This is a genomic window from Stenotrophomonas sp. STK16_22 (assembly GCF_051984505.1).
Taxonomy (GTDB): domain Bacteria; phylum Pseudomonadota; class Gammaproteobacteria; order Xanthomonadales; family Xanthomonadaceae; genus Stenotrophomonas; species Stenotrophomonas maltophilia_A.
On sequence record NZ_CP196972.1, the window covers coordinates 2,841,756 to 2,898,068 of the forward strand.

Below are 56,313 nucleotides of genomic sequence, written 5' to 3' on the forward strand. Positions count from 1 at the left end.
CTTACGGATGGTCTTCTGCTTGTTCTTCGCGAACTCCTTCAGGCCACCCTCGCCATCCAGGATCTTCCAGAACTCGTCCATCACATAGATCAGCGGACGGCCGTCGATCAGCGACTCCAGGCGGTGCAGCAGGTAATTAATGACCGGCACGCGCACTTCAGGGTTGTCGATGATGTCGGTGTAGTCGAAGCCGATGATGTTGGCCTTGCTCAGGTCAACGGTATCCACGGGATTGTCGAACACCCAGCCCAGCGAATTGCCCGATATCCAACGGCGCATGCGCGCGTAGAGGCCATCGTCGCCCATGTTGGGCAGGCTCTTCTGGAAGTTGGTCATGCTGCGCAGATGCATCGGCGTATCGAGCATGCTTTCCACGGCGCGGTAGATGTCTTCTTCCTCGCGGGCGCTGTACTCGCGCTTGCCGGCCAGCACCTTGATCAGGTCGGCCAGGAACTGCACGTTGGCTTCGTTGTTCTCGCACTGGAACGGGTTGAAGCCGGTCGGCGCGCCGTTCTCCAGGGCCAGATAGTTACCTCCGCAGGCACGCACGAAGATCTCAGCACCGCGGTCCTTGTCGAAGAAGAAGATGGTCGGCGAGGGCTCGTACTTCTGCACCTGGCTGAGCAGGAAGTTGATCAGCGCGGTCTTACCGGTACCGGACTTGCCGATCACCATGGTGTTGGCGATCGCCTTCTCGCCCAGCGAGTTTTCCGACGGATGGGTCGCGTGGAAATTGAAGTAGTACGGCTGGCCGTTGGTGGTCTGCAACGTGGTGACGCAGTCGCCCCACGGATTGTTGTGCTGCTTGCCGGTGGCGAAGTTGTGCAGCGGCGACAGGCCCAGGAAGTTCAGCGAACTGACATTGGCCAGGCGAGTGCGGTAGCGCCAGTTACCCGGCAGCTGCGAATAGAAGGACGAGGTAACCGCCAGGTCTTCCTTGGTCGACACGAATCCGGCGTTGGATAGCTCGGCACGGGTCGAGGCGACGTTCTGCGAAAGCTTGGCCTGCGTGTCGCCGTAGACCGCCATGATGAAGTGGTATTCACCCAGCACGAAGTTGCCCGACGACAGCTGATCCATGGCCTGGTCGAGCTCGACGATCTGGCTGACCGCCTTGTCGCCGGAGGAGATCATCATGCCCTTGGTGCGGTCGAGCACCTTCAGCGCATCCTGACGCCCCATCGGGCTGAACGAATGGGTGATGACGTACTCGTAGTCCAGATATTTCAGACCGTTGAGGATGCCCGGATAGGTCCCCTCGGCATACTCCTTGATGTTCAGAATGGCGCCGTAGTGATTGGCACCATTCGGGGTATTGATCGCGAAATCGCCCGTCTTAGCCGAGAACATATGGCGGCTGACCGGCAGGTAATCCTTGATCGGTGCCGAAAGCACCGGCACCGGCTCGTCGATGCGATTGATCAGGTAGCCGAACAGCTCCAGCGTTTCCGAAAACACAACGCCATTCTTGGCTTCGTACATACCCAGTCGATACGGCGCGTAGTCGCGGATCACGGCCTCGACGTTGCCGGCCAGTTCCATCAACTTCTCTACCGCCTGCTCCTGCTCGGCGCGCAGCTTGTCCACGTTCGCCGACTTTTCGACGAAGCGTTTACCCGCCACCACCGGGCGGTAGATCATGGTCAGGTACAGCTCGTTCTGCATGATGCGCTGCGAGGACAGCATGCCCATGTACTGGTCGGACACGTCCTGGTTGAAGCGCTGCTTGTAGCTGCTCTTGCCCTTCAGCGTGCGGCGGCGACGGATGTCGTGCACCCAGAAAGCCACGTTGACAAAGTCCGGTGCGCGCAGGGTCTGCAGCAGGCGGTTGAACGTGTTGTGGCGATGCTCGAGCTCCCACTCCTCTCGGCCGACGAACGGCAGCCCTTCCAGATGCCAGGTCAGCAGGTAGTCGCCGCCCGTGGTCTTGACCACGTTCGGGGCGACATGCGACGACAACGGGATGAACTCACTGATGGAGGTGTCAGGACTGAACATACGACTGCTTCCAAAGAGGTACTGCCAAGGAGTTTCAAGAGACCTGGCGAGCGCGGACGCCCGCCAGGCCGGATCCGGACCTCAATCCATTCGGGCCGGCTTGTTGCGGTAGTGATTGGGGTTGAACACCCACATGCCATCGTGTTCCGGCACGTTGCGCACCTTCAGCTTGAACATCAGTCGCAGGCCCAGCAGGCGGAAGATCATTTCGTCACGCTTGGCCATGTGCCGCATGATGAAGATCGCCACCGGGATGGTGAGCAGGAACCAGAAGTTCGTGTACACACTGAGCAGCAACAGCCCGCCTGCCACCATGAAAAATGGCAGATAAGGCACGCCCAGGAACATCGCTGGGCGCGTGCAACCGCGGAACAGGACGTTCTTATGCACTGTAGTACTGAATCGCGTTGTTGATCAGGTAGTAGGTCGTGCTGGTGCCAGCACCGCACTTGCCGTCGCTGCCTTCACCCAGCAGCATGCGCGCGATCTGGCCGGCGGCACCGATCAGCACGCCACCGATCAGGATCGGCGCGACGTCGCTGATGCGCTTGTGAGCAAAAGCGATCTGGTAGCCGGCGAAGATCACCGCAATGGTCACCACGGCGATCGAGGCCATGTTCAGCAGGCCGTTGATGTTGGAGAAGAAACCGCAGACCTTCTTGTCGGTGCCGCCGAAGTCGGTGTTGGTAGCGAACACCTGCGGGGCGAACAGTGCGCCAACGAAGATCGTGGCCATCAGCAGGGTCTTCAGCGTGCGCTGGGCCTGGACGAGGTCGAGATTGGATCGCTTCATGGATTGATTTCCTTGTTGATGGACTAACACAACTGAATCGACCAGCCGGGGGACTGGCCGCACCACGACTTCGTCAGAACACGAAGGCCGCATCCCCTGCGGGAATCTGCTGCAACGGCGCAGCCTGCACCGGTGCATTGAATGAATTTTCGCCACCGGCCACAGGCTGGTTGCGCTCGCTCCAGGGCCGCAGCATCACGGGCCCCTCGCTGCCGGCGCTGGCAGCGCCCGGCAACTGCTGCGGCATGGCCATTGTCTGCGCCGGACCCTGCTGAGGCAGCTGCTGAGGCAGGCCACCGGCCTGTTGCTGCGGATAGGCGGCCCCTTGGGTGGGCTGCGCCTGCGGCTGCATCATCCGATCCACCGAGCCCAGTACCACTTTGGAAAGCGCCTGGTCGGCGATGTTCAGCAGGCTGCCCCGCGCCATTGCACCGGTGGACGGATACACGACATACGCACGTGCCGGATCTTCCGACGGCACGTACACCGGGCCACTCGCCTGCGCAACGATGCGCGCCTGCGCCGGCGAAGCGAGCTGCGGGTGATGCTCGACCTTCACGCTGCGGCGTTCGCCGCGACTCACCACGTCGATCGGTGCAACACCATTGCTGGCAAGCTGCTGCCCACGGCGCATCGAGTCATAGACCTTCTGCACATAACCATGACGGAAGCCGGTCTCGAAATTGCCCGAGTAGTAGCAGCTGAACGACTTGCCCCAGTCACCACCGGAGCGCTTGTAGCACTCGGCGAGGATGCGCGAACCGGCCTGCAGGTTCGGGCACTGCTGGAAGGCCTTCTCGTAGGAATCCAGACCGTACTTGCCGAGGTTGTAGCGATTGACCTGGGCCAGGCCAATGGAGAAGTTGTAGCCCTTCTCCTCCAGCATGCGAACGGTGGCCAGCGCCTCGTCCAGGGCCTTGGGCTGGCGCACCAAGGCACCGCCGACCACGCCGATGGCGTAAGGGTTGCGCGACGATTCCACGTTGATGACGTGCTGCATCACGTCCATCGAGACGGCCATTTCCGGGCACGCCATCATTTCCAGTCCTGGCAGCATTGGTCAGCCCTCCTGCCCCTGGGCACGCCCAGGATTGAAATCAATACCGGTGATATAGCGCGAGCCTGCGTGCGCCTTGATATGCACGACGATGTCGATGGTCATCATCAGCAGTCGCTTGATCACGTTGAATTCCAGGCCCGAACCTTCGGTCGAGGCCTTGACCATCAGCGCCAGCTGATCCCAGGTCTGCTCCGGGCTGCCGGCATGGCAACTGGTGATCGAGCCCGGATGGCCCGATGCGCAGTTGCGGATGAAGTAGAACGCCTCGTCACCGCGCAGCTCGGCCAGGATGATGCGCTCGGGTTTCATGCGCAGACAGGCTTCCATGCAGCTCTTTGCGCTGACATTGCTGGTGCTCTGCCCCCCCTTGGAGTACAGCAGGTGCACCACATTGGGTTGGGTCAGAAACAGCTCGCGCGCATCCTCGATCGTGACCAGGCGTTCGTTGTCGGGGATATGATTGACCAGCGCTTTCATGAAGGTGGTCTTGCCGCTGCCGGTCGCACCGGATACCACGATGTTCTTGCGGTACATGACCGCACGCCGGAAGAACTCGGCGTACTCGCGCTGCTGGCGCAGCTCCAGCAGCTCGCGATCCTGCTCGCTCAGACTGCCATCCTGTTCCAGAATCTGGTTGAAGAAACCATCCTCGTGGTACTGGGTGAGCGACTTGGTGTGCTTGGACGGCAGGCGGATAGTGATCGAAACCTTGCCGGCATCGCAGGCAGGCGGAATTACGAACTGCGCACGCTGCCCGGTCGGGAAGGTCAGCGAGACGACCGGATCAGCATCGGTGATGCGCTGGCCGGTATTGCTCTCATTGACGACGGCCGTGCAGAACTGCCGGGCCCGCTCGAAGGTCAGGCTCGGCACGTCTACCCGCTGCCACCCCGCCCGGGTTTCCAGGTACAGCTCACCGGGACGGTTGATGCAGATTTCCGTCACTTCCGGGGAAGTCATGTACTCGGCGATGCCCAGCACTTCGTACTGATAGCGCAGGAAATCGCTGGAGACGAGGGCGAGGGGTGACACTTCGGCGTCCATGATCGTTCGTTGGGTTACCGGCGGGGGTGGAGCACGTTGGTGAAGTCGACGTCCTTGGCGACGTAGACGTTCACGATCGTGCCCTGGTTGATGGTGACTGTCGGCGGACGACGGTTGCTGCTGAGTGCCTCGTTGGCCAGGCGCTCCATCGTGCGTGCGGTAGCACTCTCATAGGGCGACTGCACCGTCATGCCGTTGTTGGCGATGGTGGTCGTCTCCGGACCGTGTTCGGCAGCCGCGTACTTGAAGGCATCGGAAATCAGGCTGATCATCAGCGCCGAGGCGATACGGCTGCCCCAGTGCGCGCTGTACTGGCCCGGATGACCGGCGCCGCCCAGCTGATCCACGCCCGGGCTGGACATCGCAACATCGATGCCATTGGGGGTGGTGATGCGATCCCAGATCACTTCCACGCGCTTGCCGATCGGACCACCGCCGTAGGCGCCATAGATCTTGGAGCCCTTGGGCAGCAGCAGGTTGCGACCGTTGATCGAGTACACCGGCTCGGTCAGCAGGCACGACGTGTAGCCGGCCAGATCGGTGATGATGCGGGTTTCCAGCACGCACCGCAGGTAGGTGCCGCGCACCAGCAGCGCATCGGGGCTCTGGATGTAGGTGGCACTGGAAACGTCTTCCACATCCGGCCCACGGCGGATCTTCTGCTGCCCCTGCTGGTTGGGCATCATGTTCGCAAGCAGCGCCTGGCGGGTCTGTTCGTCGAGCGCACTGCGCTGCGGTTGCGCGCGATTGCCTGCCGCAAGCGCGGCATCATCCACGCCAGCCATCCGGCGCTCGACCAGCGTCGGCTCACGGGGTCCCATGGCTTCCGGCCGGGATGCGATGGGCACCAGCTTCGGACCTTCGTCCTGTGGCATCGGCGGAAGCATGGGAATCGGTTCGGCGGCAGTCGGCGGCGCCTGCGGAGGCGGCGCAACGTCCGGCAATGTCGGCGTGCTGGCACGTGCGACATCCGGCACCTTCTGCACGGCGTCATCACTATCCTGGCCCTTGCGGAACAGCAGGAAGCCCATTGCCATCAGCAGCAGCACGATGCCGCCGAGGAACAGCAGGGCCTTGCGATTCAACCGCTGCTCTTCGGCCGAGCGCAGCTGCGGCGCGGCCGCATCAAGGTCCGGCGCTGGCTCGGCCTGGGCCGTGCCGAAGTAGGGATTCGACGGCGCGTCCGGGGCACCCTGTGCGCCATACGGGCTCTGGCTCTCGTCGCGTCCGTTGTTCGGGTCGTTTCCGGGAGTGTTCTGCTGGCTCATTTCTTCACGTTCCTTCGCAGGCCGACGACGAAGTCGCCGTGGCGGATGACCAGGTACGGGTGCGTCCCGTGCACGATCAGCGTATTGCCTTCAACCGTGGTGTTGACCACGAAGTCTTCACCGTATTCCGTTTCGCGACCGAAAACCGCCGGGAAGATGCCGGTCTTGTACTCCGGCGAATTCGGCAGTTTCAGATAGGTGAAACGACCATCGTCATAGGCGTTGACCGGGATCAGCCATCCCATCTTCTTCGCCTTGCTGGTCGAATAGGAGTAGTTGAAGTTGTACTGGCGGTCCTTGGCCAGTTCAGAGCTCAACAATGGCTTGGCCTCTTCTTCGACCGCTTCCTGGGCGACGCCGAACACGGTGTCGTTCGGATAGACGAAGGCGATCTTGTACTGCACGCCTGCACGACGCGCCTGTTCCAGCTGGCGCCAGTCAGTGGCTACCACCTTCAGCTCGAAGATGTAGGAGTGGGTCTCGGTGCGCACCATCATGTTGGTGTCCACGTCGACGTTCTTCGGCTTGAGGTAGAACACGTTCTCGCGGCGGGTCAGCTCCCAGCCGCTGCTGAAGCCGGTGCTGTAGTCGAGGATCTTCTCGTTCGGGCTCAACTCGATCTGGGTGGTCAGGCCCAGGCCGGTGCGAACCGGATAGATGCGGTCCTTCTCGTACTCGTAGTGGTCCACCGCCTGCGCCATGGCTGCTGCTGAAAACAACAGCGACAACATCGACAGCAGCGCCAGCGCGCTTCCCCTGATATTTCGACTACTCATCGGTTGCTTGCTCCATCAGCAGTTCCGGTGGAATTGTTCTGCGCCGGCCTCATGGCCGGCTGTCCGGGCATGGCGTGCCCCGGCGTTACTTGCCCCTGCACCGGCTGACCCGGCATGGGTTGACCCTGTACGGGCTGGCCCGGCATCGCCTGACCCGGCACCTGGCCGTTGACCGGAGCCGCGACCGGTTGGCCGGTGGCAGGATCGATCATCGTGGCCGCAGCCGGATTGTTCGGATCGTAGACGCCCTGTGCCTGCTGCGCGGCCTGTGCAGCCTGCTGCGCCTGCGCCTGCATGGCGCCGTCATCCGGCACCGGGACGCCACGGGAATAGTCGTTGTCGACGCGATACTCGGTGACCTGGAAGGCCAGCGGATTGAGGATACGATCCTGCTCGGACAGCGCGAGGTTCTGGTTGTAGCCGAAGCGCATCGTCACCAGCTGATTGTCCAGGTAGGTGGCAACGCCAGTGCGCTTGTCCAACAGGCTGCGCTGGATGCGCACCGACGCACCGCGGAAGCTGCCGTTCGCTTCGGCGCCCAGCGGCGTGATGCTGAGGATCTTGACCCGGATGGCGCGTTCGCGGCCATACATCACGAACGGGTTCTGCGGGTTGTTGCCGGCATAGCGCACGCGCATGGACTGCGCCACCGGATCGGTGGACATCACGAACACCAGTTCCCAATCGCGCAGGCCCATCACCGCCGAGTCGTACGACTCGCGCGCCAGTACGTACTGGGCCACATTGCTGCGATTGATCGCTTCGTTGCTGGTAATCGTCTCGCCCTGGAAGGTCCCGCTCAGGCGTGCGACCGTCGCGGTACCCGTGTACGCATCGGCCATCACCAGGAACGGCACCTTCTCCTTCAGCGGCAGCATGTAGTAGTAGCCGCCCGCCAGTGCGAGCGACATCAGCAACGAGCCCGTGGCGACCCACCAGGCACGGCGCTCGCTGCGACGCGCCATGTCGGCCACGGTGATCTCGTAGCTGACCGCCTTGGCGACCGACTGCTCGACCTTGGGACTGTTGCCGGGATCCTTCTTGCGGAACATGGATTCTTCCGTACTGCTGAAACATCAATGGGCATGGAGCCCCTGCGACAGGCGCGGGGAGCGGCACGTTCGATGGTTTCGAGGTGGACTCAGGTGCCGCTGTTGGAATCAGCGCTCTGCGCCGACGCGGTGGGCGTCGAGCCAGCGCTCTGCACAACGATCTGGTTGCCAACAATGGAGACGGAGATGCCTTGCGCCGAATACGCCGAAGTCAGATCGATCACGGCCTGCTGCGCATTGGTGGTGTCGATCTTCGAGACCGCGCCATACAGCGTGAAGTCCGAGCTGAGGCGGTAGTCCAGTGTTCGTCCGGAATCCTTGGCCCAGCGCTCGAGCATGGCTTTGAGCGTTCCATCCATCGGCGAGGCCTGGTAGACGTAGCTGGAATACAGCGGGATCTCGGTCGTCGCCACGGCAAAGCGGTTGACCGGCTTCCAGCGCCCACCGAAATCGGGGGCGGACTTGGTGGCACACCCTGCCACCATCAGCGCCGCGACTGCGGCGATGGAGATTTTCGCGATAAACGCCTGATTCATACGGGCTTCACTTTGACGTACGAAAAAGCAGTCCCGAGCGTTGGTTCCCTGGCCGTCCGGCGCTGCATGGCGCACGCCGGAATCGGGGAGACGCGCTGGCATGCAGCACACCTGCCCCGGCTCCCCTGCAGCCCGAAAGCTGCCAACCAGGTCGCGGGGCCGCCAGACGTTGCCGACGACACACCCGCACACCCTCACCAACGTCGAAACCATCCTTGTTTCCATGGCACAAACTCCTGGCCACCCTGCGTTACAACTTTTGGCATCCAGCACACACTTCTGGATGACGCACACAGAGTTACACAACCACGCGTCAATTCCATGTCAGACAAGTCTGAAAATCTATGAACAGATGCCGAATTTTTGACTCATCTCACGGTTTCACGTCGGTGAATATGAATCTACGTCACAAATTTAGCGACGTGAATTAGACGTTAAGCATCGGAACGTCGACCTTCGGCAGCAGCCGCGATGTGAAATAGCGATCCTTGTAATAGCGGATCTTGTCGCACTTCACCGGATGCGGTATGCCCTCGTAGAGGAATACTTCCTTGTCCGGCCCCATCGCCTTCAGCTCCTGCGGCAGCATCAGTGCACGCCGCTCTTCGGTGAAGTTGTGGGTCTTCTCACGGGCATGGGTGACGTTCTTCTTGCGGACGGTGGTGTAGCCCAGCATGTCCGAGTAGTCGTTGGCGTCCTGCTGCTCGCGCGGCGCGTACAGGATCTGCAGTGCGTGGTTGGTGATGATCGTGCGTGACACTTCCCGGCCGTAGGTGGCATCAAGCTGGGACATGCTCTGGATGATCGGCAGCAGGCGGATGTTGTAACCGGCCATGTAGGACACCGCCGAGGCGATGATCTCGACCTTGCCGATCGAGGTGAATTCGTCCATCAACAGCAGGCACTGGTACTTCAGGTCCGGGTTGGACTTGGGCAGTTCCTTGGTGTTGAGGTTGATCAACTGGCTGAAGAACAGGTTGATGATCAATCGGCTCTCGGCCAGCTTGTTGGGCTGGATGCCGATGTAGATGGTCATCTTCTTCCTGCGGACATCGGTCAGCAGGAAGTCGTTGCTGCTGGTGGCCTTGTCCAGCACCGGATTGATCCAGGGATTGAGCGGCTCCTTGAAGGTGCCCAGGATCGAGGCGAAGGTCTCATCGGCCTGGGACAGCATGTTGGCGAATGCCGAACGTGCGTTGCCACTGAGGAACGACCGCTCCGACAAGGCCTTGAGGTACTTCTTCAGATCGGTGCCGTCGCCCGATGACAACCGGTAGACAGCGCCCAGCGTCGGCGTGCCCGAGCCGCCCGGGAATCCGCTGCTGCGCTCGTCATCCCAGTTCTCGAACAGATACAGGGTGAAGGCCATGAACGCATTGCGCGCCTGGCTGACCCAGAATTTCTGGTCCTCGGCCCCGTCCGGATACAACATCGCGGCGATGCTCATCAGGTCCGAGACACGGAACGCCGGGTCATCGGAAACATAGCTGAGCGGGTTCCAGCGGTGCGTGCGCCGATCTTCGGCGAAAGGATTGAACAGGTAGATCTCCTGCCCTTGGCTGGCACGCCAGCCGCTGGTCAGGTCGAAGTTCTCCTGCTTGATGTCCAGCACCACCAGCGATTCGCCGTACTCCAGCAGGTTCGGAATGACCACGCCCACGCCCTTGCCCGAGCGGGTGGGCGCTGCAAGGATCACGAACTGCTGGCCGTCCAGCCGCACCAGCTTGCCGCCATGGCTGCCAACCACGATGCTCTGGCCGGTCTTCTTGAACATGCCGTGCTTGGACAGGTCGGCGCCGGTGGCAAAGCGCGCGTCGCCGTGCAACGAGCGCTTGTCCTTCTTCAGCAGCAGCACCAGGCCGGTCACCAGCAGCACCAGCAGCGGCAGGCCGAAGCCGAGATAACCGGCCCACTTGATCTTGCCCACGAACGGCGCGACCTGCGGCTGGCCAATGGCGTGGTAATACTGGTAGTACGTGTTCCAGGTGAACAGCTTGGTGTCCAACCCCAGCAACAACAGGGTCAGGTAACCGGAAAACACGAAACCAAGCAGCAGGGTCGCCAGCGTGATGATGGCGATGAGCAGATACTTCTTACTGGGCAACACCCGGATCCTCCATGATGCGCACAAGGGCGCGACGGCCTAGCGGCGGCGCCAGCGCGACGCCTTCTTCCGCAGGTGGTTTTCGTTCTCCAGCCCGGGCTCTTCGCCCTCTTCACGCACCAGTGCCTGCAGGCGTTGGCGCGCTTCGGCCAGCGACATCAGGTCGGTCAGACGATCCCCATCGTCGGCGACGACCGCATGGCCGACCACATCGCCCGGAGCGTACACCGGCGCGTAGGACACCGCTACCAGCTGATAGCGGCCGCGCGTCTCCAGCACATGCCTGAATTCCTGCATCGACATCCTCCTTGTTCCAGCACTCCGCAGCCCCTGTGTTTCGCATCATGCCGACGTCCATGTCGTCATTACATGCAGGACGCCGACAACAATGCGCCGAACCTGCTTTCGTACCGAGCCCGTGCCCGGGTTGCCGCAACCCCACGGATCAAACGCTGATTTACCCTCAGCATGGCTGCTGCTGTTGCGGTGCAGCAGTACAATGCACGGCTCCCCGCCCCCATCGGCCCCGCATGAGCCCCAACTCTTCCCTGGCTGCGCGGCTGACGCCCCGTCAGCGCACCCTGATCATCCTTGCCCTGTCCCTGGGCGGCTTCGCCATCGGTACCAGCGAGTTCGCCAGCATGGGCCTGATGCTGGAGATCAGCCGTGGCCTGTCGATCTCCGAAACCCAGGTCGGCCACCTGATCAGCGCCTATGCCATCGGCGTGGTCGTCGGTGCGCCGATTCTCGCCTTCGTCGGCGCCAGCTTCCCGCGCCGCAAGCTGCTGCTGGCGCTGATGGGCTTCTATGCTGTCGGCAACCTGGCCAGCGCACTGGCACCGAACTACGGCACGATGCTGATCGCACGTTTCGTTGCCGGCCTGCCGCATGGCGCCTACTTCGGGGTGGCGATGCTGGTGGCGGCGGCAATCAGCCCGGCCGGCCAGCGCGGCCAGGCGATGTCGCGCGTACTGCTGGGCCTGTCGATCGCGATCCTGGTCGGCAATCCGCTGACCACCTGGCTGGGCCAGCAGTTGAGCTGGCGCACCGCCTTTGCCCTGGTCAGCGTGCTGGCCATCGCCACCGTGGCAATGATCGCGCGCTTCCTGCTGCCCGATCCGGACGAGGTGCGCACCTCGCCGATGCGCGAACTGCGTGCCTTCAACACCACCCAGGTGTGGCTGGCACTGGCGATCGGCGCGGTCGGTTTCGCCGGCATGTTCTGCGTGTTCACCTACCTGGCGCCGACCCTGGTGCAGGTCACCGGCGTGGCCGAATCGTGGATGCCGCTGGCCGTGGGCGTGTTCGGCATCGGCGCGATCATCGGCAACATCGCTGGTGGCTGGCTGGTGGACAAGTTCCACTTCAAGGCCGCCGCGGTGGTGCTGCTGTGGTCGATCGTGATGCTGCTGCTGTATCCGCTGGCCGCACAGTCAGTGTGGACCATCGGCCCGATGATCATCACCGTCGGCACCATGGGTGCGCTGGCTGCGGTGCTGCAGACCCGCCTGATGGACGTGGCCGGCGAAGCCCAGACCCTGGCCGCCGCCTCCAACCATGCCGCCTTCAATACCGCCAACGCGCTCGGCCCGTGGCTGGGTGGCATGGCGATCAGCGCCGGCTTCAGCCCGGCCAGCACCGGCTACGTCGGTGCGGCCACCGCCATCGGCGGCCTGCTGCTGTGGTGCGTGGCGGTGATGCTGGACAAGAAGCGCAAGAGCGCCGTCGTCGGCAGCCTCTGAACATCGCGCCGGATCGTCAGTCGCTGCCCGTGCGGCGGCGGCGATCCGGCCGCAGCAACGCGGTATCGCCGGCCGCCAGGGTCGGCCGCGCCAGCTCACCACGCTTCACCCGGTCCAGCACCCGCTGCGAGTTGGCCGCACAATCAATGCCCTCCGGCCGCGCCTGGATATCTTCGATCAGGGCCAGCAGGTGCGCACGGCTCTCTGCCAGCCGCAACTGCAGCGCTTCGATGTCGGCCACCTTCTGCTGCAGCATCGTGATCAGTGCCTCGTGCTGCCACTGGCCCATGTCCGGCGGCAACAGCGCGCGGATCTCTTCCAGGCTGAAACCGGCGCGCTGCGCACCGGTGATCAGTTCCAGCAGCAGCACCGCCTGCTCCGGATAATCGCGGTAGCTGTTGGCCTGGCGCTGGACCACGAGCAACCCGGCCTCTTCGTAGAAGCGGATGCGCGACGCTGCCAGGCCCGTGCGGCGGGCCAGCTCACCGATCTTCATCTGCCTGAATCCTCGACATGGAAGCCTGTTGACCTTCAATCAAACTTGAAGGTTAGCGTAGCCCCATTCCCCTGTCCTGGAGCTGTCCGATGTCGCTGTTCTCGCCCCTGGCACTGCCCTCCGGTGCCGTCATCCGCAACCGCATCGCCAAGGCGGCGATGGAAGAAAACATGGCCGACGCCGACCACGCTCCCTCCGAAGCGCTGCTGCAGTTGTACCAGCGCTGGGCCGACGGCGGCGCCGGACTGATCATCACCGGCAACGTGATGGTCGATGGGCGCGCCATGACTGGGCCCGGCGGCGTGGTACTGGAGGATGATCGCCACCTCGACCGCTTCACCGCCTGGGCGGACACTGCCCGCTCGCGGGGCGCGCAGATGTGGATGCAGATCAATCACCCCGGGCGGCAGATGCCGGCCGCACTCGGTCAACCCGCGCTCGCGCCGTCGGCCGTTGCATTGCAGATGGGCGCGCTGTCCAAGCAGTTCGCACCGCCGAAGGCGATGACCGAGGACGACATCGACTCGGTGATCGCGCGCTTCATCCGCAGTGCCGAACTGGCCGAGCGCGCCGGTTTCAGTGGCGTGGAGATCCATGCCGCGCACGGCTACCTGCTCAGCCAGTTCCTGTCACCGCTGTCGAACCGGCGGGAGGACCAGTGGGGCGGCAGCCTGGAAAACCGTGCGCGCCTGCTGCTGGAGATCGTGCAGGGTGTGCGCGCGGCGGTGGCGCCCGCCTTCGCAGTGGCGGTGAAGCTCAACTCCGCCGATTTCCAGCGCGGCGGTTTCTCGCCCGAGGATGCACGCGCCGTGGTGGAGATGCTGGCCCCCCTCGGCGTGGATCTGGTCGAACTGTCCGGCGGCAGCTATGAAGCACCGGCCATGACCGGCGCCGCACGCGACGATCGCAGCGTGGCCCGCGAAGCGTACTTCCTCGAATTCGCACGCGAGATCGCCACGGTGGCAACGATGCCGTTGATGGTCACCGGTGGCATCCGCCGCCGCGAAGTGGCAGAACAGGTGCTGGCCAGCGGCGTGGCCATGGTCGGCATCGCCACCGCACTGGCGATCGAGCCGGATCTGCCACAGCACCGGCAGCAGGGCCGCGACCCGGTGCCGACGCTGCGCAACATCAACTGGCGCAGCAAGCCGCTGGCGGCCAGCGCGCACATGGCGGCAGTGAAGTATCAGCTGGGCCGGTTGAGCCGGCGCCGCCCCACCGCACCCACGGTTTCACCGGCGTGGGCACTGCTGCTGGCACAGGCGGCCGCAAAGTGTCGGACCCGCCGCTACCGGCGCTGGATCAGCGCCCGCGCCATCGCACATTGAGCCGCGCGGTCTTCTCATCGCCGCAGCGATGCTCCACCATCTGCAGGATCGGCGGCAGTTCCGCCGCCGGTCGCAGCATGGAGATGGAGCCCACGTGGCAGCAGGATCGACCAGGAACCGCGAGAAGCTGCTCGATGACCTGCTCTCGCTGGGCCGTAACTGGGCGCTGGCGATCGCCATCGCAGGTGCCGGGGCAGCAGTTCACTACAGCGAGTCGGTGTACGAAGCAGGACTCTGGCGAGGCCTGCTGCCTACCATCTGCTTCCTGGTCGCGATCATCTGGATCGTGCTCAGCATCATCCGCTTCGACCTGACCCTCCAGCAGCACTTCGAGCGCAAGCGCACGCGCTGGCTCAGCCGCCTGCTCTATGTCGTACTGCTGGGTACCGGCATCACCGCCGTGTTCTTCGTGACCGAACTGGCGTCCAACAACCATATCGCAAGGATGTGCGACGCCGTGGCCAACGAACCGGCCAGCCGGATCCACCGGTCCGCCGAGTGCCAGCGCCTGTACCAGCATCGGGCGGCGTACCGGCAACGGCTGGAATCGGCCGAGGGCGAGTTCGACTGAGCAGATGCGTGGGCGAAGGCGCACAGGGACTCACACAGGGGTCCAGCAAGGGTGGATTCGAAATAGTTGTATGGACTTCATTGCAACGCGACGCCACGCTTTCTTGCCAGAATGCCGTGATCGAACGCAGTCCATGAAGTCATCCACCGCCCGCTCCCGTCTCCCCGCCCGGCCGCGGAAAATCGGCAGCGAAGTACGCATCTTCAGGCGCTATCACCAGTACGCCATCGTTGCCGCCGGAGCCGGACCACTGGCAATACTCCTGTTTGCCGTCGCACCCGAACTTGGGCCGCTTCCGGCACTGGGCGCGGCAGCGATTTTCACGCTGTCGCCGCTGATTCTCGGCTTCGTTGTCTATTCCCCACAACGGGACCGGGTGGTACTGGAACAGGATCGTCTGGTATTCCAGCACCGTCCTCCTCTCCCGTTCAAGCAGATCCGGTCCTACAACCTGGACGATCATGTCGATCTGATCCTGATCGATGGACCGAGCGTGCTGCTGCAGCGCACGCGGGCATCGATGCATGATTTCCCAACCTTCCGGGACGCACTGGCAGAGGCGCTCGCAGATCGGCCCGCCAACGCTGCCGCGGCTCCGCAACGTCGCCACTTCTTCGGTGCCTGGCCCGCACGCGTTTGGGGTGCGGGCCTGTTGCTGGCGACGGCGGCACTGGTGATCACGGGCGTACTGCATGGCTGGCCGTTGTACAAAGCACCGATGCTTGGGATCGTGCCCGTGGTGGGCATTGGGCTATTGCTGTCGCGCCGCCGTCACTGATCACGCCGTCGGCGAAGTACACATGGCGTGGATGTGTATTCGGGCACAGTACGCGCGCCGCTCACGCTTGGAACCATCCAGCCACCATGCTCCACGCGCCTGCCCCCGCACATCACGATGCCATCGCCCTGCAGGCGGGCGTGCTCGGCAGCGTGTTGGGCGTGGCTCTATACAAGGCCATCGCGTTGTCGGCGCTGGCGACCGGATCCTTGATCGTGATCGGGCTGTGGCTGCTGGCCTGCGCGCTGCTGGCTGCCTGGGCACTGGCCGCCTGCCTGGCCTGCCTTGCGCTGAGCCGGCGCGTATTCGTGCTGATGCTGGCGCTGAGCATGATCCTGATGATCTGCGTCGCCTGACAGCAGCAGGCGCCGGACTATCGCGCATCTGTTACAGAATAACAAGTGCGGTTGGACGGATTGCTCGTGCCCGGGGTCACGGATTTGAATTCCATGGCCAGCCCGGCACCACCCGAGACCTCCCCATGACCCTGCAGCCCCTGCTTCGCGCCTCCCTCACCGCCATTGCCCTGGCCACGCTCAGCGCCTGTGCCACGTACGACGACAGCAACATGCACCAGGCCTGCCAGGAGTCGCCGCATCTGAAGGACCTGCCACCCGAAGTGGCTGCCCGCGAGAGCCGCTGCAACAAGAGCATGGAAGTGTGGTCGAGCGAGCGCAAGGGCAGTGACAGGCCGATCGACCTGAGCGGCAAGAAGAAGGATCTGTAACCGCACCCGGCGCAGCCCACATCGGCTGCGCCTCCGCCCTGTACGTCAGTCAGCCTCCGGCAGTCCGAACCCGCGCTGCAACGCTTGGCGCAACCCTGCCTGATCACCTCCCGCATCGCAGGCCCACGCGACAATTCCATCGGGCCTCACCAGTACCGCCCCCAGGCCGAGCGCATCGTCCACCGCCGAGGCAATGCGGGTGAACGGCTGCCGCCAACGGTCGACGGGGTTGTACGAAGCGCCGTTCTCATCGAGCACAAGCAACACCCCCTGCCCCGTCCTCAGCACCTCTCCCATGCGGCGGCCATCGGCCAGCAGGAAGTCCGGCACGCTGCGACCGGCCAATGGATGGCCATCGCCCAGATCGAGCTGTTGCGACACGCCCCAGACCCGTTCGGCCAGATAGGTGGCGCCATCGCGGGTGCCGGCCAGATCGGCCATGACCGCCGCCAACGCGCGCGAACCGGCTCCAGGACGCATCAGCGCAACCTGCGCGCGCGACCAGTCCAGTACGTTGGCGCCAATTGGATGCCGTTCCGCGTGATAGCTGTCCAGCAGCGCCACGTCAGCGTCACCGCGTATCACGCTGGCCAGTTTCCAGCCCAGGTTCATCGCATCGCCGATGCCCAGATTCAGGCCCTGCCCTCCCAACGGGGAATGCACGTGCGCAGCGTCGCCTGCCAGCAGCACGCGGCCGTTGCGATAGGCGCTGGCCTGCCGCGCACCATCGGTCCAGGTGCTGTGCAGATGCAGCGCGGTGATGGTCACGTCGCGGGCAGACACTCGTCGCAGCAGCGATTGCGCTTCGTCCAGCGCGAGAGGTTTTCGATGCCCGGCACCGCCATCGAAATCGGCAAGCGCGAGCACACCGGGTGGATTGAAATTGCACATGCCCTGCGCGGTGTACTGACGGCCCGGGGTCAGCACGCCGGGATCTTCCAGATCGACCTGCAGCGAATGGCCGGTGAATTCGGGATCCGTGCCGATGAAACTGAAACCGCATTGCTTGCGCACTGTGCTGCGGCCTCCATCGCAACCTACCAGCCAGCGACCACGTACCGCCCCGTCAGCGGTCTCGATCTCCACTTCGGTGGCACCGGCGCGCACCGCCTGTACCGCACGCCCGCGTTCGATGCGCACGCCCAGCGTGGTCGCACGTTCGGCCAACACCGTTTCCAGGGCCTGCAGCTCCACCGCCATCTGGGTGCCCACCGGCGACGGCAGGCGCCAGGTCCAGCGCGTGCGGTCGACGTCGTCCAAGACAAACGGTATTCCGGCGAAGTGGCCGCCCAGCGCCCGCGGCTGCGCGAGCCAATGGGCGGTGCCGGGCGGCGGCGCCCCCTTCTCGGGCTTGAGCACCTGTGTCGCGGCGACCGCGTCCAACAGGCCGCGCCGATCCAATGCCTCCAGCGTAGGGGCGTTCAAGCCGCGCAGCCCGAATGGCAAGCGCTTCAACGGCGAGCCGGCGGACCTGGCCTGTTCCAGCACCAGCACTGAACACCCGGCCTGGGCCAGTTCACTGGACAGGAACAGGCCGACCGGGCCGGCACCGGCAATGACGACGTCGTACAGCATGGGAAATCCTTGTGAGCACCGGGTCGGCGCTCTGGCGGGTCAAATGTTACACTCGGTGTACGTTTCCACAAGTGAACCGCCCATGACCCCGCCTCCAGGTCGTCGCGAACAACGCAAGGCCGAGACCCGACAAGCGATTTCGGACGTCGCCACCGAGCTGATCATCCGGCGTGGCTTCGAGGCCGTCTCCATGTCCGAAATCGCCGAAGCCGCGGGCGTCTCACGCAAGACGGTCTTCAACTACTTCGCCAGCAAGGAAGACCTGGTGTTCGATCGCGATGAGGAGGCGCGCATGCTGCTGCGCGAGGGCATGATGGCGCGCAGCGGCATGACCCCGTTGGCGGCCTTCCAGTCACTGGTGCGCGAGTTGCTGGAGGCTGGCCATCCGCTGCTGCGCATCAATGCCGGCGCTGCCGCCTTCTGGGGCACCGTGGCGGAGAGCCCGGTACTGGTCGCGCACGCGCGACGGCTCCAGGCGCAGTTGACTGACGACCTGGCGCGATTGATGGCCGGCGCTGCCGGCCGGCCAGAACATGACGCCGAAGCGCGATTGGGCGCGGCCATGCTGCTGGCGTCGATGGTGGCGGCCTATGAGAAGGGATTGGCAAGCCAACTGCAGGGCGAGGACCCGCGTGAGGCCATGCTGCAGCTGATCGTGCGCGGCGCCACCGGGGTACTGGTGGCCTTGGCGGGCACCCCGTACACGGACCCCGGCGCGCGTCCATAACGCATTCGGGGGATAGGTCACGAAGTGTTGCAAATGCTAATCTTTCTCATTTGCAGACACACCCCCCTCTCCCGATGCCTTTTCCAATGCCCCTGCAACGCGCCTTGTGCCTGGCACTGATCCTGCCCCTGGCAACCCTTGCCCATGCTGTCGAGCCCTCCACTGCCGCGCCAAAGGACCTGGACAAGGTCGAAGTTCGCGGACGTGCACAGACCCTGTACCGGGTGGACGATGCTGCGGTCGGCACCCGCACGGATACACCGCTGGAGCTGGTCCCACAATCGATCCAGGTCATCCCGCGTGAACTGATCGACGATCAGGCCGCGCGTCAGGTGACCGACCTCTATCGCAGCATCAGCGGCATCAGCTACTTCAGCTATGCCGGGGTGACCCTGCGCGGCTTCCGCCAGGAGAACGTGCTGTATGACGGCCTGCGCGGCGACCCGTATGCAGGTTTCTCGGTCCCGCAGTTGTTCAACATCGAGCGCGTGGAAGTGCTGAAGGGACCGGCAGGCGCGCTGTATGGCGGTGGTGATGCAGGCGGCGTCATCAACTATGTAACCCGCAAACCGAAAGCCAGTGCCGGACGCAACATCGAGATCCAGCTGGGCGACAAGAACTTTCGTGCCGGATCGATCGAGGGTACCGGGCCGTTGAATGCCTCCGGCAGCGTGCGCTATCGCGCCGGGCTGTATGCCGACAGTGAAAAGGGCGTGCGCTGGAACACCGACAGCGAAAGCGTGATCGGCGACGCCTCGCTGGCCTTCGACATCGGCCAGACCGGCGAACTGGTGCTGCAGTTCACCGACATCACCCAGAACCTCGGCGGCAACCGCCTGCGCGGCGTGCCGGTGAATGATGCGGGCACCTTCCTGACCGACCGACGCTGGAACCACAACGAGGCCAGCGACTTCCTCGACATGCGCGCCAAAGTGGCGCTGGCGCAGTACCGCTTCGCACCACGTGACAATCTGGATGTGGACTTCGCCGCTCGCTGGTTCAGCAACAACGAGCACCAGATGTACCACGAGCCGATGGGCCTGATCGATCGTAACCGCGATGGCGTGGCCGAGTGGATGACCCGCCAGCTGCGCAACCAGATCCGCGACAACGAAGCATTCACTGCCAACGGCAATGCAGTCTGGCGGGTGACGACCGGCGCGGTTGAGCACAAGGTGTTGTTCGGTGCCGATGTGTACCAGCTGGATGCGGATTTCACTGCACAGACCGCCAACAGCGCCGACCTTGCCCGTGGTGCGGGGCCGGTGCGCGGTATCGACCTGTTCAATCCCGTGTACGGCGCCAGTACCTGGCACGACTACAACCTGGCGGCCCTGCCCTGGCGCAGCACGTCCACCCGCAGCATGCGCTATGGCGGCTATCTGCAGGACGAGCTGGCACTGGGCACACGCTGGCATGTGCTGGCCGGGCTGCGCTGGGATGGCTTCAAGGACGACGACCGCATTGCCGGCAGCAGTGTGGACGGCAACCACCTCAGCTGGCGGCTGGGCAGCACGTTCACCGTGCGCGAGGGCCTGAATGTCTACGCCAACGTGGCCAGTGGTTTCGTGCCGCAGAGTGCCGCCAATCAGAATCCGGCCGCTGGCGGACCGTTCGATGCCGAGCGCAGCAAGCAGTGGGAAGTGGGCATGAAGTCCCTGCTGGCCGACCGTGTGACCTTGAACATTGCCGCCTACCGGATCGACCGCAGCAATATCGTGCAGGCCACCGGCGAAGTGATCGGTGGCGTGAACCAATTGGCCGCGCTGGGCCTGGTACGCAGTACCGGCATGGAGCTGGACCTGCTGGCCGACCTCAGCGAGCGCTGGGTGCTGAATCTGACCTACGCCTACAACGATGCGCGGGTGAAGGACGCAGGCCCGAACGGCATCACCAACGCTTCCGGCGACCGATTCGCCAATGCGCCGCGCAACAAGCTGGGTCTGTGGACGCGCTACGACCTGCCGTCGATCAATTCGGCCATCGGCTTTGGTGCTGACCATGTGGGTGAGCGCGTCAGTCTGGACGGGCAGACGGTCAAGGCTTACACCGTGTTCGACATGAGCTGGAAGACCACATGGAAGCAGTGGCAGTTCCAGGCCAACGTCAAGAACCTGTTCGACAAGGTATATGCAGCCAGCGGTTTCATCGCGCGCAACGGGCACTTCCCGGGTGAGCCGCGGCGGGTGTACGTGCAGGCCGCTTACAGCTTCTGACGCAGGGCTGGGGGCGGTGATGACGGGGAGGTGGCAACCCACCTCCCCTGTGGGTGTCAGTGCGAGCAGGCCACCAGCATCGAGCGGGTGGCCATCTGGGTGGAAGTGAAGCCATTCTTGTTGCCCACCGCGATGGCGTTGCCGTCGTCGCCATCCTTGCTGAAGACTACATAGCCGCCTGGGCACATCTGTCCGGCCTTTTCGTAGCAGCCACTCCAGGAACTGGAGCCGCTGCAGTCGATGGAGACGCCGCGCCGGCCATCAGGGGTTACGGTCATCTTCGCGGTGGTACAGCCACTCAACGCGGCCACGAGCAACAACGGAACGAACAACTTCATGGGTACTCCAGGGATTGGGGGGCAGCGAGTGGGCGCCAAGGCTGGAGTGCCTGGATTGCGCGAACCTTGCGCCGACAGCGTGTTTCCTGCGTCACCACAGCCGTGCGGAAGATCGGGAAGGCACGCCATGTTCACGCAATGTTCCTGTAATACGGTGCCGGCGCGTGCCGAACCGCCCTGCCACGCCCTTCCTGCCCAAGCCCTGCCGATGCACATCCTGCTGATCGAAGACGAGGCCGAACTGGCCGCCACCCTGAAATCCGCCCTGCAGCGCGAGCGCTACGTGGTGGACCTGGCCAACACGCTGGCACTGGCCCGCGAAGCGGCCCTGTGCGGATCGCACGATCTGGTGCTGCTGGACCGCACCCTGCCCGACGGTGACGGGCTGGGATTGATTTCCCTGCTGCGTGAGCGCAACCCAGGGGTGCCGATCATCGTGCTGAGCGCGCTGGGGCAGCTGCCGGACCGCATCGCCGGCCTGGATGAGGGCGCGGACGACTATCTGACCAAGCCCTTCGCACTTGAGGAACTGTTCGCCCGCATCCGCGCTGCAGGGCGCCGGCCGAGCGGCATGCAGGTGGAACTGGTCAGCATCGGCCGGTTGGTGTTCGACCCGGCATCGGGTGAAGCCAGTGTGGGCGGGCAACGGCTTGAGCTGCCGCGCCGCGAGATCCGTGTGCTGACCGCGTTGGCCCGGCGGCTGGGGCGCACCGTGCTGCGCGAGTCGATTGAAATGGCGGTGTATGGATTCGATGACGGCATCCATTCCAACACGCTCGACTCGCACGTCTCTCGCCTTCGCCGCAAGCTGGCCGATGCCGATGCAGGAGTAGAGATACACGCCATCCGCGGCGTCGGCTATCTGATGCGGGAAGCCAAGTAATGGCACGTCGTCCCTCGCTGAAGCGCCCGTTGATCGTCAAAACGCTGATCTATCAGCTGCTGGCGTTGCTGGTGGCGTTCTTCGCACTGCTGATGGTGCTGATACGTGCCGACAGCGGTGGCTACTACACCATCCAGACCTTCGCGCCGGTGGCGGCCGACGCGGTGCACCGCGACCGCAATGGCGACCTCTACGTGCAGAACACGCCGGAACTGGCCGAACTGCTGAAGGTTGTTCCCGGTGCATGGTTCATCGCCGAGGATGAGCACGGCCACCACGTTACGTTCGGGCCTGTGCCGCCGGCCTATGCCTCGCTGGTTGGCGCACTGGATGGCATCCCCTTTGGCGACCTGCGCGGGCGCGACCGCAGCGATGGCCTGGCCGTCGTGGTCCGCCAGCACAGCGGGCCGGCCGGCAAGCTGACCATCATGGCCCACGGCGAAACCGATACGCTGACCTGGCAGATGGCGTTGGCGGCACACATCATCACCCTGCCGATCTTCCTGCTGCTGGGCCTGGCCACCATCGTCCTGACACCGATCATCGTAAGACGAGCTTTGGCCGGGGTGGAGCGCATCGCCCAGGAAGCCCGCAACATCTCCGCCAGCCGCCGCGGTGTCCGCCTGACAGAAACCGCGGTGCCGGTGGAGATCGCTCCGTTGGTGACGGCGGTGAATGAAGCACTGGAGCGGCTGGACGAGGGGCACGAGCGGCAACGCCGCTTCATCGCCGCCGCCGCGCATGAGCTGCGCACCCCCATTGCGATTCTGAGGGTGAAGGTCGATGCGGCCGACGACGCCACCTCGCGCAACCTGGCCGTGGAAGTGGCACGGTTGGCGACGCTGGCAGAGCAGTTGCTGGATCTGCACCGCATGGACGAAGACGGGCCGAAGGAAACCATCAACCTGGCGCGGGTGGCCAAACGGGTGGCCGCCGATCTGGCGCCGCTGTTGATCCAGTCGGACAAGACCGTAGCCGTGGCGGTGGAATCGCACTTCCCGGTGTTCGGCGAGACCGGCGCAGTGGAGCGGGTAATCTCCAACCTGGTGCTGAATGCTGCCGAACATGGCGGACGCCAGATCATCGTGCGCGTTCAGGGCAGCTGCCTGGAGGTCGAGGACGACGGCCCCGGCATACCGGTCGACCAGCGCGAACGGGTTTTCGAACCCTTCCAGCGGCTGCGGCCACGGCAGACAGGCGCAGGACTGGGGTTGAACCTGGTGCGCCAGGTGATCGACCGCCACGGCGGCCACGTCACGATTCTGGATGCGCCTGGCGGTGGTGCATTGATCCGTGTTGAGTTTCCACTGCACCCGGGCGTAACCAGCGCGTCACCGCTGGAGCACTGAACACACCGCGTGCACCTGTGTAACTGGCACCTGTCCATGCGATGCCGGTAGCGAGGACAGGCAAGGTTGCGGCAATGTTCGCTGCACAGCATCGGGGTGTGGCACCTGCCGTGCCACCGCGTTCCGATCTGACAGGAAGCCTGCATGTGACCCAGGGAGCTCCGCCACCGTCCTCTTCCACGCGCACTGTGCCACCGCGGAATTCGCCGGGCCTTACCGCTGCCGCATGGAATCGCCACCCGCGCACTGGCCGCGCGCTCGGCCTGGAACATTGGCCGCATTGGCTGCGGGCAGTTCCCGAAACCGAGCGCGCAGGTGTATTGATGCGGCTGTTCGGCGCCCTGTTCCTACTGCTGCCCGGCATTGCACTGGTGGCTTCAACGTACAGGCACGCGAGCGCTGCGGCGGCCGCTGCTGTGCTCCTGTTCGTTGCCGTGCATGCTGCGCTGCATGGGTTGGCGGCATGGCACGCGGCAACCTCCCGCCCGATGCCACCACTGCTGCGCGTCCTGGATGGTCATGCCGCTGGGATAATGATTGCCAGCGCGCTGCTGATCAGCATCGGTGCAGGGATGACGAAGCTGCCTGTTCCAGCATTCTTCTGGTTGTTGGCCGGCGCGGTGAGTCAACTCTTCGCTGCGCGATTGGCAGGTCACCGGCTGCGCAATGCACTGCTGGTTCTCGGTAGCGCCCTGCAGTTCATCGCCGTAGCATTGCTCGCCCTTCCTGCCGCACGCTGACACAGCGACAGCCCCGCAAGGTTCACGCAACCCAGCGCATCGAGACTCGACGGCCAACCCCGTCTGCCACGCCAGACGTGTGTCTCTACTGCCGCGAGGACCCGCGATGACCTGTCTCTACTGGATGCTGCGCCGATGAGCGCCGCACCACGCAAGCGCCGCCGGGCGCTCATGATTGCTGCCGCCCTGCTGTTCAGCGCACTGATTCTGTTCGCATGGTTGCGGCCCGCACCACCTCCGAACCTGCAGGTTGCGCCGGTCGTTCGCGGCAACATCGAACAGGTGGTGGAAGCCACTGGCACGCTGAAGCCCTCGCGTCTGGTCAGCGTGGGTGCGCAGGTCTCCGGCCGCATCGACACCCTGCATGTGAAACTGGGCGACAAAGTGAAAGCCGGCGATCCCATCGCCGATATCGATTCGCGTACTCAGCACAATGCATTGCTGAGCGCGCAGGCCGCACAGCGCACCGCGCGCGCCAACCGCGATGCACTGGCCACCGACCTGCGCCAGTTCGAATTGACACTGCATCGGCAGCAGCAACTGGCTGCCGCGCAACTGGTGGCCCGCGCCGACTTCGATGCAGCCCAGGCCAAGGTCGACGCCACCCGTGAACAGATCGCCGCGTTGGACGGTGAAGTTGCGCGCCGACAGACCGACGTCGATGTCGCGCAGACCAATCTGGAGTACACCCGCATCACCGCCCCCACCGACGGCACCGTACTGGCCGTGGTCGCGCGCCAGGGGCAGACCGTGAATGCGGTGCAGAGCGCACCGACCATCGTGATGCTGGGCAATCAGGACGTGATGACGGTGTACGCCGAGATCTCCGAGGCAGACGTCGTACACACCTCTGTTGGGCAGGAGGCGTTCTTCACCATCCTTGGTGATGCCGGCCGCCGCTACAGCAGCAGGCTTCGGGATATAGCGCCAGCACCGGAATCGATCACCAACGAAGACAGTTCCAGCCTCGCCGCACCGGCGGTGTCGGGTGGCAGCCGCACGGCCATGTACTACAACGGCCAGTTCGATGTGGACAACGCCGATGGCCGCCTGCGCAGCTACATGACCGCGCAGGTTCGCATCGTGCTGGGCCGCGCCAACGACGTACTGACCATTCCCTCGGCCGCATTGGGTGCGCGCGCCGCCGATGGCAGCTACAGCGTGCAGGTCCGTGGTGCCGACGGCCGCGCCAGCACGCGGCGCATCACCACCGGGCTGGATGACCAGATCCAGGTGGAAGTACGCCACGGGCTGAACGAAGGCGAACAGGTCGTGCTGGCGCAGGCCAACGTCGAAGCCACCAGCGCACCCGCTCAGCCCAAATGAGTACGACCATGACCGAGCCACTGCTGCGCGTTCGCGGCGTACGCCGTGAATTTGCCGCGGGCGAGCAGACACTGGTGGTACTCGACGGCATCGACCTGGATATTCACGCAGGTGAACTGGTGGCCATCGTAGGCCAATCCGGTTCGGGCAAGTCCACGCTGATGAACATCCTGGGTTGCCTGGATCGCCCTTCCGCTGGCGTCTATCAGATCGCCGGGCGCGAGACCGCGCAGATGTCGCCTGATGAACTGGCCGAACTACGCCGCGAGCACTTCGGCTTCATCTTCCAGCGCTACCACCTGCTGACCGATCTGACTGCACTGAGCAATGTGGAGGTGCCTGCGATCTACGCCGGCATGCCTGCCGAAGCACGCCATGCACGGGCAGCCACGCTGTTGTCGCGGCTGGGTCTGGGCGAGCGCATGCAGCATCTCCCTGGCGAGCTCTCGGGCGGCCAGCAGCAACGCGTTTCGATTGCGCGTGCGCTGATGAATGGTGGCGCGGTGATCTTCGCCGACGAACCCACGGGTGCGCTGGATACGCATTCCGGAAAAGAGGTGATGAAGATCCTCGGCGAGCTGCACGCCGAGGGCCATACTGTGGTGCTGGTCACGCATGACATGGCCGTGGCCGAGCATGCGCAGCGCATCATCGAAATCCGCGATGGGCGGATCGTGGATGATCGTGCAACCGGTACAGCTCTGGCAGCGGGCGTGGCGACGCCAGCCGCGCCCCAATCCGTGGGTAGCAGCGGCTGGCAGGTCTGGCGGGACCGGTTCGCTGAAGCCTTCCGCATGGCACTGCGCGCGATGAACGCCCACCGCATGCGCACCTTCCTGACCATGCTCGGAATCATCATCGGCATTGCTTCGGTCGTGGCGGTGGTAGCACTGGGCACCGGTGCACGGCAGGCCATCCTGTCCAACATCTCCTCGTTGGGTACCAACACCATCGAGATCTATCCCGGTTCCGGTTTTGGCGACCTGCACTCGGCGCGGGTGGAAACACTCACTCCCGGCGACAGCGTGGCCCTGGCCCGGCAGCCATTCGTGGACAGCGCCACCCCGGGTGTTGCCACCAGCGGCACCGCCCTGCGCGGCAATCGCTCTGCCAGTGTGCAGGTGCAGGGCGTCAGCGAGCAGTACTTCCGCGTGCATGGCCTGAAGCTCGGCGAGGGCGCCTTCTTCGGTCCACCCGGCGTGGTCGGCTACCAGCAGGTGGTGGTGATCGACGCCAATACCCGCGCACGCTTCTTCGCCGCGACCGACAATCCGATCGGGCAGACCCTGCTGGTGGGCAATGTCCCGGTGCGCGTGGTGGGTGTGGTGAAGAAGGACGCCGGTGCGGCCGGTGATGCATCGCTGCTGCGGGTATGGCTGCCCTACACCACCGCAATGGCGCGCGTACTGGGGCAGAGCCACGTCTCCAGCATCACCGTGCGCGTCTCGGATGCGATCAGCATGGAAGCGGCTGAGCAGGCCATCGCGCGACTGCTGACTCGCCGCCACGGCAGCACCGACTTCTACATGAGCAACAACGCGCAGATCCGTAGATCCATTGAACAGACCACCGGCATCCTGACCATGATGATCAGCTCCATCGCTGCCATCGCACTGGTGGTGGGCGGAATCGGGGTCATGAACATCATGCTGGTCTCGGTGACCGAGCGAACCCGCGAGATCGGCGTGCGCATGGCGGTGGGCGCGCGACGCAGCGACATCCTGCAGCAGTTCCTGATCGAATCGGTGCTGGTCTGCCTGCTCGGTGGCGTGCTCGGCATCGGCGTGGCGCTGGCGCTGGGCGCGGTCATGGAGCTGGCCGATGCGGGCTTCAGCCTGGTGTTCTCCGTCAATTCGATTCTGGCTGCATTCGTGTGTTCCAGCCTGATCGGCGTTGGTTTCGGCTTCCTGCCGGCACGCCGTGCCGCACAGCTGGATCCTGTGGAGGCGCTGGTTCGATAGCCGCTGCAATTGCTCGCCCTGACGGCAGGTTCGCGCAATGTCTGCAGGGTGTACTACGGCTACCAACGATGTCCGCACAGGAGCTGGACGATGTTTCTGAAGACAGGAAGAACCGCGCTGATTCTGGCGGTCGCTGCGCAGCTGGTGTTGATGCCGTACGCCGGCGACGCCCATGCGCAGCGTGGCGACCGCTACAACCCGCAGTGGAACCAGGACTACCGCGATCGGGAGCGCGATGCATGGGAACGGCGCGAACGTGAGCGGAATCATGAGCGCGAACGCGAGCGCCGGCACGATGCCAAGACCGCCGGTGTCGTGGTGGGCGTGGTAGGTGCAGCGGTGGTGGCCGGCGTGATTGCCGCTGCCGCCAAACGCGAGCGCGAGACCCGCGAGCGCGCCGACTACTGCATGAACCGCTACGGCAACTACGACCGCCGCAACGACACCTATCGCGGCGCCGACGGCTACGCCTATCCCTGCCGCTGATCTGCAATTCTCAAGGAGAATCACCCATGACCAGGATCACTCTGTTGATCGCCCTGTGCACTGCCCCGTTGCTGGCCCAGGCCTCACCGGCCGACCCGAAGCAGGCCTACATCGACGCCACATTCACCGCCATGGATGCCAACAACGACGGACGCGTCGACAAGACCGAGTACGCGACATTTCAGCAGGAACGTTTCAGCAAGCAGGCCGATTCCATCGACGCCGCGTTTTCCGCGATGGACAGGAACAAAGACGGCAGGATCAGCAAGGAGGAAGCCAACGTGGTGCCGGAGATCGCGAAGTACTTCGCGGGCCTGGACACCGATGGTGATGGCTATCTGTCGCTGAAGGAAATGCAACAGGCCATGGTGGCCGCTCAGACTGCAGACGCACCAACAAAGTAAATCCAGGGCGGGGCGCTGAAGATGGATACCCATCCGGGCTCGGTGCGGGTTGAATACACCCTCTTCCCACGTTAGCCTCCGAGGTGCCCAAGGAGGGCTATCAACGGAGTGAAGCATGAAGATTGGATTCAAGCTGTCTGTTGCTATTGCGGCTGCTGCACTGACCCTGGGAATCGGCAGTGCCTCCGCGCAGTCCCGCTGTACCCCGTGCTACACCGCCTACGAGGCCTGCCTCGCAGCGGGCAATGGCGAGAAGGTGTGCTACCCGGCTTTTGCCCGCTGCCTGCGGAACAGCGGCTGCACCATCCCATAAGTCACGCACTGCCGTGATGTGTGCCGGCCCCCATTGCGGGGGCTGGCATTGGCTGCCAGGCGCTGCCCCGTGCTACTGAAGAGGTTCCATACGCGTGGGCGGAGTGATTTCATCCCATCCGCATCGCGTTATTTTCGCGCGCCTGCACTTCGATATCCTGCTCGCCGCCCTTCACGAAGCGAGGCAGCGCCCCACATGCGCTGCCTCCTGCACTACCGCGATTGCTACGGCCTCCGAAACGCTGCGGGGTGCTCGGGCCATGTCGACCACACTCGGCGCTACGCTTCAGACCTCAGCTGTCGCTGTCCGTGCTTCTATGGCCACGATAGGTTTCGCCCCACTCGCGCATGGCCAGCAGCACCGGCACCAGCGTGCGCCCGAATTCGGACAGCTCGTACTCGACCTTCGGTGGCACCTCTGCATAGACATGGCGGATCACCACCCCATCAGCTTCCAGCTCCCGCAGCTGGCTGGTCAGCATGGACTGGGTGGCATTGGGCACCCGCCGCGTCAGCTCCATGAAGCGACGCTTGCCGGTCATCAGGTGAAAGAGGATGACAGGCTTCCACACGCCACCCATGACCGACAGCGTGACCTCCACCGCGCAACCGCTCTTGCCATCCCAACGCTTGCTACGCATGCATACTCCGGAAAACCATAGTACCTACGGAAAATCATCGTTCTTGCTGCAATAGCGGTGCGAGCCTAGCATGGCCCCATTCCTTGAATGTGAGCCCCTCCATGACGTTCAAAGCACTGCTCGCCCGCAAGACGAACAACCAGGTTTCGACCGAACTGGTCGATTTCGATGAGGCCGACCTGATGGACGGTGACGTCCTGGTGCAGGTCGAGTACTCCACGCTCAACTACAAGGATGCGCTTGCCCTCACCGGCAAGAGCCCGGTCATCCGGACGTTCCCGCTCATTCCCGGCATCGATCTGGCAGGCGTAGTGCTGGAATCCAGCAGGGCCGACTTCAAGCCAGGCGACCGCGTTGTGCTCAATGGCTGGGGCCTGAGCATGAGTCACCACGGCGGCCTGGCACAGCGTGCGCGCGTGCGTAGTGAATGGCTCAACCGGATTCCCGGCAACCTGACCACCCGTGACGCCATGGCCATCGGCACCGCGGGCTATACCGGCATGCTGTGCGTGCTGGCCCTGGAACATGCCGGCGTGACGCCCGACAAGGGCGATGTGCTGGTGACCGGCGCCAACGGCGGTGTCGGCTCGATTGCGGTGGCGATCCTTTCAAAGCTGGGCTATCGCGTGGTGGCCGCCACCGGGCGCCCGGAGCATGCTGAGTATCTGCACAACCTGGGTGCGAGCGAAATCATCGACCGCGCGCAGCTTTCGGAACCACGCGACCGGCCGGTGAGCGCCGAACGCTGGGCCGGCGTGGTGGATGTGGCCGGCGGCCCTACCCTCGTCAACGCCATCGCCGAGACCAAGTACCGCGGTGCCGTGGCCGCGTGCGGCCTGGCGCAGAGCGACGCGCTGCACGGCTCGGTGCTGCCTTTCATCCTGCGCAACGTGACCCTTGCGGGCGTGGATTCGGTGAATGCGCCGCAGGACGTCCGCCAGCGCGCGTGGGACCGGCTTGCCACCGACCTGGATCCGCAGAAGCTTGAAAGCACGGTGCAGCTGATTGGGCTTGCCGACGTGCTTGAGGTTTACGAGCAGATCATTCCCGGCAAGGTGCGTGGGCGGATAGTGGTGGATGTGAATGCCTGAGGAAGCCTCCCCAGCGGATTCCATCCGGCAACGAATGGTGAACACGCCGTGAAACCATGCGTGCGGCAGTGGCCGTTTGCCACTGCTGCTCGCATACGCTCAGGTTTCCGCCGACTGTGGACACCGCCATGTCAATGACTGCACTCGCACTTGCGACCGCTCTTTCCGGCCTGCCCGACATTGCCTGGGAGCGCGAGCGCGGCGAAGACGCACATCAGCTGATGCTCTGCCAGATCCATCGCGATGAGCTGATGCAGGATGACGCGAAGAGCGATGCCTACCAACGCGCCAAGGCGGTCTGCGATCTCCTGGCGCGTGAGTACAGGAACAAATGGGATTTCGATGCGCAGGAGGCATTGGCGGCATCGGCAGTGGATCTGGATGAGCTGATCCGGCGGGGAGACCTGGTTGAGGTGCCTCCAACAAGGCAGGACCGCGTCTACGAGTGATTCCGTGCCGGCAGGTGCTGGCACCTGGAGCTGCCGCAGGGCAACCAGGTCCAGTGCCGATCGGCGAGGCTAGCGGATGCGACTCCGCGCCAGTGCCAGGCGCCTGATCTCGTCTGGCAGAAACACGACGCCGTCCTCCATTTCGATGCGCATCTGCGAGGCATCACCTTCGTGCCCCTGCATTGCAGCGGTCACCAGAATCTTCAGTGCATCCGTGCGGATATCGTAGCCGCCGACGGTGTGCTTCAAGGTACCCACACTGTTCCAGTCGATTTCCATGATCGGCGTCCACATCCACAGGCTTCATGCTGGCAACGGCCTTCGCCCACGTCAATGAAACCGGTCGCACGGCCGACCATGAAGCGAAAGGCCACGCGCGTGGTCAAGGCCCCTTATCATGGAGGGGTAAGGGCTCTGCAAGCCCAGTTGACGTACGCAAGGCAGTATCTGGATGTCTATGGAATGGCGCCCCTCGGGCTGGGGCCTACGTGTGACCCGCTCGCCGAACTGGTGGCTGCGACTTGACGGCGAACATGTTGAGCTTTTGATTGAAGGTCGCCAGTACCGGCAACACGTGGCTGACGACGAGCGCGTGCAGGTCATCCCTGGACTCTTCTGGGCCAAGGTCGTCCTGCAGACCCAGGGCGACGGCGTGCTGACCATGGATGGACTGTCCAACAGCCAGGCTTCCCGGCTTGCGGCAGCGCTGCAGCAGGTGCGCTTTGCGGGTACCACGCGCGGGCGCAAGGCACTGTTCGACACGATTCTGGAGCAGATCCAGTCGTGGCTGGCCGAAGCAGATGCCCTCATCGACCGGGGCAGCACCGGCCGCCGCTGGATCACGCACGAACAACAGCAGGCACTGCTGGCCGGTCGCCCCGCCCTGCCGCTCCCGCCGCGCGAGCTGGAACAATTGTTCCTGGATGAGGATGTGCACGAGGACCTGCATTCGCCCAGCCACCGTGCAGCACTGGACGCCCTGGGCGACTGGCAGCTGGACTGGCCCGAGGCGTGGGCCGACGCCAACGCAACCATGGCAGCGCGCGAACGGGTACTGGCCAAGGACTTCCTGGACCGGGTCGAGAGCAAGCCGCTGACCGACGAACAGGCCCGCGCCGTCATCTGTTTCGACAACCGCGTGCAGGTCGTCGCCTCCGCTGGCTCTGGCAAGACCTCCACCATGGTCGCCAAGGCCGCTTATGCCATTGATCGCGGCTTTGTCGAACCCGAACGGATCGTGATGCTCGCCTTCAACAAGGACGCCGCCAGGGAGCTTGAAGAGCGCGCGCAGCGATGCTTCGACCGGCTCGGCATGGGCGACACCGTGGTTGAAGCCCGGACCTTCCACGCCCTCGGCCTGGCCATCGTCGCCAAGGCCACCGGACGCAAGCCCGACATCCCCGAATGGACCACTGACGCCACTCTGGGCTTCAACAAGCTGGCCGAACTGGTAGACGATCTGAAGGATCGCTCGACCCACTTCCGCACCCAGTGGGATATGTTCCGCCTGGTATTCGGGCGCGACCTGCCGCCATTCGGCGCGGAAATGGAGGCCGACGGCTACGACCGCGATGGCACGCCCTACATCCGTACCCTGCAGGGGGAACGGGTGAAGAGCCTGGAAGAGTGCGTGATCGCCGACTGGCTCTTCTACAACGGCGTGACGTACGACTACGAGCGACGCTACGAGTTCGATACCGCGACAGACACCCATCGCCAGTATCGCCCGGACTTCTACTATCCGGACGCTGGGCTGTATCACGAGCACTTTGCGCTGGATGCCGATGGCCAGCCGCCGAAGCACTTTGCCAACTACAGCGAAGAGATGCACTGGAAGCGCCAGCAGCATGTGGCACGCGGCACGGCCCTTGTCGAGACGACATCCTTTGGCCTGCGCAGCGGGCATGCCCTGCTGGATCTCGCAGAGAAGCTTGGCGAGTGTGACATCGAGCTCGACCCGAACCCGGACCGCGAGCTGCCCGATCAGGGCGCCAGACCGATGCCCGATGCGGACCTGATCGGCTTGATGCGCACCTTCATTGCCCACGCCAAGAGCAACTGCCTGACGCTGGACGATATGGCCGCACGCCTGCGGCAGATGCCCGAGGATCAGTTCAAGGAGCGACACCGTCGCTTCCTGGAAATCGCAGGGCCGGTTTTCCAGGCCTGGGACAACGCACTGGCTGACGAGCGCGGCATCGACTTCGAGGACATGCTCAACATGGCGGCCGGGCTGCTGGAACAGGGCCGCTACGAATCGCCTTACGAGCTGGTGATGGCCGATGAATTCCAGGACGCTTCGCGCGCCCGCGCACGCCTCTGCCGTGCGCTGGTCAGCCAACCGGGCCGCCATCTGTTTGCGGTGGGCGATGACTGGCAATCGATCAACCGCTTCGCCGGGGCCGACGTTTCGGTGATGACCGGATTCCGCGAGTGGATGGGCCATGGCCAGGTGCTGAAACTGGAACAGACGTTCCGCTGCCCACAGGCGCTCTGCGATGTGTCCAGCCGCTTCATCAGCCGCAACCCCGCGCAGATCGCCAAAGCAGTTCGCTCAGCTGCAACGGCCATGGGCCCGGTGCTGCAGGCGTTCCAGATGAATCGGCGTGAGGAGGTGCAGGATGGCGTTCGCCAGTACCTCGCCAAGCTGCATCAGCAGTTGTTGTCCGGGGCGGTGCCGCAAGGGCGCAACGGACGCGTGACGGTCTTCATCCTGGGGCGCTATCGCGCCGATCGCAGCGCGATGCCTTCGGATTGGAAGACAGCCTTCGGCAGCACGATGGAGGTCGAATTCCTGACCGCACATCGATCGAAGGGGCGCGAAGCGGACTACGTGATCCTGCCGGGCATGATCAACCGCAGCTTCCCGAGCCTGCGCGCGGATGACCCGGTGCTTTCCCTGGCAATGCCGGGTGGGGATACCTACCCACTGAGCGAAGAACGGCGGTTGTTCTATGTCGCGCTGACGCGGGCGCGACGGTCGGTCGCGATGTTCACCCTGCAGGGGAAGCGTTCGCCGTTCCTGGATGAGCTGGTGAAGGACGGGGCAGTGGAAGTGACCGCGATTTCAGGCGCGACCATCCACGAAGAGCGCTGCCCGGTGTGCAAGGTGGGCGTGTTTGTGGACCGCAATGGGCCGCATGGGGCGTTCCGGTCGTGCTCCAGTTACCCGTTGTGCCACAACAAGCCGAAGGGTGGGCGTCGCGGGTAAGCGCGTTCAGCTGAACCCATATGCGCCCATACCAAGCCGTGCAAGCTGGCCTGATGGTTCGATGGCTGCACAGCAGCTGCGGAGGCAGAAAAAAGGCCCCTGTTCCCAGGGGCCATTTCATGATTCTGGCGGAGAGAACGCTGGCCATGTAGCCGACGTCGCTGATACCAGCAACGTCGCCAGCTGCACATACCGTATGGAGCTCAACACACGGCTCAACCATTCAGAGAAGCTTGTTGAGGTCAGTCTCTAGTTGGGCTGGAACCCCCAAGCCCTGACGCGACTGAACGGCATTCCGGTGAGCGACTTGCACTCGCCCGGTAGCGGCGTGTCCGAGCGCGCAGATTTGACAATGCCATAACCGGTGTCCTGGAAGAACATTGCAGCACCGCTGTCGCCACCACCACAGGCGAGCGAACTTCCCTCTACCTTGAACCAGACCTCATCGCATTGCATAGACTCGGTGGGCCCACAAATGTTTCCAGGACTATGCTTAACCGACGTGACTATTCCACAGCTGTATCCGCTACGCGAACCGCGGAAGCAGATGGTACCGTCTTTCGCTGGCACATTGTAAACGTTCGCAATAAATCGCGTGGACACGGTTGACGACGCGTACGTCTCCAGCAAAGGAATGTGCGGAGATGGAATTCGATGCCACTGCACATCGGTTTGCGCATCGTTCCTTTGATCCTGGAACATCAAGGGGAACGTAACCAAGGTCCCGTTCTGGCTACTCCCATAGTTGCCATAAATGACGTCGTCGGGGCAATGCGCCGCCGTTATGATCCCCTTTAGACCTGTAGCCGTGTGCTTCACCGTAAATCCGGTGGTGCAGTATGAATTGTTTGACTGCAGCACGGCTCCGCCGATTGCATATATGGAATTGCTTTCAGGAACGTCCGATGTCTTGAAACGGAGCTTTACGCGATAGGCACGTTCGAGCTTGGACAGGATTCCCATATATTTCTGGGCGTCCTGTTCATCCCCACGTATTCTGACCTCAGCCTCGTTATCTCCCGCATATCCGGTCAATCCAACGAAACCCGGGATAGCTGACTGTGCTGCCAGCCGAATTTCCTTCAGTTGCTTGGTGAACTCCTCCTCCGTGAAGAGGTGCCCAGAGGAGAACTCGACACGCGCTGTACCAGCCGCCGTCGTCCATTGCCGCCCTGCAACAGCACCATCTCCCTTGAGCTTCACTGAAACATGAAAGTCAGGCGACTGCTCAATGCTGATTTCCGTCAAGCGCCCGGCATACTCTCGACGAATGTCCTGGATGCTGGGCGCCACTGCCGCCTCCAGCTGAATCCGTCTGATTGCCTCATCAACCGATAGAGACTTGACTCTGGAAAGGAGGGAGCTGACTGCAACCGCAGTCTCCTCATCCAGTCCCTTCAGTTTCTCACTTTCAGAAACGTCCTTCTGAGCAAGTGCAGTGGTGGACACAACACTCCCCAAGAGGAGCCCGAACACACTCACGTAAATAGCGCCTGTTTTCACCTAGCCTCCTCCAATGAATGCTGTAGGAATCCTGCGCAGCCTGCTGCAGACTGAGCATGAGTGTACGACGTGATTACGATTGCTATTGAGTAGAGTGTTCCATTTCCAACCGTCAGTGTGTTGTCTTGGCAGCATGCGTGCTCTGCGCGACCGCCGCCCCTCCCTGGAACCAAGTAGCTGAATTGATGAACTGACGGGCAGCAAGGCGGAAAAAACAAAAAAGCCCCTGTTTCCAGGGGCTCTTTGAAACAACTGGCGGAGAGAGTGGGACTTCCTTGAGAAGTGCCCTCACCCCTTGGACGGCTTGGGTTTCACGAATCTGGGAGGTGCCCTTGAATGTGCCCGCGATGAGCATACCCCTTGCGGTGCAACGGATCCAGCCGTTTTTGCCGCCCTTGGGATCGCCAATCTCGATCTTCTCCAAACCGGCGCGATCAGGGCAGATGACCCGTTCGCCCCCACTCTCCGCCGAAAAGGGAAGCAATCCGGTGGACCGCTTCCTCATGTGTGCCTCAGGGCAATTGGGGCCATGGGACAGGACGCCTCAGCAAACGGTTCTGGACGGAGTCCTTTCAACGGCGGCCTTACGCCATAGCTCCATGGCCGGCTCACCGTCGCCCACGACACACTGCAAAGCACGGATTCGCACGCCCAGTCCGGCGCCAGCTCGGAATCGACGCTCCAGGCCCAACGGGGTGCTTTCGGTGCGTCAGACACTGACTCGGCCTTGGCAATCACTGTTTGCAGCGATCGGCGGGGGGCAGATCCGCCACGAATGGCTACCAGGCACTCGCTGCGCATCTCGACGTGGGGCATGTCCTTGAAGCTCTTCCAAGCCCCGCCCCACCTCAATCCCGCCTGCTGGGCGAGCTCACCGAAGCGTTGGTAGCCCTGCCGCACCTGCTCGTCCTTCAGGTCCCAAGAAGGGCGCCCGCGCTTGTAGATGACCATGTCCGCGGCCCAACCGTGGTTGTGGCAGCTGCTGCCTGGCCCCACCTGGGTCACGCCCTTTTGGCTGGCGAGCAGCTCGGCCTGGCGCTGTTTAGAACGGTAGCCCTCCATCAGCCGCAGGTCGTAGCCCTCGTCCTTCATCTGCAAGGCGATGCGTTCCAGCGCTGAGCGAAGCTCGGGCTGGACACCGTCCCACTGCGGGGCGTCTTTGTGGCGGTGGAACAGGCGTTTGAAAAACCCAGGCTTCTTCCCGTGGACCTCAACGGAATCGGTGGCTGGCGCGTGCGCGTGGACCAAGACGGGTGCGCTGGCCAGTGCGAGCGCGAGCAACAAGCGTTGAAACACGAGTAGGCCTCCTTACTCACATGAGCGATACACCCATGCAAGCGGAGAATCGAAAACGCGCAAGGGGGCTTGCGGAATTTTTTCCCTGTCGTAGAAGAACAGGGGTGGGGAAAAGTCGGCCCCACCGCTTCCTGGCGCAACGGCCCCTCCTGCCGTTGCGCCGGGAAGTTTCGTTGGGGGGGGGCTTGCGCATTCCAGGATCTGATCTATTCGTGAGTGCACACGCTCACTCATTTCAGACCCAGGAGGCCACCCCATGAAACGCTCCCTCATCCACTGCGCTTTGCTGGCAGGCCTTGTTGCTGGCACGGCGCAAGCCCAGGTTCAAGTGGGCAACGGTGCCGTTGCCACCAAACCCGAGACCACTGCGGTAGGCGACCGCGCCCAATCGTTGACCGTTGGGGCCACGACCATCGGGGCGGACGCCCTCGCCGACGGCGGGATAATGGTGGATGAAAATGGCGTTCCGGGAGAGTGCGTGGGAGCCACCGCGTTGGGCATTCGCGCCACCGCACGCGGATGCCACACCACCGCTCTGGGTTTCTTGAGCGAAGCGCAGGGCTCAAATGCGCTCGCAATTGGCTCGCGCGCAAAGGCGTTCGCGGTTTACGCCGTCGCTGTCGGCCCCCAAGCGCAAGCCACCGGCGACTTTGCGGTGGCCATCGGCGGGCACAGCCTAGCCAGCGGAATCTCCAGTGTGGCCATCGGCTCTAATGCCCGTTCGCCTGGAGCTAGTGGGACCGCTGTAGGCCCAACCGCAAGAGCCGATGAAAACGGTGGAGCGGCTTTCGGCAGCGGGGCGACTGCGCAAGGCGTTAACAACCTGGCGCTGGGCGCCGCATCCCAGACCGAGGGCGAAGGCGCATCCGCCGTGGGGCCCGGTGCCAACGCGACCGCCGACTTCGCGGGCGCCTACGGTTACGGCGCTGGCGCTGCCGGCGAGGCCGGCACCGCCGTGGGCCCATGGGCGCAGGTGTTTGCGCCCTACTCTGCTGCCCTCGGCGCGTTGGCCACGGCCAACGCCACGGAAAGCGTGGCGTTGGGGCCACGGGCCGTGGCCAACGCAAGGGGATGCGTGGCCGTGGGCGCCAACACCACGTGCGATGAAGAAGAGACCGCAGCGTTCGGCAACCGTCGTTTGACCCAGGTTGCCTTGGGCAAAGCGGACAACGACGCCGTGGCCGTCAGCCAACTGCGCACCGCCGTGGAAACCCTGGGCGCTGGCGCTACCGTGGTGAACGGTGTGATCGTGGCACCGAACTACCAGCTGAGCAGCGGGAACAACTACACCACTGTGGCCGGCGCCATCTACGATCTCGATGGGCGCGTTCACCAACTGGAGCAGAACCCTGGCAGCGGTGGTGGCGCCACCGGTCCACAGGGACCCGCCGGTCCGCAAGGCCCAGCAGGCCAGGACGGTAAGGACGGAGGAAGCAGCACCACGGTGGCCGGGGCAAACATCGAGGTCACGGACAACGGGGACGGCACCCAAACCGTTGCCTTGAAAGACACCATTGAGCTTTCCGAGCAGGGCTCGGTCCAAGTGGCCAAGGCCATCCACAACAGCGACGGCTTCACCGTCCAGGGCGGCCCATCGGTCACCCGATCCGGGATCAACGCCGGCAACCAGCGGGTAACCGGGGTGGCTGCAGGAGCGATCGCTCCAGGGTCCACGGACGCGATCAACGGTGGTCAGCTGTGGGACTACCAGCGGGAGCAAGACGACCGCTGGAACCTGACGGACCGCCGTTTCCGCCAGCTCGACAAGCGGGTGAGCGGTGTGTGCGCCATGGCCCAAGCCAACGCCCAGATGGCCACCTCGACGTCGGCTATCCACGGAGAGAACCGAAACCGCCTGGCCGTGGGCGTCGGTGGCTGCAGCGGCCAAGCCGCCATTTCCATTGGCTACACCCGTGACGTAACCACCCCACGCGGATCCCCATCGGCTTTCTCGATCGGGGTTTCCCGCAGCGGGCAGGACACGGCCATGGGCGCAGCCTGGGCCATCGGCTGGTAACGAATGTCAGCAGCGAAAAGGAGGTGATCGTGTCTCGGCAAGGGCCCTTCGGGGCCCTTGTTCGTTGCCAAGTGCTTACATGAATGCCTATAGGCGTCTCGAACCCTTCGCAGCAGGCTTGCCAACTCAAAATTCTGATCTATTCGTGAGTGGGTCGTTTTACTCACGGAGAGACCATGCCCCACCGCCACAACCTCGGACGCAGTGAGAAGTATCACGCACTGCCCCGCACCCTTTACGCCCTGGTGTTCGACGACGGGGGATGCTACGTTGGTCAAAGCTCGAACCCGCAGCAGCGGGAGAAGCAGCACCGCTCCCCCAAAGGTGGCTGGCACCGACCCTTCCGGTTCCATGCGCTCGAAGTGGTGACCGCCACCAGGGCGGAAGCCGAAGCGTATGAGCAGGCGTGGCGGGTGAAAGCCCCCTCCGAACGCGTGGCGTGGTGGCCATGGGCAGTGGTGGTGATCAGCGTTTTAACACTGGCCCGATGCGTCACCGGGTAAGCCTCATCTCGCGCCGTTCCGCGTTTGTGGTTGGCACCTGGGTTTGCGGTTTCAATCCTGCCAACAGCTCTTCCACGTCCTGGACCAGGTTGCGCACCGGAGCAGTCTGGGTCTCGGACAAGCCGACGCTCAGCGCCATTTCCTTGTGCCGCTCGGTTCCCAGCCGTTCGGCCATGCGCTCCATCATCTCGTCGGTCGTAAACATGCGGTAGCTGCCCTTGGTGAGGCGGGTGAACGCCACCAAGGCCGACTGCTGGTCGAGCATGCCCATGTTCGTGGCCAAGTGATAAACCTCGGATTTCCCCTGCCCCTGCGCCTTGTGAACGGTCATGGCATACCGGTGGGCCAAGGCGTTGTGCTCGCTGGTGTTGAACTCCAAAATGCGCCCGTCCTCTTTCGGGTTCGAGGAGTCGATGCGCACCACCAGGTCGTAGCCACCGGACTTGTCCTTTCGAATGCTCTCCACCGTGCCCTCGGTGCCGTTGATGACACCCAAGTCGTTGTTGGTCGCGGTGAACATCACCCGGTCCCGGCGGGAGAGCGTCAGGTCCTCCCACTGCCCTTTCACGATCGAGCGGAAGGTGAATTCCTCCGTGTCCAGCACGCCTTGCTCCTGGAGCCCCTTTCGGATGCCCGTGGTAAGGGCTTTGACTTCAGAGCGCGTGTGGGCCAAGACCAGCTTCTCGTCCATGGGCGTCTTGTCTTTCAAGTAATCCTCCACCAACGCTTTGATGGCCTGGCTTTCCGTGCCGAAGTCGTCGATGCAGTTGCGTTGCTTGAGGTTGTTCAGGATATCTTCGCCCATATCGAATGTGCCTTTGCGGCTGCGGTGTCCGCGGCGGATGTCCTTGACCTCTCCCTCGTCATCCCGCTCGTAGAAGCTGTTGGCGGTGACCAGGTCATCAGCGTTCTTCTGCCGGCGGATTTCGGTCAGTTTCTTGTCCCCCAAGGCCATCTTCGCCAGCTCAAAGCCGTTGCCCGCAGCGATGGGCTGAAGCTGATCACTGTCTCCCTGCATGACAAGCTTGGCGCCCACCCCCTGGCAGTAGGTCATGAGCTTCAAGGTGTCATCGGTGGCCACCATGCCGGCTTCATCGAGCACCACCACAACGTTCTTCGTCAGAGCAACCTTGCCCTGCCGGAGCTGGGAAAAGAACTTTGCAACCGACATGCAGGGCATTCCGGACTCTTCTTCTAGCTTGGCCGCGGCTTTACCCGACACGGCCAAGCCCATCAACTGCTTTCCTTCGGCTTCGAAGCACTGTTTGTAGACCTCGGCCACGGTGGTCTTGCCGGTGCCGGCCAACCCCGACATGACCCCCACACCGGCCGTGCCGTAGGTGAGGTGACCGATGGCGGCTTTCTGCTCCTCTGTGAGGGTAAAGCCCTTGCGCTTCTCGTAAGCGGCGATCTCCCGATCCACGGTGGAGCGGAACAGCTTGAGGTCCGTCTCGTTCTCCCGCTCTTTCGAGCGGCGGATGATCTCGGCCTCCCATTCGACCATCCATGTGGCGCAGAAGCGATCCTCCCGGTGCTTGCGCGCCAACCGAACGCCCCGGTCGTCTTCGTGGAGGTATTCGGCTTTCACGCGCACCAGATCGTCCTGCTCGGTGAACTCATTCACCATCCTGAGGATTTCTTCTGAATTTTTTTGTCCTGCGAACTCCATCCCCAACTCCCGGACCAGGTCATGCTCGCAGAACATCGCCTCGTTTTCGTGCATGCGCTGCAAAACCTCGTCAAACGTATGCGGGTCCAGGTGTTGGCCTTTCGTCTGCTTGAGCGACTGGGTGGTGGGAACCAGCTCCGGGTGCTCTTTAGCGATTTTGGCGAAGGTTTGCTGCCAGTCCTTGACCACCTGCTCGAAGGGCGGTTCTTCCTTTTTTTTGCGGGTGGCCTTGCAGGCCTCGTCGTGGCTGGCGTTGGGGTGTTCCTTGACGTAGTCCAGGATTTCTTGGCGGCGGGTCTTCGTCTGAAGCACCAGCTCCCGGTCGATGCCGGCAATCGTGGTGAGAGTCTGGCCCGTTTCGTGCCCCATCACGTCCACCTCGCGTTCCCGCTGAATCCCATAGCCCAGCGCTTTCATCGCGGCGTAGAGCTCGACTTTGTAAAGGTGATCCGCGGCGTGGCGGTGGCGGTAGATCTCGATGGCATCGAACGTGCCCCACTGGCCATCCTCCCCCTTGGAGATCCCGAAGGCCAGGTGATGGGTGTGCAGGTCGCACTGCACGTTCCTGTTGCTGACGTGGTCGGCGGCTGCCCACACCAATCCCTGGGTGTCTATAACGTCTTTCCCCGCTCTTCCGCGCCGGGTCTCTACCTTGCTCTCGATGTAGCGCATCGCCACGGCGCAGGCCTGGCGGTGCGCTTCCAAGATGGCCAGCTTCTCGCGTTCATCCGCAAGGGCAAACGCCACGCTCACGTCCCCGGGGGCGGAAATGGTCAGATCGAACCCCACCCGGTGGCCGCCCTCCCACTTCTCCATCGGCTTGCCGTCGTCGTCCAACCGCACGTTTCCCCAGCGATCCGTCTTGATGACCAATCGGGCCTCCTTGCCCGCGTTTTTGCACAACGGCCTTCCGGTGGGTGAAAAGCCCTTCCCCAGCTTTTCCATCACCTCGCGGGTAACCGGCTGCCCTTCCAGGCCGAGTTCGGCGGCAAGGCTGCCGCCCCAATTGAGCGTCTGCCGCGGATCAGGACCGCTGCCGGCGTAGTAAGCCACGGCGCTATCGATGGACAGGCGCTCGGTGGCCAGCATGTAGTCGAACATGTTGCCGTTGCGCTTGTTGTGGCCGCGGGCATCGATGCGGGTGCAATTGATCACGGGGACCTCCTGGAACGTTGATGGATCCAAGGTCCCAGAAAACGGAGAGTTGGCAAGGCCGATCACCGCTTGAAAAGCGCGTCGATTTCCTCGGGTGTCATGGTCAGCACCCGCTGGACCGTGTCGATGCCTTCTGCGGTGGTTGGGAAGGCCAACGCGTCACCGGTCAAAGGGGGCAATTCAGCTTCTCCCACCACACCGGCCGGCTTGGTGGTCCACGCGGCGGCCACCTGCCCTTCGCGAACCGTTGGATGGCTCCTGCCGGGCCACGTCAGCAACAGCACGTCCCCGCCCATTTGGACGATCGCCTCGATGCCCCACTTCTCGGAACCGTAGCGATTGCCTTTGCGGAAACCCAACCGGTCGGTGAGCTCACCGCTGGAAACCAACGCGCGGCTCTCTTCGTGAATCTGGGCCTTGTCTTCGTGCCCACGCCAGGCGATTCTCCGCTTGCCGAGCTGGCTGGCCAGCTTGTCCCGGGTCGCCCCCATCTGCACTTGGCACACCACGTGGGTGCCCACCAGCGATGAGAAGGCCTGGGCGGTCTTGTCCCCATAAACCAACTCAATCTGGGAGTGATCCTGGACCGCCATGATGGCCACCACGCCTTTGCTGCGTCCCAACGCCAACAAGGGATCGATGTTCAAGCGCCCGGCGCTGGTCAGCTCGTCGAACACGAAGTAGAGCCCACGCCCGCCCTCGTTGTCCGGCAAACCTGGCCCAATGAGATCTGGCACGGCCACGTTGATCATGGCGGCGATGTAGGCCTTCGTCAGGGTTGGGTCGGGTCCGGATTGAACGATGACCTGCTTGCGCCCGGTGTAGTCGTCCCGTATCCACTCGGTCATCGAGAAACGGCGCTTGCCAACCTTGGGCCATGCGGTGGCCAGGTCGTCGATGAGGCGGGTGAAGCCCCCGAGGGAAGACAGCACGCTGGACGTGGTTTGGCTCTCCGGATCACGCACCAGTGCGGCGCCGCGGGGGTAATGCGGGCGCATGCCTGCGGCCATCTCTGCAGCCGGGCGGCGCACCAAGGCCGCCAGATCGGGCCACCCCCACTGGCCAGGCCGGGTGTTCTGGAGTTCGCGCACGCACCCGATCAACAGGTCCTGGGCGGCCATGCTCCAAAATTTGGCGTTCCCGTCGCCCTCTGGGATGAGAGAGGCGGCGAACGCCGCCGCCTGGGTCGGGGTCCGCACGTCGGCGGCGACGTCCCACACGTGGGAGCGCGCATCGAAGGGCGACACGATGATGGGCCTTTTGAAAATCGACGTGAAATCACCCTTGATGTCGTAAAGGAACAGCTTTGCGTCCCTCTTTCGCGTCAGTTGTTCCAGGATGTGCTTGAGGATGACGCTCTTGCCCGAACCCACCGAGCCGGTGATCAGGACATGGCGCGCCCAATGCTTTTTTGGCAACAACAGATCCGGATGGAGGGACAGGGCGAAGGGATCCGCCTCGGCGTCTTTAGGAGTTACCGAGCGGCGCCGGGCTTCGTCCACGGCCTCCTTTCCTTCCAATAGCCGCGGTCCGGCCAGGTGCCAGGTGTTGCTCACTGGCTCAGCTGCCTTGAGGAACATGCGAAGGCCAAGGCCCGCCGCCAGCAGAAGCGACGCCCCGATGCGGGTCCACGTCGCCACTGGGTGGTGATAGGCCACCAGTTCGATGAACTCCCGTGCCGGAGCGCGAGCCGAGATGCCGACGGTCAGGAAGTGATAGGCGGTGACCAGACCGCCTTTCACGGCATCGGCGAAACGGATGAGCGAGCCATCGGGATTCGGGATGAGCCAGGCAACGCCCATGCTCCCCACGTAGACCAAGCCAAAGACGAATGCACAGGCAAGAACGGCGCGGTGCCAGTATCGGACCGGCTGGGAAGGCGCAACGCTGCCGGGCACGTCGCCCAGGGCATCAAAGGGCTTGGGTTTGCTCATGTCGGTGCATGCGCGTCGGGGTCCGCCCTCGCCACCCTGGCTGCTCTGGATTGGCGCCGTGGGCCATCAGGTGGAGGCAGGCCCGGGCGTGCTTGTGAAGGGCGGCAAGGTGGAGCGGTGCCCACCCGTGGGCGTTGAGGGCCGCCACGTCGGAGCCCGCTTCAACCAGAGGCGTGACCAGCGAGGCGTGACCAAACCGGGCCGCGTGGTGCAGGGGCGTGTTGCCGCTCACATCGGGCAACCGGGCGTCCGCGCCCATGCCGATGCAGGCCAGCAGTGCTGCTTCGTGGCCCGCCCGGGACGCCCCCACGAGCCAGCCCTGCCACGGTGCGTTCTCCCGCAACCGGTTTGCATCGGACTTCCGTGCCCGCGCTTCCTCCACCGCCATCGCCATGCCTTGGAAGAGCGAGACGTGCTCTGCCATGGACAACCCAGCCACCCTCTCTGCCAAGGTGCTGTATACCATCGGCTCGTCACGGTCTGCCAAGCGCCTCCCGTAAGCACGCACCAGGTCCCGGGTGGAGGCCCGCGTGGGCGCGTCGAACCCCAGGCGATGCAAGCCCCAGCGCAGGTCCACTTGGGGCACATCATCGTGCTCCCGCTGGCGCACCTGCCAAACCAGACCGCCCAACCGACCCTCAACAGGGGCAACGCTCAGGGCGTGGGCGCGCGCCAACACTTGCGAATCGTGAAGGCCTTTGGATGCGCCGGCTTCGCGAGCGAGCGCGGCCGCCAAGGCCTCCGCTCGTTGGAGGTCCAGGGGACGCAAAAGGCGCAACAGGGATTCTTGAGTGTCCATCTCCATGGTTGTAGCGTTGAATCGCTGGCCGTCAAGCCAACACGCAGAAATGGTGGGTCAGGAAGGACTTGAACCTGCAGGGGAGTGAACCAGCAGTTTTACAGACTGCCCCGGCTTCGTTACCGGACTACTGACCCGAACGCTAAACCCTGTCGGGTGGCCCAAGGACGATCCAAACCAGCATGTAGAAAATCAGCGCGGGATAGAACCAGAAATCAAACCCCTCACAGTCAAACCGGCGCCAACGCTTCCTGCACCTCGCGCGCAGCCTGAGCCAGCGCCGGCTGGTCACCGGAAGGAACTCTGGACGACCACCCCGATGGTCACAAAGCCCACCGCCGCCATGGCCACCACTTTGAGCAGAACCGGAACGGCCGGAGGATAGGCGAGGACGGCCGTTGCGAAGGCCGCGATCAGCAGGAACAAAGCGGTCAGCAGTGGGACCGCGTTTTCGAAAGCGAAGTCTTTGAGGGCATTGAACAACGTGGACATGGCAGCTCTCCTTTTGGTTTTTATGAGTAGGTCTACCTACTCTTGATAGAACCAGTAAAGCACCACAAAACTGGACGTCAAGACGCAAAAATGCCCGATTCTGCGAAGAACCGGGCAGATTTGAACATCGGTGAAAATCACTGTCGGAAGACGTTCGGCTGGGCCTGCTTCTGGTGCTTCTCCCAATCGAAATTGGCAGCGTAGTCCTTCATGAAAGCCGCCTCCTTCAGCGAACTGCGGGCGTAATCGGCGTATCCCAAGCGCCCGGGGCCGTTCTCCGCCCGCTGCTCACGGGTCAACATGGGAGGGCTCTCCTCCCGCTGGGCCCCGCGTTGCTGCCGCCACTGCGCAACGGTCGCATGAACCACCTGCTCGCGCTTGTCGTCCGGCTTTGCATCACGAACGGCTTTGTCGGCCTCCTGGATCTTTGCCTGGAGCGCGGCGATCTGATCGGGCGAGGCCTTCTCTGCCCAATCCAGAACGCGCTGTCGGCGTTGCTCGATGGCGTCTTGGTCTTGGGCCACGTTCTGCTCGAAGTCCGCCCGCGCCGCGCTGTCCTTCTTGGACGGTGGGCGATCGCCCAGAAGCCGCTCGTTGCGCTGGGCCTGGAGTGCTCGCAGCTCGGTCATTTCTTCGATGGGTTGGGAAAGGGTGTCGCTCATGTTTGTTTCCTCCGCTGGGGTGAATAGGTTCATCGTTGATCAATCCGCAGGTTTGGCAAGGGGGCGAACCCCCTCGCCTATCCGCATCAATCCGCGTCGGGCAGCAGCTCCGCCAGGTCGAATCGCTTGATGCCGGCACGGCTCAGTGCCACGATGGCGTGACCGCGGGGCTCAAGAAGAGCGGTGTATTCTTCTTGCAGGAAGAGCGGCTGCACCTCGCGCTTGCCCCCGGTGGGCATGTCGATGTCGCGCGCGATCTCGTCCTGGCCCAGCGTGTCCTCCGATCCAATCCGCCAGCGGCGGCCCGTCACGGCGTCGATGCGCGAAGCCGTCAACCGCCCCGCCCCTTCCATACGCATCTTGTCGTAGGCAGACGCGTAGGCATGATCTGGGTCGTTGAGCACGGAGTGGCGCCAGTTGTTCATGCCCCCCTGGTAGTCGATGCCCCGGGTGCGCTGCTTGAACGTGGTCAACGTGGCCTGCCCGAAACGCCTTTCCAGGTATTCGTGGGTGTTGTGCGAGCACCTCAACGCAATCACCGACTGCATCGTGTTGGCCATCAGGTCCGCCTCGTTGACCGAACCAAAGGCGTTGACCAAGCTCTCAAAGCCTTGCGTTGCCAGCACGGGCATCAACCCCAGCGAGCGAGAGATCGAGAACAGGTTGATGTCATCGGCCGTCAGCAGCAGGTGGGCTTCGTCCATCATCAACATCACTTCAGTTTGCCCAGGCAACGCTTCGCGCCACTTGTTGTCACCGAATGCACCACGCGCTTTGATTCCGTTCATGACCCGCTGTTTGAGCAGACGCATCATCATTTCACCTGCCTCACCAAACTGCGTCGGCGGCAGGAAGAGGCCTACCATGGAACCGTAGAGCGCATCGGACACGTCCACCTCGCCCGTCTCAATCGAATGCCAAGGCATGTCCGTCTTGCTGTCACGCAGCTTTTCGCCTCGCAAGAGCTTCTCCAGCAGCCCTCGTGAGTTGAGCGTGAACGATTGCCGCTGATCCGGATGCATCGCGGGAACCTCCAGGAGCGCCCATTCCAGCGAGCTCTGCAGTTGGGACATGGGACGGAAGAGGTCTGGGTGGATGGTTTCCGGGGCGTTGTCCTGACGGAGCCGGTGCTGTTGCAGGTAGGCCGCGTAGGCCAGCCGCCCTTCTTCGTCATGGCTCGTGTCCGCCTCTTCCAGGCCCAAGTATTTCACCACCTCCATCAGCTTTGCATTGGCACGAGGCGCGGGGCTGGCGGGAATCACGCGTTCCACAATGGACAACAACTTGTGGTGGTGGAATGGCGTGTAATGCCATTGCCTGTCGTCGCTCACCGGGATTCGATGGATGGCGATCTGTTCGGCGATCCGCTCGAGCAATGCCTCAGTCTCGGCCACGTCCTCGTCGAGCTTGCGCTGTTTGACCAGCTCAAGCTCCGCGTCCATCTGTGCACGCTCCAACCCTTCCAGCTTGGCCGAGCACCAGGACCTGTAAGCCATCTCGTGATCAACGAGCGCACGAAGGATGATGCCGGTGTGGTAGAGAAACGCATCGCCACCATCCGTCCATAGCTTGGAACTCTCGTCCACTCGCCCACCGGATGCGCCGCGCAATGCCCGCACGATCTGATCCGGCGCCAACCCTTCGTATGGCGCCACCCGAAGCCCAGGTTTGACGACGATATCGAACAACCCTTCCAAGTCCGAGATGATCGCCCCGTCTTTGCCATCGGCGATGAGCGCGCCACCGCCTGCAAGCTTCTGCTGCTTCAAGCGCTCCCTTGCATCTGCGTGGCCTGGCGCCACACATGCCATTGCCAAGGCGGCTTTACGGAACCGACGAGCGATGGGTCGCAGCGCGGCATAGGATTTGCCCGAACCGATGGCCCCGAACACGAGCAGGCCCGTCTTGCAATCGTGCCACGAGAGCCTCATCACGGTGCCCAAGTCAGGCGAGTAGCCATAACCTTTATCCGACAAGTGCCCCGTGGCGCGCCCGATGGTGATCAGCGGGGTTTTGTCCCGCAGGGCCGCCTCGGCTTGCTGTTCACGTGCCTTGACGTGTGAGTTGATCAACGCCCCCTGGGTGGCCAGGTTGTTGTCGTTGTTCTGTAGGTAGAGCCGGGCGGCGTTTTGGACAAAGTTGCCTTCGGCGTATTGCATCGCATACATGCAGGCCAACACGTAAGGTGCCGCCTCGCCCAAGCCAAACGGCAGGACCTTGGCGACAACCAAGGCGGCAAAGATGAGGCCCACCCACTTCATCGCTTGAATGAAGCGCGCGGCCGTCCCGCCAATGACGCCCCGGTGCGGGCGCGAGGCTGCCGCCACAACGCAAACAACAAACAGGATGCCGACCAAGCCAAAGGCCCACCACAGGTAGGTCTTGGCCATCTGGGCATACACAGCCATGCCGCCGGCTTGCATTGCCACCTCGGTGCCGCCCTTGCTGTCGCCGACCATGAACTGAAGCGCCATCGGAACCCACTGCAACAGCACCAATGCCTTCAGCGCCTCCTTCATGCCCTCGCCTTGCTTGAGGGCAATGAAATAAGGAATGGTCAGCATGAGAGCTATCACGCTTGCCCCACCAATCCGGACGAAGCTTTCCAGCGTCGAGGCGGCCTCTAGCTTGGTCCAACCCATAGATACGATCAGGCTCACCAGGAAGGTTGCCAGAACGCCGATCACGGGGAAGGCGAGATACATCAAGGGAGTGGCCAGGCTGTCGCCGCCCTGCCCCATGTCGTTGCCCTGCAAGAAGCCCTCGGCACGCCGCCCACGCTTCGTCGTGATGATCCGCGATTGGGTGTCGCGCAAATCCTCCGGAACCTTCGGCCACCACTCCTGGAACTCGTCCTCGCTGCGTCCTTCGGGCACTTTGAACACCTGGGCGTTGTCGTCCCAGACTGCGCCGCATTCCTTCGCGAAATCCCGATCAGCCTCCGGCACATCGAGCTCTCGGCTGCGAACGCGATCGGTCACGTCAAAGCGCCCCACGAGGTTTTCATACTCCTCGTTGGACTTGACGATGATTTCTTCCTTCACGCTCGAAGGCTCGCCGCTCTTCCGTCGGAACTTGCGGCCCAAGCCGCTCGTCCAGTCCAGCACGTTGAATAAACTGATTGCTGCCATCTCTGTTTCCCTCCCCTGTCAAATCAACGAAGCCAATGCGCCAAGACGGCAAGCACCAAGCAAAGCGGCGCGCACGCCAGGAAGCCCGCTTTGGCCACCCAGCGCTCTGCGACCTGCTCAACCTTGCTTGCGTAGAGCCGATCCTTGGTCCATGCCTCATACGCGGCGTCGTCTCTGACCGGAGGCCTGCGATCGGCGCGCAAGTAGTAGAAAGTGCGGCGGACGCCTTCGCTCAGGTGGCCCATGCCAAACGATTCAGGGCTGCCGAGGAACAAGCGCCCGTGCAGGTTCAGCCACTTTGAGCCGAAGTGAAGTTTTCCGGGTTCCCGGTATTGCGTGAACAGCCACTTGAACATGTCTCTCCTCTATTTGTGAGTAGGTCACTTCTTTCTAGATCGAATCCGCGGATGCGCAAGGGGATCAGTCGATCCCCGACTTCTTTGCCCAAGCGTCCAGGTCTGCGTTGGCTTTTTGCTGCCAGTCGTTCCGCGGTTCGGCGGCGGGTGCGGGGGCCTTCCTCGGCAACGGGGCAGTCGCACGTTTCGGCGAAGGCATTGGCTGGGGCGCAATTGGCGCTGTCGTCGTTACCGGGGGAGTGGCGACCGGCTCTGGCTTCTCGATCGCAGGCTCTGGCTCGGCCTGCTCTGGAAGCACTGCTGGAGCAGGCACAACCACGGGGGCTTCCACCACCTCGGGCAACCGCTCTGGAACAGCCGGAGTAGCAACCGGTGCCACGGGAGCCGGTGTGCTTGGAGGCACCTGGTTGTTCTTCCCAAGCAAGAAGTAGATCGCGCCCGCGACCAATGCCACCGCCAACACACCGGCCAAGACCCAAGACAAACGAGAGCGGGGGCTGGGTTGGATTGGAGTTACTGGCTGCTCTGGTGACGCGGCCTCCGGGAGCCGGTTGGACCCTTCAGGCACCGCGGAAACGGACAGGACTTCCACTGCGTCCTGCTGAGACAGATTGACCAAGGCTGCCGTATCTTCATTGCTCAACGCCTTGGCGTCCACCGAAGGGCCACCCAATCCATCTGCAACCTGTGCGCCGGGCTCTCCAAATTCATCAACCAGCTCCCAAACGGTGCACATTCCCTTATCACCCGCTCCTACGAGAACCGGTGCAGCTGCATCGGACGTCAGTTGCCTGACCAACATTTCCTGCTCCACGGTGAGCGGAGCGTCTTGAGGCTTCTCTTCGACAACACGATGTTCCTGGGCTTCTCGGGTGCGCTTTGCGTCCAGTTGCGCCTTGGCTTGCTTCGCCTTCTCTGCAGCGGCAACAACGCCCTTCTGGGTCAACTCGGCAGTGCGCTTGCTGATCACCCCGGCCCAGTGACTGGCGGCTTTCAGGTTCTCTTTCATGCCGTCGGAAACCAGCCGCTCTTCTTGCGTGGGCGAAGCGGTTGGGGTTGCGTTGGCACGCTTCAGCAATTCTTCGCGCTTGCGTTGCTGGATTCTTTCTTCTGGGGTCATGTCGGCTCCTGGGAATGGGGGGAAAGGAAGCCCGGGCATCGCAAGACACCCGGGCGATTGGCGTCAGCGGACGTCAGGCACCGGGGTAACGACGATCACGGGCTCACCGCTGCCGCAGCGGTCGTCCACCGTGACCTTGGACAGCGCGCCACGCTTGGCCAGCTCCACGATGGGCACTTGGCAGGCGGCCTTGTCAGCTCCCTGGAACACCACCGTCAACCCGTTGCTGGACTTGTTCAACAGACCCGCGAACTTGTCGAGGAAGGCCCGGGTGTCGCTGTCCAACCGCTTCATGTCGGCGGGGTTGTAGTTCAAACGCAACGAATCTAGGACGGCTTCCTGCTTGCCTTCCACGGTTTCGGTCTTGGTGACCACTTCGGCCTTCATGCCAGCCGCACGGGCGGCGTCGGCGGCCTGCTCGGCGTGCTCCCGCTGCTGCGTCACGTAAGACGCCGAAGCACCCACGGCAGCACCGGCGGCGCAAGCGCCCAAGGCCTTGTCTTTCTTGCCCGTGAGCAAGGCGATGGCTCCGCCGGCCACGCAACCGATGCCACCGGCTTTGAACAGACGCTTCTTGTCGGCCTTGGGCTTGCCATCGTCCTCCGCGGCATGGACCGCATCAGGGGCGGCCTGGGCGGAAACCTGAAGCGGCATGAACGCCGCCAGGCAGAGAGTGAGAGGAAGGGAAAAACGTTTCATGGGATGGATCTCCTGCTGTGGGGGAAAGTTAGGTGCGTGGAGCAGTCATGGGTCCGGTTGCGGGCACCTTGGCCGCACCAGGACCTTTTGGAGAGGGTTGCGAGAGGGCCGCCGTCACGACCTTGCGAAGCGCTTCTTCGTAGCGCTGAATGGCGCTGTCCTGCTCCGCCTTCGTTTCGTCTCGCAACCGCCGCAGGTCCTCTTGGAGCGCACTGCGAAACAGCGCGTTCTCTTCCCGCAGATCGTCGATGAGGCGCTCCAGCTGAGCGCTGGCGTTCTCCAACACGCTCACCACTGACGTGGCGATGTTGTGTCGCTCCAGCGCCTCTCGCATGTAAGCGCTGAACCCACTGCCCGATTCACGAGCAAGCCGCTGAGCAAGTTTTAGTTGCCCGCGGTCAAGGTTTACGTTGTGACGAACGAACGCCATTGGTCGAGTAACTCCATTTCGGGATTACTCCACCGATACCGCGAATCTCGGAGTTGGCAAGGCCCCACCGCAGGAGCCTGAAAAACAAAGGCCAAACGAGCTAACAAGCACCGACACTGTCTCCATTCGCTGGAGACACGGTCAGGCCTTGATTGGATTGGGATTTCGGCAGATGTGACGCCGATTCTTGGGCGAAAAGCGCACTCCCACTTAAGTGCGTCATGTGTATGACGACTCTGGGGAACCGTCCGGGCTCTTGCTTCTCTGCCACTGCTGACATTGCCTCCACCCACGCTGAGCTCTTGCAGTTGCTTTTCGGCGGCCCCTTGCGTGTTGCCCCAGGTGCGCTATTGGTGGTCTACGCCCCTCGCCCCACAGGACCGCCGCCCACGCCATGCCCACGCAACGCTCCCGCTCTTCCACCCCTCACGCCCACCGATGCCCCACCCCGGGAATCCGTGCGGAGTTTCTCAGCCCACTGTTTCGCATTGCCTCGAATCTCCAGGACAGGTTGCCCTCGCCCACCCGCCGCACCACCCCACGACACCCAAGCCACGTTGGTTTTAGTCAAACGTGTGCTGTGCCCTTGGATACACCGACACCGTGTTTTTCGAATCGCAAGTGGGCAGCCAAAGAACCCCTGGAAGGAAAGCGCGGAGCCCTCGCCCCATTTCGTTTTAGTCAAACAAGGGTGCGCGCCATGGCCGTCATTCACCGCCATTGGCCCATCAATGATCCACCTGCTTTCGTTTCAGGAGTGCTCCCATGACCACCGCTGACCTGGACACGTTTGCCCGCCGCGTGCTGGCCTTCCATGCCGCCCGTGGGCCTGCCACCCCACGCTGGGCACTGGACGTGGCCCGCCGTTCCGAAAGCCCTGTGTGCGCTTTCTGCACCGCCCCCCTGGACTTGGACCGTCGCCATTCGTGGGGGCTCTCACCGCTCGTTCCGTTGAGCCTAGCCGGCCCAAGGGACACCGAGAACCTGCGCATGGCTTGCAAGCGCTGCATCACCGAGCGGGGCAGCCGTGACCTGTTGGCCTGGCCCGAGTTGAGCCAACGGTTGCCCCCAGCCATGCTGGATGCCCTGCTGGCCGACCGGCTGCTTGTCCTCCAGCGCTCCGACAACCACCTGGTCGAGGTGGGGCGCTTTGCCAAGCCAGCCACCGTCCATGCCCAGCTCCAAGAGCGCTGGATACACCCCCGGTTCGTCGTTCACGTCGAGCGGCATTCGGACAGCTGGATGCTGGGGTGGCCACTGGCCCAGCGTCCCGATCTCACGCGGAACGACTTGGCCGCGCTCTTGCGCAACGTGCACCGGGGCGAATGGCTGGAACACCCCGAGGTGGTGGCCTTCCTGGTGACGGAAGAAGTTTTTCAATCAGCGGTGTGGCAACTGATTGCCCTCCACGCGTTGGTCATTCCCCTGCCTTTGGGGACTGCTCCCCCTCCCGACCGCACCTTTGAGAACCGGTGGATGGCCCGATATCCAAGCCTGAGCCAGATCCGATGGCGGCGACAGGGCGCGCACGAAACACCCTGGCCCAGCCAGGGCAAAGACCATGTCCCGGCTTACAGCGACAAGCCCAACGCGGTTCGCATGCGAACCCAGCGTCAAGCCACACGTGAGGGGGAAACGAAGGCCCAGTGGTTGGAAGCAAGGCGGCGTTTGGCGAAGCGAGACGCGGGCGTGGCAAGTGGGACGCTGAGGGCATGGTTGCCCGGGGAGCGGGCAGCCATGCAGGCCGATGTGGACGATCTAGCGTCGTCGTGGTTGGAGGCCCGCCAGCGGAAAGTGCAAGGCCGCTCTCAGCGGCCGTGATCCACTACCATTAGCTTCGCACCCAACCTCGAACACCATCCGGCATGGAAAGCGAAAAGGAACGCATCGCCAAGTGGCGGGCGGAGAAACAACGACGACGCCACGAAGAGAAGAGCCAAGCCGCCACGCGGACCTACAGAAGCCTGTTTGCCATCGATGACGATGAGCTGACCGATCCGCCCGAGCTTAAGGAATACTTGGTCCGGCAGAACCTAGCCAAGGGCAACCTCGCCCGCCGGATGAGCAGCGGTGAGGTCCAGTTGGCGCTGAACACCTGGGGCTTGGACGAACTGAACCAGCTTTGGAGCATGCGCCGAGAGAAGCTCACTTACCTCGAAGACGCCGCCCTCCTGTTGGCCCACATCCGACACCGATCCGGCATTGACCCACAGCTGCGCCCGGCGGCAGAGCTGCTTGGATACGATGCCATCCAAGCACTCCTGGGAGTGCTGGAAGAGAGCGGGCGGTTGGCAGTGGAACAGGCACTGCCCCCGGCGGCGGAAGCCGTCGTGGCCGAGGGCAAGCGGGTGGAACAAGTCCTTCGGGTGATCCGAGAGGGCCAAGCCGAGTTTCGTAAACGCCTAGTCGCTCACTACGGAGCCGTGTGCATGGTCACCGGGACCGCCTTGGCAAGCGTCATCGACGCCGCTCACATCGTCCCCTACAACGGGGCAGCCACCAATGCTTTGAGCAATGGCTTACTGCTACGGAAGGACATCCACGCGTTGTTCGATGCAGGCCTGTTAACCATCGGGCCGGACCTGGTCGTTTACGTCAGCGCGGGGGTGGACGATCCGTTCTACCGTTCGCTGGACGGAAAGGAGCTCTCGCTGGACGCTCCGCCCAAGATGTCCAAAGAGGCCCTGCGGCGGCGACTGGCGGGCAATGAATCGTCCGAACTGGAGGTTGCCAGCCTTCCCCAATGAGCCGACCCAAAGCTCCGGCTGATCGGACAAATCGAACCATTGCTCATGATAGAAACGCCCTCCGCGTGGATCCGGAAGTTCAATCAACGGTTCTCCGCGCCGTAGGCGTATGCCTGCTCCCGCCAGGGGACGCTTTTTTAGCTGCTTTTGCTCTGCCCACGGGCTGATCCACAGCTACAAGAAAGCGGCTATGGCCGCTTTCTTCGTTCCCCTGTTTGTGAGGGTCAGTAGATCTTTCCGTTCTTGCTCATCCCCAGATTCCGCACCGCCACCCTGGCGGCCTTGCGGTCCTCCGCGTGTTCGTCCTCGGGCGAGCTCACGATCAACAGCGCCTTATCCTGGATGAGCGACGCCGCGGCGTAGTCGGCCAACGCCACCATGGCGGTCGTCAACGCGACTTCACTGCCGGCGCCTTCCGAATCGTCGAAGCCAAACAGCTTGGCGATGTTCTCGCGGAGTTTTGGCGGGATGGTCACCATGGCCCGGTGGTGGCGCAGCCCGTCCTCCCGACGGCGGTAGTCATGGAGGGTGACCGATCGGGGCATGACCATGTGAACCCGCTTTCCTCCGACGCTGCCCGCCTTCTGGCTGTCGTCGTAGTCAAAGTAGGACTTGCGCTCCGGGTAGTCGCCCGGCCCCAGCAACAAATGCTCCGGGATGTGGGCAACAGGCAGGCTGTCTGCTTTGCTGGCCCGGCGGGGCTTGGCATGGGTCACGTCCTTGACGTCGTCCAACGTGCGCTTGGCCGCCTTCTTCGCCGCGGCCTTCTTGGTGGCAGCCTTCTTGGCAGGAGCTTTGCGAGTGGCCATGAGTGGATCTGGGAGGGAAACCAAGGGAAGCTCCATCATGCCGCAGCCCTCCGGCCTGCACCAGCAGCCAGGATGTCGCGCACCCGGACCGCCAAGGCGTGGATCTCCTCCTGGGCCACCCGGGCCCAGCGGCCGTTGGCGTCGAACACGGTCTTTCCCTCCTCGTAGCAGTCCGCAAACAACGCACGATCCCGCACCAGCATGGCGCCCGACATCTTGGGGTGCTCCAGGCGACGTCGATGGGCTGCCCGCCTCTCGTTGGCCCGGTTGGCGATGGGCAGGTAACGCTTTCCCTTCTTTTCAAGAACATCCACGGTTCGCAGGAAGATGAGGAAGCTGGCCCCGTCGAGCAACGTCGGCACCAGGTAGAGGTCCGCCTCGGGAATCACCTCGTTGTCCGGCAGACGCGGCGGGGTGTCGGTGATCTCCACGTCGAAGCCAGGGGAGCGCGATCGCCCGACACTGAACGGTGTTTCGTCCGACAGTGAGGCAAACGCGCAGGCCCCGCCTTGGGGGTCCCGGTCATTGACCAGCACCCGCAGGCTGGGGTCACGGGCATAGCACCCGGCTAGATTCAGGGCCAGCGTCGTGCGGCCGACGCCACCCTTGAGTGAGAAGTTGCACAGTCGCATAGGACATCCTTTCGTGAGTAGATAGGGGTTCCTATCGAATCTACCCCGACGCTGCCATAGCGCAAGTGCATGTTTTTGCAACCCTTTCGGGCCGTTCAGCCCTTGGATTATTTTCTATCCTTCCGACAAGGCGGCTGGACGACGGCAGTCCCACCGCAGCGTGTGGGCGGTGTTTGACGCCGAGCAATGCAGATCGAACGGCTGAGAGGCCATCCATGCTTTGACAGACGGTGGCGCAGCGCCATGCAGTGCTTCGATGATCGTCCAGCGTTGTTTTGCCGGACCGAACTCCGCGAACACGTCCGCTCCGGCTTCAGCCAGCATTCCAGCCATCTTGTCGTAGCACTGTCGCTTGGCCGGGTCATCCTGGTTCACGT

55 protein-coding genes (2 of these 55 running past the window's edge) are annotated in these 56,313 nt (G+C 63.3%); 23 read left to right on the top strand and 32 right to left on the bottom strand.

All coding sequences use genetic code 11. The features are described 5' to 3' along the window. The 11 genes from ACSYAO_RS13230 to ACSYAO_RS13280 all read right to left on the bottom strand — a co-directional run. A protein-coding gene (locus ACSYAO_RS13230; protein WP_049463038.1) for a VirB4 family type IV secretion/conjugal transfer ATPase crosses the window boundary here: on the bottom strand, positions 1–1,998 show its 5' portion. 450 nt of this gene lie to the left of the window's left edge; the window shows 1,998 of its 2,448 coding nt (coding positions 1–1,998); the start codon lies at positions 1,996–1,998; the stop codon falls past the left edge of the window. Between the two features lie 81 nt (positions 1,999–2,079). Then, on the bottom strand, positions 2,080–2,388 hold the full coding sequence (locus ACSYAO_RS13235; protein WP_080347493.1) for a type IV secretion system protein VirB3: 309 nt from the start codon (positions 2,386–2,388) through the stop codon (positions 2,080–2,082). Continuing rightward, a complete protein-coding gene (locus ACSYAO_RS13240; RefSeq protein ID WP_010484857.1) occupies positions 2,381–2,791 on the bottom strand; it encodes a TrbC/VirB2 family protein in 411 nt (136 codons plus the stop codon). Before ACSYAO_RS13240 ends, ACSYAO_RS13235 begins: the two co-directional genes overlap by 8 nt. A gap of 73 nt (positions 2,792–2,864) precedes the next feature. Beyond that, the gene (locus ACSYAO_RS13245) at positions 2,865–3,848 is read right to left on the bottom strand and encodes a lytic transglycosylase domain-containing protein (protein ID WP_049463037.1); all 984 of its coding nucleotides are present in this window, start codon (positions 3,846–3,848) and stop codon (positions 2,865–2,867) included. Between the two features lie 3 nt (positions 3,849–3,851). Then, entirely contained in the window at positions 3,852–4,895 is a 1,044-nt protein-coding gene (gene virB11, locus ACSYAO_RS13250; RefSeq protein WP_049463036.1) for a P-type DNA transfer ATPase VirB11, read from the bottom strand. Between the two features lie 14 nt (positions 4,896–4,909). Then, complete coding sequence (locus ACSYAO_RS13255; protein ID WP_049463035.1) at positions 4,910–6,163, bottom strand: TrbI/VirB10 family protein; 1,254 nt, start codon at positions 6,161–6,163, stop codon at positions 4,910–4,912. Next, a complete protein-coding gene (locus tag ACSYAO_RS13260) occupies positions 6,160–6,939 on the bottom strand; it encodes a TrbG/VirB9 family P-type conjugative transfer protein (protein ID WP_014037652.1) in 780 nt (259 codons plus the stop codon). Before ACSYAO_RS13260 ends, ACSYAO_RS13255 begins: the two co-directional genes overlap by 4 nt. Further along, complete coding sequence (locus ACSYAO_RS13265) at positions 6,936–7,991, bottom strand: virB8 family protein (protein WP_049463034.1); 1,056 nt, start codon at positions 7,989–7,991, stop codon at positions 6,936–6,938. Before ACSYAO_RS13265 ends, ACSYAO_RS13260 begins: the two co-directional genes overlap by 4 nt. An 89-nt stretch (positions 7,992–8,080) precedes the next feature. Beyond that, positions 8,081–8,527, bottom strand: coding sequence for a hypothetical protein (locus ACSYAO_RS13270; RefSeq protein ID WP_049422460.1), 447 nt, complete (start codon positions 8,525–8,527; stop codon positions 8,081–8,083). A gap of 427 nt (positions 8,528–8,954) precedes the next feature. After that, positions 8,955–10,634 carry a type IV secretory system conjugative DNA transfer family protein gene (locus ACSYAO_RS13275; protein WP_049463033.1) on the bottom strand — a complete coding sequence of 560 codons (1,680 nt, stop codon included), beginning with the start codon at positions 10,632–10,634 and terminating at the stop codon, positions 8,955–8,957. 36 nt (positions 10,635–10,670) lie between these two features. Beyond that, positions 10,671–10,928: a hypothetical protein gene (locus ACSYAO_RS13280; RefSeq protein WP_006374755.1), complete on the bottom strand. Its 258-nt coding sequence runs from the start codon at positions 10,926–10,928 to the stop codon at positions 10,671–10,673. A 233-nt stretch (positions 10,929–11,161) separates the two neighbouring features. Here ACSYAO_RS13280 and ACSYAO_RS13285 point away from each other — a divergent pair, with 233 nt between their 5' ends. Beyond that, a complete protein-coding gene (locus tag ACSYAO_RS13285) occupies positions 11,162–12,373 on the top strand; it encodes an MFS transporter (RefSeq protein ID WP_049463032.1) in 1,212 nt (403 codons plus the stop codon). A gap of 16 nt (positions 12,374–12,389) precedes the next feature. Here ACSYAO_RS13285 and ACSYAO_RS13290 read toward each other — a convergent pair whose 3' ends face one another. Continuing rightward, positions 12,390–12,869 (bottom strand): MerR family transcriptional regulator, encoded by a 480-nt coding sequence (locus tag ACSYAO_RS13290; protein ID WP_149908567.1) that lies wholly within the window; start codon positions 12,867–12,869, stop codon positions 12,390–12,392. 89 nt (positions 12,870–12,958) lie between these two features. Between ACSYAO_RS13290 and ACSYAO_RS13295 the strand changes: the two genes are divergently transcribed. The 5 genes from ACSYAO_RS13295 (at position 12,959) to ACSYAO_RS13315 (ending at position 16,273) form a co-directional block, all read left to right on the top strand. Next, positions 12,959–14,197: an NADH:flavin oxidoreductase/NADH oxidase family protein gene (locus ACSYAO_RS13295; protein ID WP_149908568.1), complete on the top strand. Its 1,239-nt coding sequence runs from the start codon at positions 12,959–12,961 to the stop codon at positions 14,195–14,197. A gap of 94 nt (positions 14,198–14,291) precedes the next feature. Then, positions 14,292–14,768: a hypothetical protein gene (locus ACSYAO_RS13300; protein WP_005413845.1), complete on the top strand. Its 477-nt coding sequence runs from the start codon at positions 14,292–14,294 to the stop codon at positions 14,766–14,768. Between the two features lie 133 nt (positions 14,769–14,901). Continuing rightward, a complete protein-coding gene (locus ACSYAO_RS13305; RefSeq protein WP_149908569.1) occupies positions 14,902–15,546 on the top strand; it encodes a hypothetical protein in 645 nt (214 codons plus the stop codon). Positions 15,547–15,632: 86 nt separating this feature from the next. Then, the gene (locus ACSYAO_RS13310) at positions 15,633–15,902 is read left to right on the top strand and encodes a hypothetical protein (protein WP_005410135.1); all 270 of its coding nucleotides are present in this window, start codon (positions 15,633–15,635) and stop codon (positions 15,900–15,902) included. A gap of 125 nt (positions 15,903–16,027) precedes the next feature. Beyond that, positions 16,028–16,273 (top strand): hypothetical protein, encoded by a 246-nt coding sequence (locus ACSYAO_RS13315; RefSeq protein ID WP_044570470.1) that lies wholly within the window; start codon positions 16,028–16,030, stop codon positions 16,271–16,273. Positions 16,274–16,318: 45 nt separating this feature from the next. On the opposite strand, the gene ACSYAO_RS13320 is transcribed toward ACSYAO_RS13315, so the two are convergent. Beyond that, the gene (locus tag ACSYAO_RS13320) at positions 16,319–17,848 is read right to left on the bottom strand and encodes an FAD-dependent monooxygenase (protein ID WP_049463029.1); all 1,530 of its coding nucleotides are present in this window, start codon (positions 17,846–17,848) and stop codon (positions 16,319–16,321) included. Between the two features lie 82 nt (positions 17,849–17,930). On the opposite strand from ACSYAO_RS13320, the gene ACSYAO_RS13325 reads away from it, so the two are divergent. Then, entirely contained in the window at positions 17,931–18,575 is a 645-nt protein-coding gene (locus ACSYAO_RS13325) for a TetR/AcrR family transcriptional regulator (protein ID WP_049463028.1), read from the top strand. Between the two features lie 74 nt (positions 18,576–18,649). Then, complete coding sequence (locus tag ACSYAO_RS13330; protein ID WP_149908570.1) at positions 18,650–20,791, top strand: TonB-dependent siderophore receptor; 2,142 nt, start codon at positions 18,650–18,652, stop codon at positions 20,789–20,791. Positions 20,792–20,847: 56 nt separating this feature from the next. Here the strand turns inward: ACSYAO_RS13330 and ACSYAO_RS13335 are convergent, their stop codons facing one another. After that, complete coding sequence (locus ACSYAO_RS13335; RefSeq protein ID WP_012511452.1) at positions 20,848–21,129, bottom strand: hypothetical protein; 282 nt, start codon at positions 21,127–21,129, stop codon at positions 20,848–20,850. Positions 21,130–21,337: 208 nt separating this feature from the next. Here ACSYAO_RS13335 and ACSYAO_RS13340 point away from each other — a divergent pair, with 208 nt between their 5' ends. The 8 genes from ACSYAO_RS13340 (at position 21,338) to ACSYAO_RS13375 (ending at position 28,591) form a co-directional block, all read left to right on the top strand. Then, the gene (locus tag ACSYAO_RS13340) at positions 21,338–22,012 is read left to right on the top strand and encodes a response regulator transcription factor (protein WP_032128606.1); all 675 of its coding nucleotides are present in this window, start codon (positions 21,338–21,340) and stop codon (positions 22,010–22,012) included. Then, on the top strand, positions 22,012–23,361 hold the full coding sequence (locus tag ACSYAO_RS13345; protein WP_049463026.1) for a sensor histidine kinase: 1,350 nt from the start codon (positions 22,012–22,014) through the stop codon (positions 23,359–23,361). The genes ACSYAO_RS13340 and ACSYAO_RS13345 overlap by 1 nt, the downstream gene beginning before the upstream one ends. 323 nt (positions 23,362–23,684) lie before the next feature. Beyond that, positions 23,685–24,101: a hypothetical protein gene (locus tag ACSYAO_RS13350; RefSeq protein WP_049463025.1), complete on the top strand. Its 417-nt coding sequence runs from the start codon at positions 23,685–23,687 to the stop codon at positions 24,099–24,101. Positions 24,102–24,236: 135 nt separating this feature from the next. Beyond that, the gene (locus ACSYAO_RS13355; protein WP_049463024.1) at positions 24,237–25,427 is read left to right on the top strand and encodes an efflux RND transporter periplasmic adaptor subunit; all 1,191 of its coding nucleotides are present in this window, start codon (positions 24,237–24,239) and stop codon (positions 25,425–25,427) included. Beyond that, the gene (locus ACSYAO_RS13360) at positions 25,424–27,388 is read left to right on the top strand and encodes a MacB family efflux pump subunit (protein WP_049463023.1); all 1,965 of its coding nucleotides are present in this window, start codon (positions 25,424–25,426) and stop codon (positions 27,386–27,388) included. Before ACSYAO_RS13355 ends, ACSYAO_RS13360 begins: the two co-directional genes overlap by 4 nt. A gap of 90 nt (positions 27,389–27,478) precedes the next feature. Next, positions 27,479–27,874 (top strand): hypothetical protein, encoded by a 396-nt coding sequence (locus ACSYAO_RS13365; RefSeq protein ID WP_049463022.1) that lies wholly within the window; start codon positions 27,479–27,481, stop codon positions 27,872–27,874. A gap of 26 nt (positions 27,875–27,900) precedes the next feature. Further along, positions 27,901–28,278: an EF-hand domain-containing protein gene (locus ACSYAO_RS13370; RefSeq protein WP_049463021.1), complete on the top strand. Its 378-nt coding sequence runs from the start codon at positions 27,901–27,903 to the stop codon at positions 28,276–28,278. 115 nt (positions 28,279–28,393) lie between these two features. Continuing rightward, positions 28,394–28,591, top strand: coding sequence for a hypothetical protein (locus ACSYAO_RS13375; protein WP_032128612.1), 198 nt, complete (start codon positions 28,394–28,396; stop codon positions 28,589–28,591). 292 nt (positions 28,592–28,883) lie between these two features. Here the strand turns inward: ACSYAO_RS13375 and ACSYAO_RS13380 are convergent, their stop codons facing one another. Beyond that, complete coding sequence (locus ACSYAO_RS13380) at positions 28,884–29,231, bottom strand: winged helix-turn-helix transcriptional regulator (RefSeq protein ID WP_107431662.1); 348 nt, start codon at positions 29,229–29,231, stop codon at positions 28,884–28,886. Positions 29,232–29,332: 101 nt separating this feature from the next. Here ACSYAO_RS13380 and acuI point away from each other — a divergent pair, with 101 nt between their 5' ends. Both acuI and ACSYAO_RS13390 read left to right on the top strand, forming a co-directional pair. Beyond that, positions 29,333–30,322: an acrylyl-CoA reductase (NADPH) gene (gene acuI / locus ACSYAO_RS13385; RefSeq protein WP_049463019.1), complete on the top strand. Its 990-nt coding sequence runs from the start codon at positions 29,333–29,335 to the stop codon at positions 30,320–30,322. Between the two features lie 128 nt (positions 30,323–30,450). Next, entirely contained in the window at positions 30,451–30,771 is a 321-nt protein-coding gene (locus tag ACSYAO_RS13390) for a hypothetical protein (RefSeq protein WP_049463018.1), read from the top strand. 69 nt (positions 30,772–30,840) lie between these two features. Here the strand turns inward: ACSYAO_RS13390 and ACSYAO_RS13395 are convergent, their stop codons facing one another. Next, positions 30,841–31,065 (bottom strand): hypothetical protein, encoded by a 225-nt coding sequence (locus tag ACSYAO_RS13395; RefSeq protein WP_049463017.1) that lies wholly within the window; start codon positions 31,063–31,065, stop codon positions 30,841–30,843. A 163-nt stretch (positions 31,066–31,228) separates the two neighbouring features. On the opposite strand from ACSYAO_RS13395, the gene ACSYAO_RS13400 reads away from it, so the two are divergent. Beyond that, positions 31,229–33,982, top strand: coding sequence for a UvrD-helicase domain-containing protein (locus ACSYAO_RS13400; protein WP_049463016.1), 2,754 nt, complete (start codon positions 31,229–31,231; stop codon positions 33,980–33,982). Positions 33,983–34,231: 249 nt separating this feature from the next. Here ACSYAO_RS13400 and ACSYAO_RS13405 read toward each other — a convergent pair whose 3' ends face one another. The 3 genes from ACSYAO_RS13405 to ACSYAO_RS13415 all read right to left on the bottom strand — a co-directional run bounded on the left by ACSYAO_RS13405 (position 34,232) and on the right by ACSYAO_RS13415 (position 36,781). After that, on the bottom strand, positions 34,232–35,485 hold the full coding sequence (locus ACSYAO_RS13405) for a hypothetical protein (protein WP_049463015.1): 1,254 nt from the start codon (positions 35,483–35,485) through the stop codon (positions 34,232–34,234). 112 nt (positions 35,486–35,597) lie between these two features. Next, positions 35,598–35,990, bottom strand: coding sequence for a hypothetical protein (locus ACSYAO_RS13410; protein ID WP_223224640.1), 393 nt, complete (start codon positions 35,988–35,990; stop codon positions 35,598–35,600). Beyond that, the gene (locus ACSYAO_RS13415; protein ID WP_006375262.1) at positions 35,987–36,781 is read right to left on the bottom strand and encodes a M15 family metallopeptidase; all 795 of its coding nucleotides are present in this window, start codon (positions 36,779–36,781) and stop codon (positions 35,987–35,989) included. Before ACSYAO_RS13415 ends, ACSYAO_RS13410 begins: the two co-directional genes overlap by 4 nt. 256 nt (positions 36,782–37,037) lie before the next feature. Here ACSYAO_RS13415 and ACSYAO_RS13420 point away from each other — a divergent pair, with 256 nt between their 5' ends. Both ACSYAO_RS13420 and ACSYAO_RS13425 read left to right on the top strand, forming a co-directional pair. Next, positions 37,038–38,798, top strand: a complete 1,761-nt coding sequence (locus ACSYAO_RS13420; RefSeq protein ID WP_440565759.1) for an adhesin — start codon at positions 37,038–37,040, stop codon at positions 38,796–38,798. A 176-nt stretch (positions 38,799–38,974) separates the two neighbouring features. Next, entirely contained in the window at positions 38,975–39,301 is a 327-nt protein-coding gene (locus tag ACSYAO_RS13425; protein WP_149908572.1) for a GIY-YIG nuclease family protein, read from the top strand. Here the strand turns inward: ACSYAO_RS13425 and mobF are convergent. The 10 genes from mobF to ACSYAO_RS13475 form a co-directional block, all read right to left on the bottom strand. Beyond that, on the bottom strand, positions 39,291–42,125 hold the full coding sequence (mobF, locus tag ACSYAO_RS13430) for a MobF family relaxase (RefSeq protein ID WP_149908573.1): 2,835 nt from the start codon (positions 42,123–42,125) through the stop codon (positions 39,291–39,293). The genes ACSYAO_RS13425 and mobF overlap by 11 nt on opposite strands. A 62-nt stretch (positions 42,126–42,187) precedes the next feature. Further along, the gene (locus ACSYAO_RS13435; RefSeq protein WP_049419594.1) at positions 42,188–44,059 is read right to left on the bottom strand and encodes a helicase HerA-like domain-containing protein; all 1,872 of its coding nucleotides are present in this window, start codon (positions 44,057–44,059) and stop codon (positions 42,188–42,190) included. Then, positions 44,037–44,864, bottom strand: a complete 828-nt coding sequence (locus ACSYAO_RS13440; protein WP_049419593.1) for an ankyrin repeat domain-containing protein — start codon at positions 44,862–44,864, stop codon at positions 44,037–44,039. Before ACSYAO_RS13440 ends, ACSYAO_RS13435 begins: the two co-directional genes overlap by 23 nt. A 282-nt stretch (positions 44,865–45,146) precedes the next feature. After that, positions 45,147–45,350, bottom strand: a complete 204-nt coding sequence (locus ACSYAO_RS13445; protein WP_049430674.1) for a hypothetical protein — start codon at positions 45,348–45,350, stop codon at positions 45,147–45,149. Positions 45,351–45,487: 137 nt separating this feature from the next. After that, positions 45,488–46,012 (bottom strand): hypothetical protein, encoded by a 525-nt coding sequence (locus tag ACSYAO_RS13450; protein ID WP_049430806.1) that lies wholly within the window; start codon positions 46,010–46,012, stop codon positions 45,488–45,490. An 86-nt stretch (positions 46,013–46,098) separates the two neighbouring features. Further along, positions 46,099–49,143, bottom strand: a complete 3,045-nt coding sequence (locus ACSYAO_RS13455) for a TraM recognition domain-containing protein (RefSeq protein ID WP_149908574.1) — start codon at positions 49,141–49,143, stop codon at positions 46,099–46,101. A gap of 23 nt (positions 49,144–49,166) precedes the next feature. Next, positions 49,167–49,499: a hypothetical protein gene (locus tag ACSYAO_RS13460; protein ID WP_006375352.1), complete on the bottom strand. Its 333-nt coding sequence runs from the start codon at positions 49,497–49,499 to the stop codon at positions 49,167–49,169. Between the two features lie 64 nt (positions 49,500–49,563). Next, on the bottom strand, positions 49,564–50,619 hold the full coding sequence (locus ACSYAO_RS13465; protein WP_223224641.1) for a hypothetical protein: 1,056 nt from the start codon (positions 50,617–50,619) through the stop codon (positions 49,564–49,566). Positions 50,620–50,682: 63 nt separating this feature from the next. Further along, positions 50,683–51,318 (bottom strand): hypothetical protein, encoded by a 636-nt coding sequence (locus ACSYAO_RS13470; protein ID WP_088475701.1) that lies wholly within the window; start codon positions 51,316–51,318, stop codon positions 50,683–50,685. Between the two features lie 28 nt (positions 51,319–51,346). Then, positions 51,347–51,748 carry a hypothetical protein gene (locus ACSYAO_RS13475; RefSeq protein WP_149908575.1) on the bottom strand — a complete coding sequence of 134 codons (402 nt, stop codon included), beginning with the start codon at positions 51,746–51,748 and terminating at the stop codon, positions 51,347–51,349. Positions 51,749–52,513: 765 nt separating this feature from the next. On the opposite strand from ACSYAO_RS13475, the gene ACSYAO_RS13480 reads away from it, so the two are divergent. Both ACSYAO_RS13480 and ACSYAO_RS13485 read left to right on the top strand, forming a co-directional pair. Further along, positions 52,514–53,569 carry a hypothetical protein gene (locus ACSYAO_RS13480; protein ID WP_223224642.1) on the top strand — a complete coding sequence of 352 codons (1,056 nt, stop codon included), beginning with the start codon at positions 52,514–52,516 and terminating at the stop codon, positions 53,567–53,569. Positions 53,570–53,613: 44 nt separating this feature from the next. Next, a complete protein-coding gene (locus ACSYAO_RS13485; protein ID WP_046272104.1) occupies positions 53,614–54,495 on the top strand; it encodes an HNH endonuclease in 882 nt (293 codons plus the stop codon). 224 nt (positions 54,496–54,719) lie between these two features. Here ACSYAO_RS13485 and ACSYAO_RS13490 read toward each other — a convergent pair whose 3' ends face one another. The 3 genes from ACSYAO_RS13490 to ACSYAO_RS13500 all read right to left on the bottom strand — a co-directional run. Then, positions 54,720–55,343, bottom strand: coding sequence for a hypothetical protein (locus ACSYAO_RS13490; RefSeq protein ID WP_149908576.1), 624 nt, complete (start codon positions 55,341–55,343; stop codon positions 54,720–54,722). Further along, entirely contained in the window at positions 55,340–55,936 is a 597-nt protein-coding gene (locus tag ACSYAO_RS13495; RefSeq protein ID WP_049463003.1) for a ParA family protein, read from the bottom strand. Before ACSYAO_RS13495 ends, ACSYAO_RS13490 begins: the two co-directional genes overlap by 4 nt. A gap of 114 nt (positions 55,937–56,050) precedes the next feature. Continuing rightward, positions 56,051–56,313: the 3' portion of a hypothetical protein gene (locus ACSYAO_RS13500; RefSeq protein WP_049430686.1), read on the bottom strand. The gene runs 202 nt beyond the window's last position; 263 of the gene's 465 nt are visible here — the last part of the coding sequence; its start codon lies off the right edge, out of view; it ends in the stop codon at positions 56,051–56,053.

Coding starts and splice junctions, on each gene's coding strand:
- ACSYAO_RS13240 (WP_010484857.1), bottom strand. CDS start 2,791: ATGAAGCGATCCAATCTCGACCTCGTCCAGGCCCAGCGCACGCTGAAG.
- ACSYAO_RS13245 (WP_049463037.1), bottom strand. CDS start 3,848: ATGCTGCCAGGACTGGAAATGATGGCGTGCCCGGAAATGGCCGTCTCG.
- virB11 (WP_049463036.1), bottom strand. CDS start 4,895: ATGGACGCCGAAGTGTCACCCCTCGCCCTCGTCTCCAGCGATTTCCTG.
- ACSYAO_RS13255 (WP_049463035.1), bottom strand. CDS start 6,163: ATGAGCCAGCAGAACACTCCCGGAAACGACCCGAACAACGGACGCGAC.
- ACSYAO_RS13260 (WP_014037652.1), bottom strand. CDS start 6,939: ATGAGTAGTCGAAATATCAGGGGAAGCGCGCTGGCGCTGCTGTCGATG.
- ACSYAO_RS13265 (WP_049463034.1), bottom strand. CDS start 7,991: ATGTTCCGCAAGAAGGATCCCGGCAACAGTCCCAAGGTCGAGCAGTCG.
- ACSYAO_RS13270 (WP_049422460.1), bottom strand. CDS start 8,527: ATGAATCAGGCGTTTATCGCGAAAATCTCCATCGCCGCAGTCGCGGCG.
- ACSYAO_RS13280 (WP_006374755.1), bottom strand. CDS start 10,928: ATGCAGGAATTCAGGCATGTGCTGGAGACGCGCGGCCGCTATCAGCTG.
- ACSYAO_RS13285 (WP_049463032.1), top strand. CDS start 11,162: ATGAGCCCCAACTCTTCCCTGGCTGCGCGGCTGACGCCCCGTCAGCGC.
- ACSYAO_RS13290 (WP_149908567.1), bottom strand. CDS start 12,869: ATGAAGATCGGTGAGCTGGCCCGCCGCACGGGCCTGGCAGCGTCGCGC.
- ACSYAO_RS13295 (WP_149908568.1), top strand. CDS start 12,959: ATGTCGCTGTTCTCGCCCCTGGCACTGCCCTCCGGTGCCGTCATCCGC.
- ACSYAO_RS13305 (WP_149908569.1), top strand. CDS start 14,902: ATGAAGTCATCCACCGCCCGCTCCCGTCTCCCCGCCCGGCCGCGGAAA.
- ACSYAO_RS13310 (WP_005410135.1), top strand. CDS start 15,633: ATGCTCCACGCGCCTGCCCCCGCACATCACGATGCCATCGCCCTGCAG.
- ACSYAO_RS13315 (WP_044570470.1), top strand. CDS start 16,028: ATGACCCTGCAGCCCCTGCTTCGCGCCTCCCTCACCGCCATTGCCCTG.
- ACSYAO_RS13320 (WP_049463029.1), bottom strand. CDS start 17,848: ATGCTGTACGACGTCGTCATTGCCGGTGCCGGCCCGGTCGGCCTGTTC.
- ACSYAO_RS13325 (WP_049463028.1), top strand. CDS start 17,931: ATGACCCCGCCTCCAGGTCGTCGCGAACAACGCAAGGCCGAGACCCGA.
- ACSYAO_RS13330 (WP_149908570.1), top strand. CDS start 18,650: ATGCCTTTTCCAATGCCCCTGCAACGCGCCTTGTGCCTGGCACTGATC.
- ACSYAO_RS13335 (WP_012511452.1), bottom strand. CDS start 21,129: ATGAAGTTGTTCGTTCCGTTGTTGCTCGTGGCCGCGTTGAGTGGCTGT.
- ACSYAO_RS13340 (WP_032128606.1), top strand. CDS start 21,338: ATGCACATCCTGCTGATCGAAGACGAGGCCGAACTGGCCGCCACCCTG.
- ACSYAO_RS13345 (WP_049463026.1), top strand. CDS start 22,012: ATGGCACGTCGTCCCTCGCTGAAGCGCCCGTTGATCGTCAAAACGCTG.
- ACSYAO_RS13350 (WP_049463025.1), top strand. CDS start 23,685: ATGCGGCTGTTCGGCGCCCTGTTCCTACTGCTGCCCGGCATTGCACTG.
- ACSYAO_RS13355 (WP_049463024.1), top strand. CDS start 24,237: ATGAGCGCCGCACCACGCAAGCGCCGCCGGGCGCTCATGATTGCTGCC.
- ACSYAO_RS13360 (WP_049463023.1), top strand. CDS start 25,424: ATGAGTACGACCATGACCGAGCCACTGCTGCGCGTTCGCGGCGTACGC.
- ACSYAO_RS13365 (WP_049463022.1), top strand. CDS start 27,479: ATGTTTCTGAAGACAGGAAGAACCGCGCTGATTCTGGCGGTCGCTGCG.
- ACSYAO_RS13370 (WP_049463021.1), top strand. CDS start 27,901: ATGACCAGGATCACTCTGTTGATCGCCCTGTGCACTGCCCCGTTGCTG.
- ACSYAO_RS13375 (WP_032128612.1), top strand. CDS start 28,394: ATGAAGATTGGATTCAAGCTGTCTGTTGCTATTGCGGCTGCTGCACTG.
- ACSYAO_RS13380 (WP_107431662.1), bottom strand. CDS start 29,231: ATGCGTAGCAAGCGTTGGGATGGCAAGAGCGGTTGCGCGGTGGAGGTC.
- acuI (WP_049463019.1), top strand. CDS start 29,333: ATGACGTTCAAAGCACTGCTCGCCCGCAAGACGAACAACCAGGTTTCG.
- ACSYAO_RS13390 (WP_049463018.1), top strand. CDS start 30,451: ATGTCAATGACTGCACTCGCACTTGCGACCGCTCTTTCCGGCCTGCCC.
- ACSYAO_RS13395 (WP_049463017.1), bottom strand. CDS start 31,065: ATGTGGACGCCGATCATGGAAATCGACTGGAACAGTGTGGGTACCTTG.
- ACSYAO_RS13400 (WP_049463016.1), top strand. CDS start 31,229: ATGGAATGGCGCCCCTCGGGCTGGGGCCTACGTGTGACCCGCTCGCCG.
- ACSYAO_RS13410 (WP_223224640.1), bottom strand. CDS start 35,990: ATGAGGAAGCGGTCCACCGGATTGCTTCCCTTTTCGGCGGAGAGTGGG.
- ACSYAO_RS13420 (WP_440565759.1), top strand. CDS start 37,038: ATGAAACGCTCCCTCATCCACTGCGCTTTGCTGGCAGGCCTTGTTGCT.
- ACSYAO_RS13425 (WP_149908572.1), top strand. CDS start 38,975: ATGCCCCACCGCCACAACCTCGGACGCAGTGAGAAGTATCACGCACTG.
- ACSYAO_RS13435 (WP_049419594.1), bottom strand. CDS start 44,059: ATGAGCAAACCCAAGCCCTTTGATGCCCTGGGCGACGTGCCCGGCAGC.
- ACSYAO_RS13440 (WP_049419593.1), bottom strand. CDS start 44,864: ATGGAGATGGACACTCAAGAATCCCTGTTGCGCCTTTTGCGTCCCCTG.
- ACSYAO_RS13445 (WP_049430674.1), bottom strand. CDS start 45,350: ATGTCCACGTTGTTCAATGCCCTCAAAGACTTCGCTTTCGAAAACGCG.
- ACSYAO_RS13450 (WP_049430806.1), bottom strand. CDS start 46,012: ATGAGCGACACCCTTTCCCAACCCATCGAAGAAATGACCGAGCTGCGA.
- ACSYAO_RS13455 (WP_149908574.1), bottom strand. CDS start 49,143: ATGGCAGCAATCAGTTTATTCAACGTGCTGGACTGGACGAGCGGCTTG.
- ACSYAO_RS13460 (WP_006375352.1), bottom strand. CDS start 49,499: ATGTTCAAGTGGCTGTTCACGCAATACCGGGAACCCGGAAAACTTCAC.
- ACSYAO_RS13465 (WP_223224641.1), bottom strand. CDS start 50,619: ATGACCCCAGAAGAAAGAATCCAGCAACGCAAGCGCGAAGAATTGCTG.
- ACSYAO_RS13470 (WP_088475701.1), bottom strand. CDS start 51,318: ATGAAACGTTTTTCCCTTCCTCTCACTCTCTGCCTGGCGGCGTTCATG.
- ACSYAO_RS13475 (WP_149908575.1), bottom strand. CDS start 51,748: ATGGCGTTCGTTCGTCACAACGTAAACCTTGACCGCGGGCAACTAAAA.
- ACSYAO_RS13480 (WP_223224642.1), top strand. CDS start 52,514: ATGACCACCGCTGACCTGGACACGTTTGCCCGCCGCGTGCTGGCCTTC.
- ACSYAO_RS13485 (WP_046272104.1), top strand. CDS start 53,614: ATGGAAAGCGAAAAGGAACGCATCGCCAAGTGGCGGGCGGAGAAACAA.
- ACSYAO_RS13490 (WP_149908576.1), bottom strand. CDS start 55,343: ATGATGGAGCTTCCCTTGGTTTCCCTCCCAGATCCACTCATGGCCACT.
- ACSYAO_RS13495 (WP_049463003.1), bottom strand. CDS start 55,936: ATGCGACTGTGCAACTTCTCACTCAAGGGTGGCGTCGGCCGCACGACG.